This is a genomic window from Methylobacterium sp. 001424705 (assembly GCF_059816145.1).
Map to the genome: position 1 here is coordinate 165,233 of NZ_JCBANU010000004.1, position 48,995 is coordinate 214,227.

Consider the following 48,995-nt stretch of genomic DNA (forward strand, 5'->3'; position numbering starts at 1 on the left):
TGCCGGTGCCGAGATCGACGAGGTTCTGGATCGGCCGGTCGCCGAGCACGTCCAGGACCGCGGCCTCGACGATGGCCTCCGGCACGTGCAGCGAGCGCAGATGGTCCCACTTGGGGGCGAGACGGGCGAAGAAGGCCTGGGCGGCCTCGGCCCGCTGGGTGCGCACGGCCTCCAGGCGGGCGAAATCCTCCGAGAGCGGCGCCCGGGCGGCATCGAGCCCGGCCACCAGCGGCTCGACCAGGGCGGCCCGATCCTCCACGAGGCGGAAGAAGGCCCAGGCCCCCTCGCGGTGCCGCTCCACCAGACCCGCCTCCACGAGCAGCTTGAGATGGCGCGAGATGCGCGGCTGCGACTGGCCCAGAATGTCGGTCAGATCGGAAACCGAGAGCTCTCCGGCGGCCAGGAGTGCGAGGATGCGCAGGCGCGTCTCCTCGGCCGCCGCCCGCAGGATGGCGAGGGCGTCCGGAAACGGTAGGGCCGTGGCCGAGGAAGGTCCCGCGTTAGACATAAAGATATCTTTATGTGAAAACAAACGCGCTGACAAGCGCCTCGGGCACCCATCGGGATCGATCGCGCGGTCGCTCAGGGCCGGTTCCAGAGCCAGGCCGCCCCGCGGACACCGGAGGCGTCGCCGTGCCGGCTCGGGCGGATCGGCGTGTCGAACGCATCCGAGAAGACGTGCGGCGCCACGCGTTCGGGGAGGCCCGCGAGGATCTCCGGCACCCGCGAGAGGCCGCCGCCGATGACGATGACGTCCGGGTCGATCAGGTTGACCCCGTGGGCGATGCCGCGCCCGAGGCGATCCAGGTAGCGGTCGACGGTCGCCCGGGCCTCCGCGTCGCCCGCCCGCAGGGCCGCGATCACGCCCTCGCCCCGGGTCGCCGTACCGGTGCGGCGGGCGTGGTCGGCGGCCAGCGCCGGACCGGAGACCCAGGTTTCGAGGCATCCGTGCCGGCCGCAATAGCAGGCGGGGCCGGGACGCTCGTCGTCGCGGGGGGATGGCAGCGGGTTGTGGCCCCACTCGCCGGCGATCCGGTCACGTCCCGAGAGGGCACGGCCCCGAAGGGCGATCCCGGAGCCGACGCCGGTCCCCAGGATGATGGCCCAGACGACGGGCAGGCCGGCGCCGGCGCCGTCCACGGCCTCGGAGACCGCGAGGCAGTTGGCATCGTTCTCGAGACGCACCGGGCGGGCGAGACCTCGCTCGAGATCCTGCGCGAAGGGCCGGCCGTTCAGCCAGACCGAGTTCGCGTTCTTGACGAGTCCGGTCCGCGGCGAGATCGCGCCGGGCATGCCGATGCCGACCGTGCCGGGGGCTCCCGCTCGCGCCTCCAGGTCGCAGACCAGTCCGGCGATGGCCGTCAGCGTCGCGGCGTAATCGTCCCGCGGCGTGGCGATCCGCTGCTCGGCCCGCGTCGTGCCATCGGACGCGAGGGCGATCCCGGCGATCTTGGTGCCGCCGAGATCAATGCCGATGCGCAGAGGTTCGGACAGGTCCGGGTCCCGTCAGCGCGCCGCGGCCGGGATCGGGGACGCCGCCGCGGCGGTGGCGCTCGACTCCATCTCGGGTGCGTGGTCGGAGATGTCGGTGCCGATGGAGACCGGGTGCGCCATGACTTGGCGCAGCTTCTCCGTGTCGAGCTCGCCCTCCCAGCGGCTGACCACCACGGTGGCGACGCCGTTGCCGATCAGGTTCGTGATGGCGCGGCACTCCGACATGAACTTGTCGACGCCGAGGATCAGGGTCATGGCCGCCACCGGCACGGGATTGTTGGGGATGGCGCTGAGCGTGGCCGCCAGGGTGATGAAGCCCGCGCCGGTGACGCCGGACGCGCCCTTGGAGGTCAGCATCGCCACCAGGATGATCGTGGCGTACTGGCCGAAGGACAGGTCGGCCCCCACGGCCTGGGCCAGGAACAGCGAGGCCAGGGTCATGTAGATGTTGGTGCCGTCGAGGTTGAACGAGTAGCCCGTCGGGATCACGAGGCCCACCACCGAGTCCGACGCGCCGAGGCGGCGCATCTTCGTCATCATGTGCGGCAGCACGGTCTCGGAAGACGACGTGCCGAGGACGATCAGGAGCTCGTCCTTGATGTAGGCGAGAAACTTGAAGATCGAGAATCCGGCGACCCGGGCGATGCCGCCGAGCACCAGGATCACGAACAGGAAGGCGGTGACGTAGAAGGTGCCGACGAGCCAGGCGAGGTCGATCACCTTGCCGATGCCGTACTGGCCGATGGTGAAGGCCATGGCGCCGAAGGCGCCGATGGGGGCGAGCTTCACCACCAGGCCGATGATGCGGAAGAAGATCTGCCCGGCCGTGTCGATGGCGTGGGTGATGGCCTCGCCGCGCTGGCCCATCCCGGTGACGACGACGCCGGTGAGGATCGAGATCAGCAGCACCTGCAGCAGGTCGCCGGTGGCGAAGGCGTCGAAGAAGCTCTTCGGGATCAGCGCCATGATGTGGCCGGTCACCGAATCGTCGGCGGCCATCTTGGCGTATTTCTCCACGGCCTTGGCATCGAGCTTGGTGACGTCGGCATTGAAGCCGGCACCCGGCCTGACGACCTCGCCCACGAGAACGCCGATGAGCAGCGCGATGGTGGAGACCACCTCGAAGTAGACGAGCGCCTTCAACCCGACGCGGCCGACCTTCTTCAGGTCGCCGATCGAGGCGATGCCGTGCACGATGGTACAGAAGATGATCGGCGCGATCATCATCTTGATCAGGGCGATGAAGGCATCCCCGAGCCACTTGACCGACTTGCCCCATTCGGGCTGCAGCCAGCCGAGGAGCACGCCGAGGGCGATCGCGATCAGCACCTGGATGTAGAGCACCTTGTACCAGGGCTCCTTGACCGGACGTGGGACCGCGGCCGGTGCCGTTCCGTACGTCGTCGCCTGGGCCATGATCCCTCCCGCTGCGCTCTGCGCAACCCACTGATTGTTAATCCCGACGCTAGCCAGTTTATTCGCGTCGCTCAATCGCGGGCGGTGGGCTGCAATGACAAACCACGAGCGCTTACATGCCCTTCGCGGGAAAAAGTCCCGGCGGCGGGCAGGCAGACTGGCGCCGGGAGATCGCCAGTTTCGGCTCTCGGCGCGGATGCGGATCTTCGGCACGGGTGCCTGCCGGCGCTCGCGCGAGGGCCGGCCGGGTGGGACAGGCCTCGCCCCACGCGTCGCTGGCCGCTCGCGCCCATCGGACCGCGCCGGCGCCCGTTCCGGCCCGGATCACCCGGAGGGCGGGGCGAACCGCCCTGTCCGGCGACGGTCGCTCAGGTCTGCTGCGTGCGACGGGGACGAACGGTCCAGCGCTCGAACTCGGCGGCGATGTCGTCCTCGCCGCGCGCGGCGCCCTTCGGCTGCGGGTTGCCGAGCGCCTGCGACAGGCTCTCGATCACGTCGTCGATGCGGGAGTCGATGGCTGGCGCGCCCTCGGCGGCAGGCTCGCTCGCGGGCTCCGGCTGTGCGTGCGCATCCCCCGCCTCGGGGACCGCGGCCGCCTGCGCCTCGACCGGAGCAGGCTCCTCGGCCGGAGGAGCGGGCGCGGGTGCGGCCTCGGCGGCGACCGGTGCCGCCGCCGCGCTTCCGCCCGCGACCCGGCGCAGCGCCTTCATCATCCCGTCGCCGTCACCGGCATTGGCCTTCGGGGCGCCGTAGCGGCCGAAGCCGAAGCGCGGCTCGATCAGGTCGAGAACGGCGTCGAGGGCGGCATTGGACAGGCCGATCTCGCCGGGATGCGGCACGCCCTGCAGGGCCACCGCGTGCCGGTCGTAGCTCGGATCGCCGGTGACCTCGGGACCGAACCAGGCCGGCACCGGGAAACCCTGGCCCTCGTCGGCGCCGTCGAAGGACACGCTCACGAGGTCGAACTCGCCGGGCGCCACGTAGCGGTCGATCAGCGCCTCGCGGCCGCCGCCGAGGGCGAGCGCCGTGCGGTCATAGGCGGCCTTGCCCGAGCAGACATCCATCAGCGCATCGCCGTGCGCGCGCGGCACATCGGTGCGCTCTTCGCTGGACGTTCCGTCCGGTGCGGTGGTCACCAGGACGAGGTGGCAGGCCTGCCCGTCGACCCGGACGTAGGAGACGCGGCCGGCCTGGGGGGCGAAGTAGCCCTCTGTGATCCGGGAGCCTCCGCGCTCCTTGCGGATGAGGCGGACCAGGGCGGGGGCCACGAGAAACCGGCGTACGAGGCTCATCGACATTCTCCGCGATGTCGGTCGACCCGGCGATAGAGATCCGGGCGGACACTGACGTCAGGGCCGCCGACCTCCCGCGACGCGAGGTGGACAGACCGGCTTTCAGGTAGTTCCCCGCGCCGAGCCCGGCGGCCCTCCACGTGGAACAATGACATAGGATATGATCTGCGTTCATTCCCCGCGTAGCCGGGGCAGATCGGTTAATAATTCTCGTTCCGGACTAAGCAAAACGACGGCGAAATCAAGACCATCCCCGCCGTCGCTCCCCCTCATCCGTCGATCCGTCCCCATCGAAACCCGATCCGTCCCTCGTGCCGATGCCCGTCAGGCCTCCGGCTCGAAGCGCAGGGAGAGGCCGTTCATGCAGTAGCGCAGTCCGGTGGGCGGCGGACCGTCATCGAAGACGTGGCCGAGATGGCCCTTGCAGTGGGCACAATGCACCTCGGTGCGGGTCATCCAGTGGCTGCGGTCGACGGTCGTCTCCACCGCGTCGTCGAGGGGATCGAAGAAGCTCGGCCAGCCGGTCCCGCTCTCGAACTTGGTACCGGTGACGAAGAGCGGGGCGTCGCAGCCGGCGCAGTGGAACACGCCCGGACGCTTCTCGGCGTTGAGGCAGCTGGTCCCGGCCCGCTCGGTGCCGTGCTCGCGCAGCACGCGATACTGGTCCGGCGTGAGGATCTCGCGCCATTCGGCCTCGCTGCGGGTCTGGATCTCGTCCGCGGTGGCCGAAGACATGGAGGAAGAGGACGTGGGGGAAGAGGACGTGGGAGGCGAAGACATCGGGCCTGTGCTCCTCAGAGGCGGGGACGATGCCACTTAGATAGGCCCCCGACGCCCCCGTGGGGAGGCCGCCCTCAGGCGACGGCGCCGAGGGTGTCGGCCATGCGCGCCCGGCGGGCGCCCATGGGCCGCTCGGGGCCGGTGGTGGTGTCGCGCGCGGTCTGGTGCTCCATCTCGGCGTTGATCTCGCCACCCAGAAGGACGATCGTCGTGGAGATCCAGATCCAGGTCATGAAGCCGATCGCGGCGCCGAGGGAGCCGTAGGTCTCGTTGTAGTTGCCGAAGCTGGAGACGTACCAGGAGAACAGGATCGACGCGAGGAGCCACAGCAGGCCCGCCACCGCGCCGCCGACCCCGACCCAGCGCCAGCGCGGCCGCTGGCGGCTCGGACCGTAGCGATAAAGCAGGGACAGGCCTCCGAGGAGGACGACCAGGAGCGCGGGCCAACGCAGCAGGGCGACGAGCCAGGCGGTGTCGCTCAGGCCCACGAACGTGAACACCACCGGCAACACGACGATGCCCGTGAGGGCCAGGATGGTGAAGACCAGCGCCCCGATGGTGAAGGTGAGCGAGCGCAGGTTCAGCATGATGAAGGAGCGCTTCTCCTCCTCCTCGTAGACCACGTTCAGGGCGTCGAACATCGCCTTCATGGCGGCATTGGCGCTCCAGAGGGAGAGCAGAAGGCTGGTAAAGAAGGTCAGGCCGAGGGTGCCGTTGCCCTTGGCGGCGATGCGCTTGACCTGGTCGCCGATGATCTCGATGGCGCCGGAGGGCAGCACGCCCTGCATGCTCGCGAGATGCTCGTTGATCGAGCCGACATCCGCCACGAGGCCGTAGCAGGAGACGAGCGCGGCGATGGCGGGGAACAGCGAGAGCAGCGAGTAGAAGGTCACGCCCGCCGCCACCGACAGGACCCGGTCCTGATTGAACTCGAGATAGACCCGGTAGAGGATGTCCTTCCAGCCCGAGGCGGTGATCTCGGTGGGCGAGCCCGCGGCGCGCCCGCGCGCGACCTGCGTCGCCGCGACGTAGGCCGCCGCCGCTCCCTCGTGGGAGCGGGCGCCCGGCTCCGTGGAGGGCGGGGCGGACTCGGCGGCGGGACGCGTCCGGGTCGCGCGCCGGGGTGCGGCGGCGAGCGCGATCAGCGCAGTCCCGAGCAGCAGCGTCCACAGGATGGAATTCGCCGCCTCACCATCGGGTACGGGACTGCGGCGGAAGGGAGATGGCATGGCAGGACCGGAACGGGATGGACGGTGCTTCGGCGCCGCGTCGTCTCGGCGCCCGGGATCAACGTGACGCAGGCTTGACCGTTCCGGCTCCGGCCACGCCTCCTCGGGCTTCCGCATCGCGCCCGATTTCGCAAGTTGATCGTCTCACGGCCCAATCTCGGCGCAGATAAAGCGACGGCGGACATGACCGAAACAAGCGGTGCGCTTCCCCGACCGCGTCAGCACACCGCCTTGAACCTTAAAGACATCTCGACCGGACGCAGGCACGCCTCAGATCTAGCACAACCAATCGAACAAAACCTTGAAAGACAACATTTCTAGATCAATGATTGCTATACCGCGCATCTCTATTATTTTCCTTAAATATTAGAAGCTCATAAATGGTATTTTAACCAAACAATACCAGTCTCCCGCATCACGGAAGCTCTCATATTCGATGGCTTTTCAACCCGCGGAGCCAAGCACGTGCGTTTCGTCAATCAAGCCAGCGTCCTGGCAAAGATCGCCCTTCCCCTGTTCGCCCTGGGCGCCCTCAGCATCGGGCTCGTCCTCTACGCCCGCGCGTCGCTGAACAACATCGCCGACCAGTCGCGGCAAGTGATCGAAGTTCTCAGCGCGCGGCAGGAAGCTTACCTCAAGGCGCAGCTGAAGATCGCGGAAGCGGCCCTGTTGACCCGGAACATCATCCTGGAAACCGAAGAAGTCCCGATGGCGCAATACAAGGCGCAGTATGCGTCAGCCACGGCCGGGGCGCTTGAGGTCATCGATACGCTGATCGCACTGGCCGAAACGCCGGAACGCCGCAAAATCGGTAAGGATCTGCGAAGCTTGGCTGAGGCCTATTTCGCAGTCCTGGCGCGGTCCATCGAGCACGGGCTCCGGAATGAGAACGCAGTCGCAGCCCAGATCGTCCAGCACGATGCGCAACCCGCCCGGCTCAATCTGAACAGGCTGGTGGAGCAGCGTGCGCAGCGGGTCGCCGAGGAGATGAAGGCCGGCAAGCAGGCGCTCGAAGCGGACATGTCGATCGCGATCGAACGGCTGATCACCGTCACCGCCATCGGTCTCGTTCTGGCTGCCCTCCTGTGCGGCACCATCGTGGTCTTCGGAATCACCCGGCCGCTGGGCCGTCTGGTCGTGATCCTGAACCGCATGGCCCAGGGCGAGATCGATGCAGACATTCCGGAGGCCCGGCGCGGCGACGAGATCGGCGCCGTCGGCAAGGCGGTGGACGGCATCAAGGCGATGGTCGCCCGGAAGAGTGCCGAGGAAGCGCAGATCCGCCGCATTGCCGACGAGGCCGCAGTGGCCGCACGCCGCGCAACGATGATCGAACTCGCGGACAGCTTCGAGGGTGCCGTGGGCGGCATCATCGGCATGGTCTCCGCGTCGTCGACCGAACTGCAGGCGACGGCGGGGACCCTGACCACCACCGCCCGCGAGACCGCATCGCAATCCATCACCGTGGCGACGGCCGCCGAGGAAGCCTCCGTCAACGTGAGCACCGTGGCGGCGGCCGCCGAGGAACTCGGCAACTCTGTGCAGGAGATCGGCCGCCAGGTCTCGAACTCCTCCCAGATGGCGCAGTCGGCCGTGACCGAGGCCGACACCACCTCGGCCCTGGTCCAGGAGCTGAGCGCCGCCGTGTCCCGGATCGGCGACGTGGTGAGCCTGATCTCGACGATCGCCGGCCAGACCAATCTGCTGGCCCTCAACGCCACCATCGAGGCGGCCCGCGCCGGGGAGGCAGGACGCGGCTTCGCCGTGGTGGCGGCGGAAGTGAAGGAACTCGCCAACCAGACCGCCCGGGCCACCGACGAAATCGGAAGCCAGATCGGGCATATTCAGGGCGCCACGGGCCACGCGGTCACGGCGATCGGCTCGATCACGACGCGCATCCGCGACATCAACACGGTGGCGACGGCGATCGCGGCGGCGGTGGAACAGCAGAGCGCCGCGACGCAGGAGATCGTCCGCAACGTGGCCCAGGCCTCGGTGGGGACCACGGACGTCACCAGCACCATCACGGGCGTCGCCCAGGCGGCCGAGGAGACCGGCGCCGCCGCCGCCCAGGTGCTCGGGGCCGCCGGGGAATTGTCGCGTCAGTCGGAGCACCTCAGCGCCGAGGTCCAGAACTTCCTCGGCACCGTCCGGGCGGCGTAGCGGACGGACCCAGCGAAGGCCGTCCCGCGCTGGGGCCCGCCGGCGGTGCCGCCTCAGGCGCCGCCGGGCGCGTAGAGGCCCGCATGGGCGTCCCGCAGCAGGTTCTTCTGGACCTTGCCCATGGTGTTGCGCGGCAATTCCTCGACGAAGAGGACGCGCTTGGGGCACTTGTAGCGGGCGAGCCGGCCTTCGAGCGTGCGCAGGATCGCGGCCTCGTCTGGCACGTCGGCCCGGCCGACCACCACCGCCGTGACGCCCTCGCCGAAATCGGCATGGGGCAGGCCGATCACCGCGGATTCGACCACGCCCGGGAGGGCGTCGATCTCGTTCTCGATCTCCTTCGGGTAGACGTTGTAGCCCCCCGTGATGATGAGGTCCTTGCCGCGCCCGACGATGTGGACGTAGCCGTCCGGGTCGATCTTGCCGAGGTCGCCGGTGATGAAGAAGCCGTCGGCCTTGAACTCGGCCGCCGTCTTCTCCGGCATCCGCCAGTAGCCCTGGAAGACGTTCGGACCCTTCACCTCGATCATGCCGACGGCATCGGCCGCCAGGACCGCCCCGGTCTCCGGGTCGACCACCCGCACGGCCACGCCCGGCAGGGCCGGGCCGACGGTGCCCGCCACCCGCGCGCCCGCGTAGGGGTTCGAGGTGTTCATGTTGGTCTCGGTCATGCCGTAGCGCTCGAGGATGGCGTGGCCCGTGCGGGCCTGCCAGTCGCGGTGCGTCTCGGCCAGCAGCGGCGCCGACCCCGACACGAACAGACGGATTCCGGCGGTGGCGTCCGGCGTCAGGCCGGCCTCCTTCAGCAGGCGGGTGTAGAAGGTCGGCACGCCCATCATGGCGGTGGCGCGCGGGAGCAGGGCGAGGACCTGGGTCGGATCGAACCGCCCCAGGAACAGCATCGTTCCGCCGCTGGCCAGCACCGTGTTGGTGGCGACGAACAGGCCGTGGGTGTGGAATACCGGCAGCGCGTGGAGCAGCACGTCCTCCGCCGTGAAGCGCCAGGCCTGGACGAGGGTGCGGGCGTTCGAGGCGAGGTTCTCGTGGCTCAGCATGGCGCCCTTGGAGCGCCCCGTGGTGCCCGAGGTGTACAGGATGGCCGCGAGGTCGTCCGGGCCGCGCGCCACGTCGGAGAAGGCTTCCGTCTCGGCATCGGCGGCCTCGGCCAGGGTGCCGTGGCCCCGCGCGTCGAGGGTGTGCACCACCGGCACGCCGGCATCCCGCGCCACGGGCGCGAGGGCCTCGTGCTTGGCCGGATCGCAGACGAACAGGGCTGGCTCGGCGTCGCCCAGGAAGTAGGCGATCTCGGTGGGGGTGTAGGCGGTGTTCAGGGGCAGGAACACCGCCCCGGCCCGAACCGCGCCGAGATACAGGAACAGGAATTCCGGGCTCTTCTCGGCCTGCACCGCCACCCGGTCCCCGGGCTTCACCCCGGCGGCCGCCAGGGCCGCGGCGTAGGCGCCCGAGCGCACGATGAGGTCCGCGTAGGAGTAGCGGGCGCCCTCGCCGGTCTCCAGGAACAGCTTGGCGGCGGGATCGGCCGGCAGGCTCTGGCGAACGAGGTCGAAGAGGTGATTGGTCATCGGCGTTTCGGACATGACGGGGACGGATACGCTGTCGATCGTCGGTTTCCTACGATCTTCGGTTCGCTCCATCGAGGTGGCGGGAAATGCGATGTCGCCCGAGGGCGGCGTGGGTGGACGGCTCAGGCCTCGGCCAGGGCCACCGCCCGCATCGGCGGCAGGTTGCTCCGGAGCTCGCGGCTCACCGCGCTGGAGGCGGCGACAGTGCCGAGATTGGCATAGGTCTCGTGGTTCTTCTCGATGGCCGAGAGGTCGTAGAGATAGTTGACCATCAGGCCGCGCGATTGGGCGAGCCCCTTGGGGGAGACGTCACCGAGGAAGTTCAGCCGCTCCAGCCGGGCGCCGTTGCCGAGATGGAACCGGGCGACGGGGTCGAGGGGCCGCCCGCGCTCGTTCTTGGCGCGCAGGAAATAGGCGGCCGCCGCCGGGATCATCGCCTTGCGCACGGCCTCGCACTTGGCTTTGTCGGTCTGCCAGTCCGGTTCATCGATGATGCGCAGGGCCTCGACGTCGTCGCGGGTCAGCCCCTGCGGCGCGTCGGAGCGGCGCTCGCGGTCGAGCCAGGCGGAGAAGCCCGGGACCGGCGAGAGGGTGACGAAGGTCTTCAGGCTCGGGATCTCCCGGGCGAGGTCCTCGACCACCTGCTTGATCAGGAAGTTGCCGAAGGTGACGCCGGCCAGCCCCTTCTGGCAGTTCGAGATCGAGTAGAAGATCGCCGTGGTGGCGGCCTTCAGCGGCAGGGGTTCGCGCTCATGGGCCAGGATCGGCGCGATGGCGGGGGCGATGCCGGCGGTGAGCGCGACCTCGACGAAGATCAGCGGCTCGTCGACCAGGGCTGGATGGAAGAACGCGAAGCAGCGCCGATCCGTCGGCTCGATCCGCCGGCGCAAGTCGTCCCACCCGGTGATCTCGTGCACCGCCTCGTAGCGGATGATCTTCTCGAGGATGTGGGCCGGGGTCGTCCAGTCGATGTGGCGCAGGACCAGGAAGCCGCGGTTGAACCACGAGGCGAACAGGTGCTCGAAATCGCTGTCGAGGCTGTCGGCGGCGTCGATGAGGTCGGGGTCGGCCTCCTCCTGACGGAGCTCGCGGCGCAGCCCGAACAGGTCCTCGCGCATCCGCACCAGGGCGCGGGTCCCGTCCTTGGCGAGGTTCAGGCGGCGGATGAGTTCCTGGCTCCGCGGCTCGGCCGCATCGTGGAGAGCGCCCAGGGCCGCCCGGGTCGGATCGGCCCGGTAGGCCGCGATCGCCTCGTCCACGGCGGCATGGTCGGCGGCGAACTCGGTGGCGACGAGGCGCAGGAAACCGGTACGCTCGGGCCGGGCCAGGGTGGCGTAGCGTTCGAGGATCAGCCGGGCCAGGGCCACCCCGGAGGCCTCGCCGCGCCGGGAGATCAGATCCTCGCAGAGCTTGACCAGTTCCTGGGCGGTGGCACGGGCCGCCAGGTCACCCCGCCCGATGCCGATGAGATCCCGGCCCCGGTCGCTGATGGTCTGGAGCAGATCGCCGAAGAAAGAGATCGCCGCCATGGCACGCCGCCTGCCCCCTCACTGACGCCCGACCTGGGCGCACCGGCGGCCCCGCGCGTCGTGGGGTCCCGGCTTGGCCGCTACCTTAGGGCGGCTCCACGCGCAGGACCAGAGACCGTGGCCGTAAAGACGCGCAGGGCGGGGGCGCGGCCCTAATCCTGGCCGGAAGCCGGGGCGATCTCCGCCTGGTCCGCCCGCTCGCGCCAATCCACGACCCCGTGCTGGCGGGCGAAGCGCAGTTCGGCGGCGCGCAGCGCGCGCATCGGATCCCGGGCGCGGGTGATGTCCACCGAGCCGACCGTGAACGGCACACCCAGGATCTGCTTGGCAAAGTTGACGCGGTAGGTCGCCATTCGAAACTCCCTGGACGATGAGCGCGGCCTTGCAGGAGCGCCGACTTGACCTCCGCGAACGCCGCGACTCACCGGGGCCGATTTCAATCAGAGCGCAAGTTGCGCAGAATTCCAAGTGCAGGGTGCAGGAAGGAAAGCCGCAACACAGGTCGCCCATAACATACGGTATATGGGACGACTGAAATTCCGCGCACATACCCCGCGACGACGTGGCCGAGCGGGTGGCGGCAAGACAAAGCCTCGGTGCGCGAAAGAGTAGGGTCCAGGTCGGGCCGGACGATCAGGGGCGACGAAGACCGATTCCCATCCCTCGTCCGACCGTTCCGGGTTGCCGAAGCCAGTGCGCAGGCCTAACCGGGCAGCGGATGCCCCCGTCGGCGCCCGGATCCCATCGCGGCCCCGGCTCCGCCGCCCCCCCGAGATCCCGCGCATGACCCTCCAAGCCTGTCCGCCCCCCTGCCTGTCCGCGCGCGGAGTCGCCGGGGGCCGCCCCGCATGAGCGGCGGAGCGCAGGCCGATACGGGCGGACGCCACGGGTTCACGCCGCGGGCCCGGCTCGGGCTGACCCTGATCGCGGGCGGGGCCGTCGCCAACATCTACTACAACCAGCCCCTCCTCGGGCTCCTCGTCGGGGAGTTCGGCGAGCGTGCCGCCCTCTGGGTCCCGACCGCCTCCCTCGTCGGCTATGGGCTCGGCATCCTCGGCCTGGTGCCGCTGGGGGACAGCCTGTCCCGCCGGAGCCTGATCATCGGCCAGACCCTCGGCCTCGCCGTGGCGCTCCTGGCCGCGGCGCTGAGCCCGAACCTCGCCTGCCTGGCCCTGTCCAGCCTCGTCATCGGCATCCTCGCCTCGGCGGCGCAGCAGGCGGTGCCCTTCGCCGCCGAGCTGGCGCCGGACGCCACCCGCGGCAGCGTGGTGGGCCAGGTGATGACCGGCCTCCTCACCGGCATCCTGCTGGCGCGCACGGCCAGCGGCCTCGTGGGCGCGCAGTACGGCTGGCGGGCGGTGTTCTTCGCCGCGGCGGTCGTGGCGCTGGGGATGACCGGCATCGCCGCCGCCACGCTGCCGAAGATTCCGCAGACCCGGCCCCTGCGCTACCGCGCCCTGATGCTGTCGATCCTCCACCTCGTGCGCAGCCAGCCGGTGCTGCGCCGGTCGAGCCTGTCGCAGGGGCTGCTCTTCGCCAGCTTCAACGCCTTCTGGGCGACCCTGGCCCTGCTGGTCGAGGCGCCGCCCTTCAACCTGACGGCGGCCGGGGCGGGGATGTTCGGCGTCATCGGCGTCGCGGGCGCCTTCGTGGCCCCGCTCTCGGGCCGCTTCACGGACCGGCGCGGCCCGCGCCCGATGGTGGTGGCTGGCGCCCTCTTCGTGGTCGCGGCCTTCGCGGTGCTGTGGGCGGGCGGCGCCTGGTCCCTGATCGCGGTGGGCCTCGGGGTCCTCCTGATCGACATCGGCCTCAACGCCGCCCTCATCGCCAACCAGACCCGGGTCTACGCCCTCGTTCCGAGCGCCCGCGGGCGGATCAACACCGTGCTGTTCACGGTGATGTTCGTATTCGGGGCGTTCGGGGCCTTCGCCGGTTCCCAGGCCTTCCTCATGGCCGGCTGGTCCGGCGTCTGCGCCGTCGGCATCCTCCTGGCGGGCGCGGGCTTCCTCGTGAACGTGCTGGAGCCGAGGGGCGCCTGATCGTCCCTTACCGGAGGATCCGCGACAGCCGGCACCAGGCCGCCTTGTCCGGCGGCAAGCCGAAGCGTAGGCGCGCGGGGGTCCCGGCGAAGCGCCGGACATAGATCCCGGCCGCGCCGAGGCGGTCGAACAGGCCGGGCGCGTCGGGAAAGTCGGCGGTGCGGAACAGGCAAGTGCCGCCGATGGGCGTCCCGCCGGCCCGCAGGATCATCCGGTCGAGGCGCGCGGCATCCGCGGCCCGGGCGATGGCGGCCTCCCGCCGCCAGGGCGCGTCGGACAGGGCGGCGCGCCCGATGGCCAGCGCCGGGCCCGAGACCGCCCAGGGCCCGAGCGCCTCCGCGAGGGCGGCGGCGAGGCCCGGTTCGCCGAGGGCGAAGCCGAGCCGGATGCCGGCGAGACCATAGGTCTTTCCGAAAGAGCGCAGGACCACGAGGCCCGGGCCGAGGGAGGGCCCCAGGGTCTCGATCGGCTCCAGGTCGGCGAAGGCCTCGTCGACGACGAGCAGGCCCCCGCGGCCCGCCAGGTCGTTGGCGAGCGCCCGCAGCGTTCCGGCCTCCCAGGTCCGTCCGTCCGGATTGTTGGGGTTCACGACGACGACCACGTCCGTGTCCCGGGCCGCCCCGAGCCCCGGTACGGTCACGACGGCGTGGCCGGCCCGGGCCCAGGCGGCGGCGTGCTCGGCATAGGTGGGCCCCACCACGGCAACGCGGGCGCGTGTCACGAGGCGCGGCAGGGTCTCGATCAGGATCTGGGTTCCGGGCGCGGCGACGATCCGGTCCAGATCGGCCACCCCGTAGGCGTCGGCGGCGGCCGCGCGCAGGGCGCCGAGGTCGGCGGCCGAAGGCAGGCGCCGGAAGGCGCTGGCGTCGAGGGCCAGACACGGATAGGGCACCGGATTGATCCCCGTGGAGAGATCCAGCCAGGGCTCGAGCGCTTGCGGGAAGAGGCGTCGAGCGGCATCGAGATCGCCGCCATGGGCGATTCCGTCACCCATCCCCGGGCCGCGCGCCATCACCGAGACCGCATGTCCTGGACCGCCCTCACCCATCCGCCCGATACGCTCATCGTCCTAGTGCTCGCCCTCGCCGTCGAGGCGACAGCCGGCTATCCGGACCGGCTCTACAGGGCGCTCGGCCATCCTGTCACCTGGATCGGCGCGCTGATCGCGACCCTCGACCGCCACTGGAACCGGGGGGCGCCGGTTCGCCGCCGGCTCGCGGGCGTGGCCGGGCTCCTCGTGCTTCTGGGGGTCGTCGGCAGCCTCGCCCTGGCCCTCACCGCCCTGGCCGGCGCCGCCGGCCTCCTGCCCGCGCTCCTCGTCCTCGCCCTGCTGGCGGCGAGCCTGCCGGCCCAGCGCAGTCTGCACAGCCACGTCGCCCGCGTGGCGGCCGATCTGCGGTGCGAGGGCCTCGCGGGCGGACGCCGCGCGGTGTCGATGATCGTCGGGCGCGATCCCGAGACCCTGGACGAGGCCGGCATCTGCCGGGCGGCCATCGAGAGCCTCTCCGAGAACTTCTCCGACGGCATCGTGGCGCCGGCCTTCTGGATCGGGGTCGGCGGCCTGCCCGGCGGCGCGCTCTACAAGGCGATCAACACCGCCGACAGCATGATCGGCCACCGCACCCCGCGCCACGAGGCCTACGGCTGGGCCGCCGCCCGCCTCGACGATCTCGTGAACCTTCCGGCCTCGCGGCTGACCGCCCTGCTCCTCGTCGCGGCCGCGGCCGTCCATGCCGGCGCTTCGCCCGGCCAAGCCTGGCGGGCGGTGCGGCGGGATGCCGGCCGCCACCGCTCGCCCAATGCCGGCTGGCCGGAGGCCGCCATGGCGGGGGCTCTCGGCTTGGCGCTCGCCGGCCCCCGAACCTACGGCACCACCCGCGTCGCGGATGGCTGGATGGGCGACGGGCGCACGGAGGCGACCCCGGCCGACGTGGAACGGGCGCTTGCGCTCTACCGCACGGCGTGCGGATTCCTGTTCGGGCTCGCCCTCCTCCTCCTGGTCCTCCTCAAGGTCGCCCTCGCATGATCCGGTCGAAGACGACACGCCTCGGGCGACGGGGAGCCCTGGCGCTGGCCGCCCTCGGCCTCGCCGCTCCGACCCCCGGCCGCACCGCCGAGGGCCTGCCGACGCCCTACACCGTCACCCGCGATTTCGACGGCGAGACGAAGGGCGACGGGGCCTACGACCTCAGCGGCATGGCCTGCCGCCCGACCGACGCGGACGGCAGCCGCCTCTGTGTCGTGGTCAACGACGAGAACCGCGGCGCGCAGTTCGCCCGCCTCGCCGGGACCACGCTGACGCCCGGCGCCACCGCCTACGACCTCGGCACGGCGCCCTCGCCGGCCATCCGGGGCACGCCCCCCGCGCAGTCCCGATGCAGCGGCGGTCCGGGCAGGTTCGATCAGCTCGACGGCGAGGCCGTGGCCTATGCCGAGCCCTTCTTCTACGTCACCGGGTCGCACGGCTGCACCCGGGGCAAGCGCAAGTACAAACTGTCGTCGATGATCCTCACGCGCCTGCGGCCGAACGCCGACGGCACCGCCGCCGCGGAGACGGTGAGCACCTACCGCCTGTTCGACGCCCTGATGGCCTCCGCGCCCGTACGCGACTCCGTGCTGCGCGACCTGGAATTCGATTGGAACGCCTTGCCGCCGGAGGGCACGCCGCAGCCGAACGGCCTGAACGTCGAAGGGCTCGCGGTCGTGGGCGGGCGCCTCTACGCGGGCCTGCGGGCACCGAGCCTCGCGGGCAAGGCCTTCCTCGTCTCCGTACCGGTCGAGGCGCTGTTCGCGGATGGAAACGCCGCCCTGTCGGCCGAAATCGGCACGATCCCCCTGGAGGCCGGACCCGATGCGGGCGTCCGCGACCTCACGATCCTGCCCGACGGACGGATGCTGGTGCTCACGGGCTCGTCCCGCAACGGCCTGCCCGTTCCCTTTCGGCTGTCCCTCGTCGACCTGCCCTCCGGCGCCCTGACCCCCGTCGCCACCCTCGCGCCGGTCCGCGGCGAGAACCAGAAGGGCAAGGTCATCGACGGCAAGGCCGAGGCCGTGGTCCCGCTCGGATCGGGCCGGGTCCTCGTCCTGTTCGACAGCCTTCGGAACGGGGCGCCGCACGCCTACGCGGTGCCGATCCCGGAGAGGGGCGCGCCTACGCCCCCCTGAGGCTCGGGCCGGCTTCCGCCGCGCCCCGGCGCGCGGCGTCGCGGCGGAGCGCCGAGAGCACGACGAACATCAGGCTCGCGCCGAGGCCGAGGCAGGGGTCGATCCGGGGCGGGGACGGGATCATGGAGGCTTCCTCGCCGCACCCGTCGTGAGGCAGGCGTTCCGGCGCCAAGCCTAAAACCGTCGGGACGCTACGAGGCCAGGGCGAGCAGCGCGTCGCAGGCGACATGCCCCTCGCAATGATCCGCGAGCCGGTCGAGTACCGCCTCGATGCCGGCCTCGTAGGCCAGCCCGCTCGGAGCCGCCCCCAGGCGGCCGAGCCAGGCGCCCCGCTGGCGGTCGTCGGCGAACAGGCCGTGCACGTAGGTGCCGGTGACGCGGCCGTCGGCCGAGACCGCGCCGTCGAGGCGCCCGTCCGCGAGCCGGATTGCCGGACGCGCGGTGTCCGGCCCGGTGGTGTCGCCCACATGCATCTCGTAGCCCGAGAACGGCACGCCGTCCGGCTGGCTCGTGCCGGTCACGGCGGCCAGATGCTTCACCGGCGTCATCACGGTCTCGACGTCGAGGAGCCCGAGACCCGGCACGGAGCGGGGCGCACCCTCGATGCCGTGCGGGTCGTCGATGCGCCGGCCGAGCATCTGGTAGCCGCCGCAAAGCCCGAGCACCCGCCCGCCGCGCCGGACATGGGCGCGCAGGTCGATGTCCCAGCCCTCCGCGCGAAAGGCGTCGAGGTCGTCGATGGTGGTCTTCGAGCCCGGCAGGAGCACGAGGTCGGCCACCGGGATCGGCTCGCCCGGGCGCACCAGCACCACCGCCACGTCGGGCTCGGCCCGAAGCGGGTCGAGGTCGTCGAAATTGGCGATGCGCGGCAGCACCGGCACGGCAACGACCCTGCGCCGGGCCGATCCGGTGTCCGAGCCCGCGAGGCCGAGGGCGTCCTCCGCCGGCAGGCGCGCCGCGTCGGGAAAGTGCGGGATCAGCCCGAAGCTCGGCCAGCCGGTCGCCTGCGCGATGGTGGCCATGCCGTCGGCGAACAGGCTGGGATCGCCGCGGAAGCGGTTGACGAGGAAGCCCCGGATCATCGCGGCGTCCTCCGGGTCGATCACCGCCTTGGTGCCCACGAGGCTGGCGATGACGCCGCCCCGGTCGATGTCGCCGAGCAGGATCACCGGCGTGCCGGTGGCGCGGGCGAATCCCATATTCGCGATGTCGCCGGCCCGCAGGTTGACCTCGGACGCCGAGCCCGCCCCCTCCACCACCACGAGGTCGGCTTGCGCCTTCAGGTACGAGAAGCTCTCCAGCACGGAGGCGAGGAGACGCGGCTTCCAGGCCTGATAGTCCCGCGCCCTGGCGGTGCCGACCATGCGGCCCTGGACCACGACCTGGCTGCCGGTCTCGCTCTGGGGCTTCAGCAGCACCGGGTTCATGTGCACCGAGAGCGCCACCCCCGCCGCCCGCGCCTGCAACGCCTGGGCCCGCCCGATCTCGCCGCCATCGGCGGTGACGGCGGCATTGTTCGACATGTTCTGCGGCTTGAAGGGCCGCACGGCGAGCCCGCGCCGCGCGAAGACCCGGCACAGCCCGGCCACGATCAGCGACTTGCCGACATCCGAGCCGGTGCCCTGGATCATGAGGGCGCGGGTCATGGCTGCGGCCCGTCCGACGGGGATGCGGCGCAGGCCGGATCGGCGGGCCGCGCGGCGCGACGAAAGGCCAGGATGGCGGCCCCGTAGGTTTCGACCACCTCCGAGAACGGCACGCGCTCCGCCGTGAACAGCACGGCCCGGTGCCGGAACAGATGGTCGGGAATCGCGAGGTCGCCGCAGGTCGACGCCGGGGGCGGCGCCTGCTCCCACCCTTGCGGCAGGGGCTGCCACAGGAGTTCCGCCCCGATGGTCTGCCGCGTCGTGCCGAGGGCCTGGACCGCCCGGCCGAACGGCGTGTCGGTGGTCTCGAGCAGGCGGTTCATCTCCGGGGTCAGGCGCTCGGGCACGTACCAGTTGTCCGCCTCCGACAGGACGTGGTCGCCGCAGGCGAGCCGCACCTGACGGTAGCGGAGGACGGTGTCGGAGCCGGCATTCAGGCGCCGGCGCGTCTCCTCCGAGGCGGGCTTGTCCGCGCCGCGCTGCAGATTCGCCGCGAGCAGGGGCGTCGCGGCCATGCCGTGCTCGGCGCACCAGCCTTCGAGGGTCGCGGTGGCGGAGCGGCTGGCGAGCAGCCGGGCGTTCAGGCCCTCCACCACCGCCAGGGCCTCGACGCGGCCGAGATAGCTGGCCGGCCAGGCCGGCGCGGTTTCAGCGCAGGCCGGATGGATGCCCGACAGGACAAGGAGCCCGACCGGGCCGAGGACGAAGCGCATCAGAATTCGATGCCCACCTGCGCCTTCACCCCGGCGGCGAAGTGATGCTTCACGACCGCCATCTCGGTGACGAGGTCGGCGGCCTCGATCAGGGCCGGCTTGGCGTTGCGGCCGGTGACCACGACGTGGAGGTCCGGTCGGCGCGCCCGGAAGGCCGCCACCACGGCCTCGAGATCCAAGTAGTCGTAGCGCAGGGCGATGTTGAGCTCGTCCAGCACCACGAGGCGGATCGTCGGATCGGCCATGAGGTCGAGGGCCTTGGCCCAGGCGTGCTCGGCGGCGGCGATGTCGCGGGCCTTGTCCTGGGTTTCCCAGGTGAAGCCCTCGCCGAGGGTGTGCCAGTCGATCCGGTCGCCGAAGGCCGTGAGGGCGTGCTTCTCGCCGGTGTCCCAGGCACCCTTGATAAACTGCACCACGCCGACGCGCCAGCCGTGGCCCAGCGCCCGCAGCATCAGCCCGAGGGCCGCCGTGGTCTTGCCCTTCCCCGGCCCGGTGTTGACGATGAGGAGCCCCTTCTCGATCGTCTTCTCCGCCACCTCGGCATCCTGGACGGCCTTGCGCTTCTCCATCTTTTCGCGATGGCGGTCGGCGTCGGTCATGGGGTGGCTCCGGGTTGGGGTTTCACGATCAGGGGCAGGCCCGCCACCGTGAGGACGACGCGGTCCGCCTGGGCCGCGAGGCGCTGGTGCAGGCGCCCCGCCGCATCGCGGAAACGGCGGGCCAGCGCGTTGTCCGGCACGATCCCGAGGCCGACCTCGTTGCCCACCAGGACAACCAGGCCGGGGGCCGCCGCGCAGGCCGCGAGCAGCGCGGCGGTGGCGGCGTCCACGTCGGCCTCCGCCAGGATCAGGTTGGTGAGCCAGAGGGTGAGGCAATCGACCAGCACCGGCCCGGTCGCGGCGGCGACCGCCTCGGGCAGGGCGAGCGGCACGTCCTGCGTGATCCAGCCGTCCGGGCGGCGGGCGCGGTGGAGCGCGATGCGCTCGCGCATCTCGTCGTCCCAGGCCTGGGCGGTGGCGAGGTAGAGCCAGGGCCGAGGCTGCGCCTCGATCAGCCCCTCGGCATGGGCGCTCTTGCCGGAGCGCGCGCCGCCGAGCACGAGGGTCAGTCTGGGTGGAGGATGCGGCATGCGGCCTGCTGTGCCCGAAATCGAGGTCCCGGGTCAAAGGCGGGAATCCGATCCGGGCCGCGTTGTCAGCGGATCGGCAACCGCGTAGAAGCGTGGATCGGACGGTGCCCCGGCGACGGGGTGAAAAGGGAATGCGGTGAGGGGGCGACCTCGAAACCGCAGCTGCCCCCGCAACTGTGAGCGGAGACGGGACTGCCATCAGCCACTGGAGCGATCCGGGAAGGCGGCAGGACCAGCGACCCGCGAGCCAGGAGACCTGCCGTCCTCCCGCTCGATGCTTGACGGCCGCCGGCGGGGCGGCCAGGAGATGAACCCGATGTCGACCAACACCCTCGTCCTGACCGGCACCCGCACCAACGAGCGCCTCGGCGCCGTGCTCGTGGCCGCCTTCCTTGGCCTCGGCCTCGTATTCATGGCAGGCTTCGCCCCCGCGATGGCGCTGCACAACGCGGCGCACGACTTCCGCCACAGCCAGAACTTCCCCTGCCACTGAGCGTCTCCGCTTAAGGCAGACAATCCCATGATCATCCGGCTCGTGTCGGCGGCCCTGGTCGCCGGCTTCCTCGCGGCCGTCGTCGCGACGGGCCTGCAGCTCGCACTCACCTCGCCGCTCATCATCGCGGCCGAGCGCTACGAGACGCAGGCCTCCGCCGCCCCCGTTCGGCCGACCCCCGCCTCGCTGATCGTCCGCGTCCATGGCGGTCACGATCACGGCACCAAGGATCCCTCGGTGGCGGGCGGCGAGGTCGCGCCCGACTGGCAGCCTGGCCCCGGCCTGCCGCGCATGGCCTTCACCGCGCTCGCCACCCTGGTGGGCGGCGTCGGCTACGCGTTCCTGCTCGGTGCCGTGCTCCTGGCCTGCAACCGCGAGCCCAACCCCGAGACCGGCCTGCGCTTCGCCATCGGCGGCTTCCTCGCGGTGGCGCTGGCCCCCGCCCTCGGCCTCGCGCCGGAACTCCCCGGAATGGAGGCCGCGCCGCTGGCCGACCGCCAGTTCTGGTGGGTGATGACCGCCGCGGCCACCGCCATGGGGCTCTACCTTATCGCGATCCGGCGGGCGCCGATCACCATCGCGGGCGGCATCGTGCTCCTCGTCGCGCCCCATCTCGCGGGTGCGCCGGAGGCGAGCCACGCCGCCTCGAACCTGCCGGCCTCCTACGCCGCGCAGTTCGCGGCGCGCTCGCTGGGCATCGCCTTCGTGTTCTGGGCGGTGATCGGGTTGGCCTATGGCTGGGCCTGGGGGCTGTTCGGCAAGACCCGGCCGACCCACGCGCGGCCGACCCATGCCTGACCACATGCCCGACCCGCGGCCTGACACGGACCACGCCGCCGTCACCCTCTACGTCTGCGCCACCTGCCGGACGGCCGGCGACGCCTCGGAGCCGCGGGCGGGCGCCCGCCTGCTCGCCGCGCTTCAGGACGCCGTGAGCGCCGGCGGCCACCCGGGCATCACGGTCGAGAGCGTCGAATGCCTCTCGGTTTGCAAGCGCCCCTGCACGGTGGCGGTGGCCTCGCAAGGCCGCTGGACCTACGTCTACGGCGATCTCGACCCGGTCGCGTCGGCCGGCACCATCCTGGACGGCGTGGCGCTCTATGCCGAGACGCCGGACGGCATCGTGCCGTGGAAGGCCCGGCCGCAGGAATTCCGCAAGGGCGTCGTCGCCCGCCTTCCCCCATTCCCGCCGCCCGTCGCGGCGCCCCCCCTTCCGGACGCCGCCGAATGACCCTCGTCGCCAAGATCCCCTGCACCATCGTCACGGGCTTCCTCGGGGCCGGCAAGACCACCCTGGTGCGCCACCTCGTGGAGAATGCGAACGGCCGGCGCCTCGCCATCATCGTCAACGAGTTCGGCGACATCGGCTTCGACGGCTCGTTCCTGGCCGCCTGCGGCATCGAGGGCTGCGGCGACGAGGACATCGTCGAGCTCGCCAACGGCTGCATCTGCTGCACCGTGGCCGACGATTTCGTGCCGGCCCTGAACAAGCTCCTCGACCGGGCCGATCCGCCCGAGCACATCCTGATCGAGACCTCGGGCCTCGCCCTGCCCAAACCCCTGGTCCAGGCCTTCCAGTGGCCGGCGATCCGCTCGCGGGTGACGGTGGACGGCGTGGTCGCGGTCATCGACGGCCCGGCCGTGGCCGCCGGCTTCTTCGCCGACGATCCGGCGGCGCTCGCCGCCCAGCGCGCGGACGACGCCAGCGTCGACCACGACAATCCCCTCGAGGAGGTGTTCGAGGACCAGCTCCTCTGCGCCGACCTCGTGGTGATGAACAAGGCCGACCTCCTCGACGAGGCCGGGCGCGCCAAGGTCCGGGCCGAGGTCACCGAACACCTGCCCCGCGCGGTGAAGATGGTGGAGGCCGAGCACGGCCGCCTCGACCCGCGCGTGATCCTGGGGATCCAGGCGGCGGCCGAGGACGACCTCGACGCGCGTCCGTCCCACCACGGCGAGGGCGAGGACCACGACCACGACGACTTCGATTCGGTGGCGCTGCCGGTGGCGGCCACGGCCTCGGCCGAGGACCTGGCCATCCGCGTCGCCCGCGCCGCCGAGACGGAGGGCGTGCTGCGCATCAAGGGCTTCGCCGAGGTTACCGGCAAGCCGATGCGCCTCGTGGTCCAGGGCGTCGGTGCCCGCATCGCCCACCATTACGACCGCCCCTGGAAGTCCGGCGAGCCCCGCGACGGCCGCCTCGTGGTGATCGGCCTCAAGGGGTTCGACCAGGCCGCCGTCGCCGCCGCCTTGGCGGGATAAGCGCCCGCCATGCACCTGATCCGCATCGATACGGTCTCCCTCGACGAGGGCGAAGCCGCGATCGATCTCGGTCAGGCGCCGGGAGACATCGTCTTCCTGTCCTTCACCGATTCGGATCTCTTCGGCATGGCTGGCGCCCACGCGGCGGTCTTCCCGCCGGGTTCGGCCGGAGGCCCGACCCTGCGGCTCGCCAAGCTCGCGAAACTTCGCCACCCGATGTCGGTCGACCTCTACGTCGAGTCGGTGATCGCCCAGGCGCGGATGGTGGTGATCCGCTGTCTCGGCGGCCTCGATTACTGGCGCTACGGCATCGAGCGCGCCAGCGCGGCCGCCCGCGCCGCCGGGGTGGCGCTCGTGGTGCTGCCGGGCGACGACCGGCCCGACCCGCGCCTCGACGCCTATTCCACGAAGCCGGAGCTCGCCCCCGACTTCGACGCCTATTTCCGGGCCGGAGGCACGGCGAACCTGCGCCGCCTGGTCGGGCGCATGGCCGCCGCGATCGGATATCCCGCGGCGGTCGAGGCGCCCCTGCCCCTGCCCCGCGGCTTCGTCTGCTGCCCGGGCTGCGGCCCCGTCGCGGACGGGCAGGCCCGCGCCGCCGGACGACCGTTCCAGACCGCCCCGGCCGAGGCGCCGCTGGCGCTGGTCGTGGTCTACCGGTCCAGCGTGCTCTCGGGCGACACCGCGCCGATCGCCGCGTTGGGCGCCGCGCTCCAGGCGCGCGGCCTTGCGGTGCTGGCCGTGGCGGTGTCAAGCCTGAAGGACCCCGCCGCGATCGCGCCCCTCCGGGCGGCCATCGCGGCGCATCGGCCCGCCATCGTCATCGCCGCCACCGCCTTCTCGGCGCGGGAGGATGCCGGGTTCGTCCTCGATGCCGCCGATTGCCCGGTCCTACAGGCCTTCAGCATCGGCGCGGCGCGGGACGCCTGGGCCGCCTCCGCCCGGGGCATGGGTGCGGCCGACCTCGCCATGCAGGTCGCCCTGCCGGAATTCGACGGCCGGCTCTCCGGGTTTCCGATCTCGTTCAAGGAGGAGGGTCCGGAAACCGAGGGCTTCGCCGAGCGCCGTGCCGTGCCGCACCCGGAGGGCATCGCGGCCCTGGCCGAGCGTGCCGCCGCCTGGATCCGCCTTGCCCGGCTCCCCCGGGCCGAGCGCCGCCTCGCCCTGGTGCTCTCGGACTATCCCGCCCGCGGCGGCCGCGCGGGCTTTGCCGTCGGCCTCGACACGCCGGAGAGCGCGCGGGCGATCGTCGCGGACTTGGCGCAGGCCGGCTACGGCATCGGCGCATTGCCGGACGCCGAGGCACTGATGCGGGGTCTGACGCAGGGGCCGAAGGACTTCGCGGTCGACCTCGATGCCTACCGGGACTGGTTCGGCACGCTGCCCGAGACCGCGCGCGCGGCCCTCGACGCCGAATGGGGTCCGCCCGAGGCCGACCCGGTCTGCCGGGACGGCGCGTTCCGCTTCGCGAGCGTGGCCCCTGCGGGCGGGCGCCTCGCGGTCTTCCTGCAGCCCGATCGCGGGCGGTCGACGGACCGCAAGGCCGCCTATCACGACCCCGACGCGGTGCCGACCCACGCCTATCTGGCCTTCCACCTCGGGCTGCGCAGCCGGTTCGACGCCCTCGTTCACCTCGGCACCCACGGCACCGCCGAGTGGCTGCCGGGCAAGGCCGTCGCCCTTTCGCCGGATTGCTGGCCGGCCCGCGCCGTCGGGGCGCTCCCGGTGGTCTATCCCTTCATCGTCGACGATCCGGGCGAGGCCGCGCCCCTGAAGCGGCGCCTCGGGGGCGTCGCCCTCGGACACCTGACGCCGCAGACCGGCGTGACGGGGCTCGACCCCGACGCGGCGCGCCTGCGCGCGCTCGTGGAGGAATACTCCGCCGCCAGCGTCCTCGACCCGCGCCGCGCCGCGATCCTGGCGCGCACCATCCTGGACGAGGCGATGTCGGCCGGGCTGCTCGCCGGTGCCGGGATCGACGCCGACACGCCGATGCCGGACGCGCTCGCGGCCCTCGACGCGCATCTCTGCGACCTCGGCGAGGTGACCGCGCGCGACGGGCTGCACGTGTTCGGCCGGGCCGGGGCCGAGGCCTCGGAGGCGGTGGCCGCCTGCGCGGAGGGCGAGCGCCTCGGCCTGCTGCGTGGCCTCGACGGCCGCTTCGTGGCGCCCGGTCCCGCCGGCTCGCCGTCGCGCGGGCGCACCGACGTGATGCCCACGGGCCGCAACCTCGCCACCCTCGACCCGCGCAGCCTGCCGACCCGGGCCGCCACCACCCTGGGGGCCAGGGCCGCCGACGCCGTGGTCCTGCGCTACCTGCAGGACGAGGGCGAGTACCCGGCCCGGATCGTCATGGACCTCTGGGCTTCGCCCACCCTGCGCACCGGCGGCGAAGACGTCGCCCACGCCCTGGCCCTGATGGGCGTGCGCCCGGTCTGGGACCACGCCTCCACCCGGGTCACCGGTTTCGAGGTGCTGCCGCTGGCGCTCCTCGACCGGCCGCGCATCGACGTGACGGTGCGGGTCTCGGGCGCCTTTCGCGATACCTTTCCCGAGACCCTGTCGCTCCTCGCCCGGGCCGCCGAGGCAGTGGCAGCGCGGGAGGAAGAGGATGACGAGAATCCGCTGGCCGCCGCCCGCCGCCGGGGCGAGGCGCCGGCCCGAGTCTACGGCGCGGCGCCCGGGCGCTACGGCGCGGGGGCCGGCGGCCTCGCCCTCGACGGGGCTTGGGACAGCCGCGACGATCTCGGGCGGGCCTATCTCGCCGCCACGTCGCACGCCTATGGGGGCGCGGCGGACAGCGAGGATGCGGGCTTCGCCGCCCGGGTGGCCGGCGCCGACGCCTACGTGCACGCCTTCGACGTCGCCGAGCGCGACCTTCTCGACGGCGACGCCGCCGTGGAGGCGATGGGCGGCTTCTCGGCCGCCGCCGCCCTGACGGGGGCGAGCCCCGCCCTCTACAGCCTCGACGTCGCCACGCCCGAGACCCCGAAGGCGCGCACCGCCCGCGAGGACGCCGCCCGTCTGATCCGGGGCCGCCTCGCCCATCCGCGCTGGATCGCGGCGCAGCTCCGGCACGGCTATCGCGGCGCCCAGGAACTGGCACAGGGGGTCGACGCGGTCTTCGTCCTCGCCGCCACCACGGACGCGGTGTGCGACGCCGACCTCGACCGGCTCTACGGGGCGATGATCGCCGACCTCGAGACCTTCGAGACCCTGCGGGCGGCCAATCCGGAGGCGGCCCGCGCCATCCTCGAGCGCTTCGACGAGGCCCGCCGGCGCGGCCTCTGGACCACCCGGCGCAACGCCATGGCGGCCGACGAGATGGCGGCCGACGAGCTGCTGCGCGAGGCGGCGGAATGACCGCGCCCCGCCGCGTCGCCCCGGAGGCGCCGAGCCGGCGCGGCTGGTGCCCCAGCCTCGCCCGGCCGATGCCCACCGGCGACGGCCTGCTCGCCCGCGTCCACCCGCCCCTCGGGCGCCTCACCCCGGCCCAGGCCCGGGCGGTGGCGGCGGGCGCGCGCCGCTTCGGCAACGGCCATGTCGACGTCACAGCCCGGGCCAACCTGCAGATCCGCGGCGTGACCGAGGCGACCCGCTGCGACCTCGCCGAGGCGCTGGCGGCCATCGGTCTCGGGGATGTCCGCCACGACGGGGGCCCGCAACGCCTGACCCTGACCCCGCCGCTGGCCGGGCTCGAACCCGAGGCGGTCCCGGCCCTGGCCCAGGCCATCGAGGCGATCGGGCGGGTGATCCCGGGCCTGCCGCCGAAGTCGCTGGTGGCCGTCGAGGCGGCCACGCACGGGATCAGCCTCGGTTCGGCGGAGGCCGACCTTCACGCCGTCGTCACGCGCGCGGGTTTCGCCCTGCGCCTCGCCGGCGACGCGGCCTGGTGGCGCCTGCCCGACGGTGCCGCGCCGACCATCATCGAGGCGGCCCTGCGCCTGCTGGCGGCGAGCGGGCAACGGCGGATGCGCGATGTTCCGGCAGCGGCCCGGGCGGAGACCCTGGCTCGCTTCGGCCTGCAGCGCATCGCCGGGCCGGCCGAGTCGGCCGCCCTGAGCCCGGGCTTGCTGGCCCTGCCGCCCCTCTCTCTCCCGGACAGCGAGTCCCGGCGATCCCCGCCCCCGAGGGCGGAGGGGCGCGTCGCCCTCCTCGTCGACGCCCCCTTCGGCCGCTGCACCGCCGACGCCCTCGACGCGCTCGCCGACACGGCGGACGCCGTCGGCGGCGCGGACCTGCGCCTCTCGCCGACCCGCGGCCTCCTCCTCGTCTGCGCCGACGCCGCCGTTGCCGAAGCCGCGCGGGAAACCCTGGCCGGGGCCGGCTTCCTGACGCGGGCCGACGATCCGCGCGGGGCGGTGGCGGCCTGCCCAGGCGCGCCGGCCTGCGCGTCGGGATCGACCCCGACCCTGCACGACGCGGCCCGCCTGGCCGAGGCGTTCCGGCCCTTCGCGGCGCGCGGCCTGCGCGCCCATGTCTCGGGCTGCCCCAAGGGCTGCGCCCATCCGGGCGCCGCCGACCTCACCCTCGTCGGGCGGGACGGGTGGTACGACGTGGTGCTGTCCGGGCGGCCGGATGCCTCGCCAACGACGCGCCTCCCTTTCGAGGCCGCGCTGGAGCGCGTAAGGAGGGCGGATTCGGCACATTCCCTCGCCCAAATCTTCCCAGAACACCCGCCAGGACCGCGACCGTCATGAGTTCCCGCCTCGACTACCTGCGTGACGGAGGCGCGATCTATGCCCGCTCCTTCGCGATGATCCGGGCCGAGGCCGATCTCGTGCGCTTCCAGGGCACCGCCGAGCGGGTCGTGGTGCGGATGATCCACGCCTGCGGCATGACCGACCTGCCGCGCGACGTGGAGGCCTCCCCCGACTTCGCGCGAGCCGGCGAGGCGGCCCTGAAGGCCGGCGCGCCGATCCTGTGCGACGTCCGCATGGTCGCCGACGGCGTCACGCGGGCGCGGCTGCCCGCCGACAACCGGGTGATCTGCACCTTGAGCGATCCGCGCGTGCCGGACCTCGCCGCCGCCATGAACACCACCCGCTCGGCCGCCGCCATGGAGCTCTGGCGCGAGCACCTGCCCGGAAGCGTCGTGGCGGTGGGCAATGCCCCGACCTCGCTGTTCCGCCTCCTCGAGCTTCTCGACGAGGGCGTGCCGCCCCCCGCCGCCGTCATCGGCATCCCGGTGGGGTTCGTCGGCGCCGCAGAGTCGAAGGAAGCCCTCGCCCGCGACGGTCGGGTGCCCTTCATCGTGGTCCATGGCCGGCGCGGCGGCAGCGCCATGACGGCCGCGGCCATCAACGCGCTCGCGCAAGAGATCGAGTGATGGATTCCGGCGAGCGCCTTCCCCCCGACGCGGCGGAGCGGACCGAGATCCCGCGCGCGGTGAGCACCGGCACCCTGTACGGCGTCGGCATGGGCCCGGGCGAGCCGGACTACCTCACCGTGCGCGCCATGCGGGTGCTGGAGCGGGCCCCGGTGCTGGTGCATTTCTGCAAGAAGGGCCGGCGCGGCAACGCCCGCACCATCGCGGACGCCGTGCTCGCCGCCGAGCCGGGGCGCGAATGCCCCCTGGTCTACCCCTACACCACCGAGCTCCACCCGGAGCACCCGGACTACGTCGCGGCCCTCGCCGCCTTCTACGACGACGCGGCCGGGCGCCTCGCCGACCATCTCGGCGCGGGCCGGGACGTCGCCATCCTGTCGGAGGGCGATCCGTTCTTCTACGGCTCGTTCATGCACCTGTGGCGGCGCCTGAAGGACCGCTTCCCCGTGGAGGTCGTGCCCGGCGTCACCGGGATGTCCGGCTGCTGGACCCGCGCCGGCACCCCGATCACCTGGGGCGACGACGTGCTGACCGTGCTGCCCGCCACCCTGCCGCACGCCGCCCTGGTGGAGCGCCTGCGCGCCACCGACGCCGCCGTGCTGATGAAGCTCGGCCGCCACCTGCCGAAGGTGCGGGCGGCGCTCGCCGAGGCCGGCGTGCTGGAGCGCGCGGTCTATGTGGAGCGCGGCACCATGGCGGGCGAGCGGGTGATCGCCCTCAAGGACAAGCCCGACGACGAGGCGCCCTACTTCTCGATGGTGCTCCTGCCCGGCGAGGGACGCCGGCCGTGAGCGGCCCGACCTCGGCTTCCGGGTCCATCGCGATCGTCGGCCTCGGCCCCGGCGATCCGCGCCTGCTGACGGCGGCCGCACAGGAGGCCCTGGCCCAGGCGCAGGATCTCATCGGCTACATTCCCTACGTCGCCCGCGTGCCCGAGAGGCCGGGGCTCGTCCGCCACGCCAGCGACAACCGGGTGGAGGTCGACCGGGCCCGCCACGCCCTCGAACTCGCCGCCTCCGGCCGGCGCGTCGCGGTGGTCTCCGGCGGCGATCCCGGCGTGTTCGCCATGGCGGCGGCGGTGTTCGAGGCGGTGGAGGCCGGCGATCCGGCCTGGGCCCGGCTCCCCATCACGGTGGAGCCCGGCATCACCGCGATGCTGGCCGCCGCCGCCCGCCTCGGCGCGCCCCTGGGCGGCGATTTCTGCGCGATGTCCCTCTCGGACAACCTCAAGCCCTGGGAGGTCATCACCGCCCGTCTGGAGGCGGTGCTGCGGGCGGATTTCGTGATCTCCCTCTACAACCCGATCTCCTCCGCCCGGCCCTGGCAGCTCGGCAAGGCCCTCGATCTGGCCGCCGAGATCCGGCGCGGCGACACGCCGGTGATCTTCGCCCGCGCCGTCTCGCGGCCCGACGAGGCGATCCGGGTGCTCACCCTCGACGAAGCGCGGACGACCACGGCCGACATGGCCACAATGGTGATCATCGGCGCCTCGGCCACTCGCCTGATCCCGCGCGGCGACGCCACGCCGTTCGTCTACACGCCGCGCAGCGTGCCGGCGGCGTGATGCGCGGGTCGGCGCGGGCCTCAGAGGGCGGCGATCCCCGCGAGGGCCGCCGCGACGTCCGGCACGCTCGGCACGTCCGGCTTCTCCGGGCGGTCGACCATCACGACCGGCAGCCCCAGCGCCCGCGCCGCGGCGATCTTGCCGTAGGTGGCGCCGCCCCCGGAATTCTTGCTGACCAGGACCTCGATCGCGCCCTCGGCCAGGAACGCCGCCTCGGCGGCCGCGTCGAAGGGGCCGCGCGCCTGGACAGAAGTCAGCCGCGGGACCGCCAGGGCGATGTCCTCGATGGCGCGCACGACGTAGTCGTGCTGCGGCGCGCCGGCGAAGGCCCCGACCTCCTGCCGGCCGATGGTGAGGAAGACCCGGCGCGGCGCGGGGCCGAGCGCCCGGGCGGCCGCCGCCATGTCGGGCACCGTCGTCCAGCGGTCGCCGGCCACCGGCCTCCAGGCCGGACGGCGGATCGCCAGCAGGCGCGTGCCGGTCCGGGCGCAGGCCTCGGCGGCGTTGGCGCTCATCCGGGCCGCGAAGGGATGCGTCGCATCGACCACGAGGTCGGTGCGGTCCTGGGCCAGCCACGCGGCGAGCCCCTCCACGCCACCGAACCCGCCGATCCGCGTCGGCACGGGTTCCGGCTTCGGCCGGCTGGTGCGGCCGGCGAGCGACAGGGTGACGGCATCGCGCCGGCCCATGGCCAGGAGCCCGCGCACCAGGGCGCTCGCCTCGCCGGTGCCTCCCAGGATCAGTATCCGCATGCTCCCCCCACCCTCGGGGCCGTTCTCCATGACCGGTAACGCCGTGTCCACCAGCCCGCCGGCCGCCCCCTGGCTCACCATCGTGGGTATCGGCGAGGACGGACGCGCGGGCCTGAGCCCCGCCGCCGCCGCCGCCCTCGACGGCGCGCGCCTCGTCTATGGCGGACGCCGGCACCTGGCGCTGGCCGCGCCGCTCGCCGCCGAGACGCGGGTCTGGCCGAGCCCCATGGCGGACGCCTATCCGGGACTCCTCGCCCGGCGCGGCACGCCCACCTGCATCCTGGCGACCGGCGATCCGTTCCACTACGGCATCGGGGCCGAGATCGCCCGCATCGTCCCGGCCGCGGAGATGCGGGTCTTCTCCCAACCCTCGGCCTTCAGCCTCGCCTGCGCCCGCCTCGGCTGGCCCCTGGCGGAGACGGGCTGCCTCACCCTGCACGGCCGGGCACTGCCCCGGCTGATCCCGCATCTCCAGCCCGGCGCCCGCCTCCTCGTCCTGACCTGGGACGAGACCACGCCGGCGGCGGTCGCCGCGCTCCTGGCCGAGCGCGGCCTCGGCGCATCCCGCCTCACCGTCCTGGAGGCCATGGGGGGGCCGCGCGAGCGCCGGCGCAGCGCGACGGCCGCGGGCTTCGACCTCGTGGGGATCGACCCCCTGAACACCCTCGGCATCGAGGTCGTCGGCGCGGCCGCGGCCCAGGTGGTTACCGTGAGCCCCGGCCTCGACGACGCCTGGTTCGAACATGACGGCCAGCTGACCAAGGCCGACATCCGGGCGGTGACGCTGGCAGCCCTGCGCCCCCGCGCCGGCCAGACCCTGTGGGACATCGGCGCCGGGGCCGGCTCCATCTCCATCGAGTGGATGCTGCGCCACCCGAGCCTGCGGGCCATCGCCGTCGAGGGCAACCCGGCCCGGGCCGCCCGCATCGCCCGCAACGCGGCCCGCCTCGGGGTGCCCGACCTGCGCGTGGTTGAGGGTCCCGCCCCGGCGGCCCTGGCCGGCCTGCCGGCCCCCGACACCGTCTTCATCGGCGGCGGCGTCACCGCGCCGGGCGTCCTCGACGCGGCCGTCGCCGCCCTGCCCCCGGGCGGACGCCTCGTCGCCAACGTGGTGACCCTGGAGGGCGAAGCCGTGCTGCTCGCGGCCTTCGGGCAGCAGGGCGGGAGCCTCAAGCGCCTGACGGTCGCCCATGCGGATCCGGTCGGGCACCTGCACGGCTGGCGCGGGGCGATGCCGGTGACGCAATGGGCCTGGGTGAAGGCATGAGGGGGGATGGCACGGCGCCGGTGGAACCCGGACCGGGCGACCTCGTCGCCGGAATCGGGTTTCGCCATGCGACCGCGCCTGCCGAGATCCTTGCCCTGGTCGCGCAGGCCTGCGACGCCGCCTGCCTGCCGCGCGCCCGCGTCGTCCGCCTCGCCACCGCCGGCGACCGGGCCGGGGAGCCGGCGATCCGCGCCGTCGCCGAGACGCTCGGCTGTCCCCTGGAGGCCGTCCCGCCCGAGGCCCTGATCGCCGTGGACGCCGAAGTGCCCACCCGCTCGCACCGGATCGAGGCGTCGCGCCGGGTCGGCTCGGTGGCGGAGGCCGCCGCCCTCGCCGCCGCCGGACCGGGTGCGACGCTGCTGCTGCGGCGAATCGCCAGTGCCGGGGCGACCTGCGCCCTTGCGCTTCGCGCACAATCCGTCACGCAGGATCCATGACCGTACACTTCATCGGCGCCGGCCCGGGCGCCGCCGACCTCATCACCGTGCGCGGCCGCGACCTCATCGCGCGCTGCCCCGTCTGCCTGCATGCCGGGTCCCTCGTGGCGCCCGAGATCCTGGGCTGGTGCCCGCCGGGCGCCCGCATCGTCGATACGGCGCCCCTCGACCTCGACACCATCGTGGCCGAATGCGCGGCCGCCCACGCGGCGGGCCAGGACGTGGCGCGCCTGCATTCGGGGGACCTCTCGATCTGGAGCGCCCTCGCCGAACAGACCCGCCGCCTCACCCAGGCCGGCATCCCCTTCACGGTGACGCCGGGCGTGCCGTCCTTCGCCGCCGCCGCCGCGCTCCTGCGGCGCGAGCTCACCGTTCCGGGCCTCGCCCAGTCCGTCGTCCTCACCCGCACCTCCGGGCGCGCCAGCGCCATGCCGGCGCGCGAAACCCTGGCGGCCTTCGCGGGCACCGGCGCCACCCTCGCCCTGCACCTCTCGATCCACGTCGTCGACGCGGTGGTCTCCGAGCTGACGCCGTTCTACGGCGCCGATTGCCCCGTCGCGGTGGTGTTCCGCGCCACCTGGCCCGACGAGCGGGTGCTCACCGGAACCCTGGCGACGATGGCGGGCCAGGTGGCCGAGGCCGGGCTGGAGCGCACGGCGCTGATCCTGGTGGGGCCCGCCCTCGACCCGGCGGAGTTCCGGGAGAGCGCCCTCTACGCCACCGATTACGACCGGCGCTTCCGGCCGACGGGCGAGACCGTGCGAACCGCGCGGGCAAACGGAGACCGACCGTGAGCGTGCCCGGTCTCCTCGTCGCCGCGCCCCGTTCGAGCTCGGGCAAGACCACCGTGACCCTGGCGCTGATGCGGGCGCTGGCCCGGCGGGGCCTGGCCGTGCGCGGCGCCAAGTGCGGGCCGGACTACATCGACCCCGCTTTCCACCAGGCGGCCACCGGCCATCCGAGCTTCAACCTCGACAGCTTCGCCATGCCGGGGCCGATGCTCGACGCCGTGGCGGCCCTCTCGGCTCTGGGCGCCGACCTCGTGATCGCCGAGGGCTCGATGGGGCTGTTCGACGGCATCGTGGCACCGGAGGGGCGCACGGGCGCCAATGCCGACATCGCCGCGCGCTACGGCTGGCCGGTGATCCTCGTCCTCGACGTCTCCGGCGCCGCGCAATCGGCCGCCGCCCTCGCCCTCGGGTGCCGATCCTACGATCCGCGCATCCGCATCGCCGGGGTGATCCTCAACAAGGTCGCGAGTGCCCGCCATCGCCGCCTCGTGGAGGCAGGCCTGAGCCGCATCGGCATGCCGGTGCTCGGGGCGCTGATGCGGGATGCGAGCCTCGTCCTGCCCGAGCGCCATCTCGGCCTCGTCCAGGCCCGCGAGACCAACGACCTCGATGCCCGGCTCGACCGGCTCGCCGACCTCGCCGAGGCCGGCCTCGACCTCGACGCGATCCTGGCCGCCGCGGCCGGCGCGGCCCCCGCCCCGGGCGCCGGCATCCTGCCCCGGCCGCCGGGCCAGCGCATCGCCATCGCGTCGGATGCGGCCTTCTCGTTCCTGTACCCGCACATGGCGGCGGGCTGGCGGGCGGCGGGCGCCGAACTCGTGCCCTTCTCGCCCCTGGCCGACGAGCCGCCCCCGGCCGATTGCGATGCCGGCTGGCTGCCCGGCGGCTATCCCGAGCTCCATGCCGGCGCCCTGGCGCAGGCCAGGCGCTTCCTCGACGGATTGCGGGTGTTCGCCCGGGGAAAGCCGGTGCACGGGGAGTGCGGCGGCTACATGGTCCTGGGCGAGAGCCTGGAGGATGCGCAGGGGGTCACGCACGCCATGGCGGGCCTGCTGCCGGTGGCGACCTCCTACAAGACCCGCCGCCTGCACCTCGGCTACCGCGTCGCGACGCTGCTGGCCGAGGGCCCCCTCGGGGGCGCGGGCGCACGCCTCGTCGGGCACGAGTTCCACTATGCCAGCGAAACGAGTGCGCCGCCGACCCCCGAGACGGGGCTCGCGGCGGTGACCGATGCGGAGGGCGTACCCCTCGGCCACGCCGGACACCGGCGCGGCGCCGTGACGGGCAGCTTCTTCCACTGGATCGGTTAGGGGCTCGGCGAGCCCCTAACCGGCGGCGGCGGGCTCGGGTGCCTGCTTGCCCATCTTCGCGGCCGTCCGCACGATGGCGAGCACGTCGCGGCGCAGTTGATCGTCCTCGATCAGCGCGTAGGCCCGCAGCAACTCGATCGCGCCCTGCGCGCTGAGGAAGCCGAAGACATCGGACTGGGTGCCGCCAACCTCGTCTTCCTCGAAGAAGGCCGAGACCGGAACTTCGAGAAGACGGGCGATCTCGCGCAGGCGCCCGGCACCGACGCGGTTCTGCCCCTTCTCGTACTTCTGGACCTGCTGGAAGGTCACGCCCACGGCGGTCCCGAGCGCGGTCTGGCTCAGGCCGCGCGCCTTGCGCAAAGCGGTGATCCTCAATCCGACGAGGCGATCGACGTCGGTAGTCTGCTTAGGCATCATCTCTCGATTCAGTCCCTATAGAAATTTTCAGCCCCCGCCCGGACCAGCCCCGGGGACGATGAGGTTGGAGCGCTTTCGTACGAAGGCGTGCAGGATTCCTTAAGTTCATTCGCCACGAAACCAAGGCAGTCGATCAACGATTGAACGTGGTGGTAGAGACTATCCTTGTCTGCAGTCGAACGCCACTAGATGTTTACTCCGCATGAGCATCGGAGGTGACCGTTCTGAGAGCTTGACCACAAAGCTGGCACGGATTGCAAGCGCGACGTTGCGATCGTCCCTCGCGAGTTTCGCTGCACCGCGAACGCACCCACGGCTCCGAATGCCTGACGAACCGGGCGCGGCCGGGCTTTCATCGGGCGGTCCGCGCCGGGCCGGAGCGCGGCGCATCCGCCGCACCGGATGGCTTTTCGTGCCCCTATGCCCCAGGTTAGAGGTGTCGCACGGGATCGTCCGAGACGCCGAAAAACCCAGGTGGATCATGTATATCGCAATGAATCGCTTCAAAGTCGTCAAGGACGCGACGGAAGACTTCGAGCAGGTTTGGCTCGGCCGCGACAGTCATCTCGGCGAGATGCCGGGCTTCGTCGAGTTCCATCTCCTCCGCGGTCCTGAAGGCGAGGACCACGTGCTGTACGCCTCCCACACCATCTGGTCGTCGAAGGCGGATTTCGAGGCCTGGACCCGATCGGAGCAATTCCGGAAGGCCCACGGCCGCGTGCCGTCGACCAAGCCCCTCTACCTGGGCCATCCGCAGTTCGAGGGGTTCGAGACGATCCAGACCGTCGCACGGCCCGATTCGGACGCCGCCGCCTGATGCGTGGGGACCTCACGCGGCAGCCGCGAGGCCGATCGGATCGACCCGGCGTGACGTGTCCCGGGTCGAGACGTGACGGGACAACCCGGCGAGGCGCGGCCGGCCCGCCGCGCCGGCCGCGCCTGAACCAGGGGCGTCGGGCGGAGGCCGGGATCGATCCCCAGCGCCCGGGCGCTCCGGGTCGAACGATAGTCGTGCGCAACCCTCTGCGCGGAACCGACGTTGTGGGGCGGTATGCGCGACCGGACGCATCCGCAGGATCGCGGGACGGCGCCTCAAGGGCCCACCGGAAGAGGTCCTTCTCGAAGCAACCTGTCGAACGCGCGACCCCGTCGCGGTCGAGACCCCGCGCCGCGCCGTCGGACGAGAGCAACGGACTCCGGGCCCGTGTCTTGCACCGATCGTCTCGGCATCCCTAACCGGTCCGTGATTTCGGTTCAGTTTCGGACAGTCTTCGCATCAGGACGGGACAGAGCGCTCCAGATGTTTCATGACCGAATCCCAGCCGCTCTCGAGAAGCTTCCAGTGTCGCGGGCGCGCCACGATGTCTGGGCGGCGCTTCTCCCCCGACGCAGCCGCACCGCGTTTCGGATCGGGCTCTCGGCCGCGACCGCCATTGCCGATATCCTCGTCATCGTCAGCGTCGCCGCGGGGATCGACGCCGCCTACCGGACGGCCTTCGACGTCACCGGGCCGGTGGCGGGACACAGCGGCAGCTTCGAGCTCGCCGCCCTGGTCGCCCTGTTCGTGCTGCTGACGAACCTCGTCCGCGAGGACTACCATATCGAGACGCTGCTCGCCCGCCGGCCGCACCTGCGGCGGGCGACGACGGTCTGGATCGGGGCCTGGGCCGTCGTGCTGCTGATCGGCTTCGCCACGAAGACCACCCATGAGTATTCGCGCCTGGTGTCCCTGGGGATGTTCGCCGGCGGCCTCCCGGCGATGCTGTTCGCCCGCGCGACGATGCTGCGCCTCGTCCGCAGCGCGGCGACATCGACATCGGGTAACACCAACCGGGTCCATCTGGTCGGCTACGAGGAGGATATCGCGCGCTTCTATGCCCACAACGACCCCGAGGCCCTCGGCCTGCGCGTGATCGGCACGAGTTATCTGCGTCAGGTCGACCCGACCGGCGACGCGGCGGCCCGGCACGCCCAGAGATCGGAGGATCTCGATCTCGCGGTCTCCGTGGTGCGCTTCCTGCGCCCGGACGATGTGTTCATCCTCCTGCCCTGGTCGGACGCCTCGGACATCGAGCGCTGCATCGACGCTTTCCTGCGGGTGCCGGCGGCCCTCCACCTGCGCCCCGGCTCGGTGATGGATCGCTTTCCGGACCTCGCCCTCGCCCGGGTCGGCCGCCTCTCGGGCATCAATATCGGGCGTCGCCCGCTCCAGGCCGGCGAGTTGTTCCTGAAGCGCAGCCTGGACCTGACCCTGGCCCTGATCGCCCTGGTGCTGCTGAGCCCGCTCTTCCTCGTGGTGGCGGCGCTGATCAAGCTCGACAGCCCGGGTCCGGTGTTCTTCCGGCAGAGGCGGTACGGCTTCAACCAGCAGCCCTTCGGCGTCTTCAAGTTCCGCAGCATGAAGGCCGCTCCGGAGGAGGTCTTCAAGCAGGCGACCCGCAACGACAGTCGCATCACGCCGATCGGCCGCGTCCTGCGGCGCTCGAACATCGACGAGCTGCCTCAGCTCATCAACGTGGTGCTCGGCGAGATGTCCCTCGTGGGGCCGCGCCCCCACGCCCTGGCGCATGACCGCAGCTTCGAGAACCGCATCGCCCTCTACGCGCGACGCCACAACGTGATGCCGGGCATCACCGGCTGGGCGCAGGTGAACGGCCTCCGGGGCGAAACCCTCACCGACCTCGACATGCAGCGGCGGGTCCAGCACGACCTGCACTACATCGACAACTGGTCGATCTGGTTCGACCTGCGGATCCTGTTCATGACCGTGTTCTCGCCCCGCGCCTACGAGAACGCGTGCTGAGCCGACGGGCGGACCGGCGCGAGGCCGCGGGCGTGCCCGCTCACTCCGCGGTGGTCCGGCCGAGACAGGCACCGCACTCACCCTCGACCTCGAGGATGCGGCTCGTCGGCTTGAAGCCGGCCTTGGCCAGGGTCCGGCCGAGCTGATCCTCCACTTCCGGCGAGGTGGTCTCGTCGATGGTGCCGCAGTTCCGGCAGATCAGGAAGACGAGGCCGGCGCCCTCGGTGTGGGAGTGGCCGCAGGACACGAAGGCGTTACGGCTGGCGATCCGGTGCACGAGTCCGTGCTCGGTGAGGAAATCCAGGGCACGGTAGACCGAGACCGCCGCCACGCGCCGCCCCGGCTCGCTCAGGGTCTCGGCGATGTCGTAGGCGCCCATCGGCCGCGTCTGCCCCGCCACGGCCGCCAGCACGTCGCGACGCAGGCGGGTGAATTGCAGGTCGCGCTCGCGACACAGGCGCTCCGCCCGGGCGATCGCTTCTTCCGCCCCGCCGCAACCGTGGTCATGCGTCGCCGCATGGTCGTGCATGATCTGCCCCGTGAACCCGGCCCGTTGAACTGCCCGAGTGTTACAGTGTATCACCGCCAACATAAGCCGGCGCTCCCGTTCGGGCAAATGATCCATCGGTGACCCGAGCCCCGCCGTGACCCAAGCCCCGCCGTGATCCAAGCCCCGCGCCCCCCTGCCGCCCTCCGCCGCTCGCTGTTCCAGGCCGGCGCGTCCTTGCGCTTCGCGGTGGCGCTGGTCCTGACCCTCCTGCTCTGGGCCGCCATCCTGTGGGCCTCCCGATGAGTCGTGACCATGAGCTGTGATCTGCCCGGCGCCATCACGCTCCACGGGCTGACCCTGGGCTACGACCGCCACCCGGCGGTCCACCACCTCGACGGGGTCATTCCGCCCGGGGCCCTCCTCGCCCTGGTCGGGCCGAACGGGGCCGGCAAGTCGACCCTCCTGAAGGGCATCGTCGGTGAGATTCCGTGTCTCGAGGGCCGGATCGCCCGTCCGGGCCTCGAGGAGGCCATCGCCTACCTGCCGCAGGCGGCGGAGATCGACCGCAGCTTCCCCCTCAGCGTCCTCGATCTCGTGGCCATGGGCCTGTGGCGGCGCCTCGGCCCCTGGCGGAGCGCGCGCCGGCATCGGGCGACGCTGCTGGACGCCCTCGCTGCCGTCGGCCTCGCCGGATTCGAGGCGCGCCTGATCGGCACCCTGTCGGGCGGCCAGTTCCAGCGGGCGTTGTTCGCGCGCCTGATCGTGCAGGAGGCCCGCGTCCTCCTCCTCGACGAGCCGTTCACGGGGGTCGACGGACGCACCACGGCCGACCTCCTGGCCCTGGTCCGCGCCTGGCACGGGCAGGGCCGCACCATCGTGGCCGCCCTCCACGATCTCGGACAGGTGCGGAGCCACTTCCCGCACACGCTCCTGCTCGCGCGGGAGCGCGTGGCCTGGGGACCGACCGAGCGGGTGCTGACGCCCCAGAACCTCGCCCGCGCCCAGAGCCTGTCGGAGGCCTGGGACGAGGATGCCGCGGTCTGCGGCCGGCACGAGGAGCCGGGCCCGCCCCACGACCACGACCACGACCACGACCACAGTCCCGTCCATGACCACGGCCCCGATGGGCGCCATGCGCATCCGCATGCCCAAGACCATGGGGCGGTACGCGACCGGGGGCACGCCGCGTGATCGACCTCCTCTTCGGTCCCTTCGTCGAATTCGGCTTCATGCGCCGGGCCCTGGTCGGCTGTCTCGCCCTGTCGCTCTCGGCCCCGCCCGTCGGCGTGTTCCTGATGCTGCGGCGCATGAGCCTGATGAGCGACGCCATGAGCCACGCGATCCTGCCCGGGGCGGCGGCGGGCTTCCTGGTGGCGGGGCTGTCCCTGCCGGCCATGACCCTGGGCGGCTTGGCCGCCGGCCTCGCGGTGGCGCTGCTGGCCGGCTTCGTGACCCGATCCACCGTGATCAAGGAGGATGCAAGCCTCGCGGCCTTCTACCTGATCTCGCTGGCCGGCGGCGTCCTGCTGGTCTCCCTGCGCGGCTCGCAGATCGACCTGCTGCACATCCTGTTCGGCAGCGTCCTCGCCCTCGACGACCCGGCCCTCTGGCTCCTCGGCGGCATCGCCACCGTGACGCTGTTCGGGCTGGCGGCGATCTATCGGCCCCTGGTGATGGAATGCGTCGATCCGCTGTTCCTGCGCACGGTCAGCCGGGCCGGCGGCCCGGTGCACTACGCCTTTCTCGGCCTCGTGGTGATGAACCTCGTCGGAGGCTTCCAGGCCCTCGGCACGCTGCTGGCGGTGGGGCTGATGCTGCTGCCGGCCATTGCGGCGCGGTTTTGGGCGGCGGACCTGTCGGGCATGATCCCGGTCTCGGTCCTGATCGCGATGCTGTCGAGCGTGGTCGGGCTCAGCGTGTCCTACCAGGCCGATCTCCCGACCGGGCCCGCGATCGTACTCGCGGCGGGCGGCTTCTACCTGGTCTCGATGCTGATCGGGCGCCGGGGCGGCCTGGTCCGCCGGCTGGTGCGGGCGCGCCATCTCGAAGCCTGACGGGCGCAGCGACCCTCGGAGCGCGGCGATCCTCGGCGCGGTCCGTCCGTCAGAGAGCGAACAGGCTCATGAGGCCGGAGATGATCGCATAGACGAAGCCGGCATTGAGGAGGACACCCACGGCGCCGATGGCGAGGCCCCCCAGAACCACGACGCCGTCGCGCTCGACGAGGCCGAGGCCGACGAGGCAGATGGCGAGGCCGAGGGGGATCTGTCCCACGATCGGCGCGGCCACGATCAGGGCCAGCGACAGGGTGAGCAGGATGAGGCCGACGCCGCGCATGCCGAGGGCGGTCTCGAACAGGCTCATGCGCGGGCGCGACCAGTGCTCGAGGCGGCGCAGCAGCGGCACGGCCCGGCTGGCGGCCCGCTCGACGTCGCTGCGGGCGACGGACCGGCGCAGCAGCGCGCGGGGCAGCCAGGGCGAGGCCATGCCGGCCGTGATCTGAATCGCCACCAACAGCAGCAGAAGACCGCAGACCAGGGGGATCGGCGGCGGCATCGGCAGGCAATTGGGCAATCCGAGGATGACGATGAGGAGCGCGAAGGCGCGATCCTTCAGGACGGCGACGATCTCGCCGACGGTCAGCCGTTCCCCTTCCTGCTCGGCGAGCACGGTGAGAACCTCGGAAGTTCTGGCAGCTGGTGACAAGAAAGCTCGGCCATTGGCGACGGTCCTGAGCCGGGCTGTAGCCGAGATGGGCGCCGAGGCCAAGCGGCGCATCCGCGCGCCGGGAAGGCCCCGAAATGCGGTCCTCGAACGGATCCACCCGGTCCTGGAAATCGACTCGCACCCAGATAATCAATCTCAGGTTGCGAAAGATCTCTATAGTTTCGATGAGGTATCTTGACGAGGATGTGTTCTGTGCAATGGGTCGAGAATACAATCAGAAGCTTATTATTTCTGTGATATGTCGATTCTAGATTGATTCCGGGGCCCGGCGCCATGACCGTCAGGGCGTCCTCGGGGTCGAACCTGGGACGCCCGTGCGCGCGACGACCACAGCCCTGTCCGAGGCGAAGCGAAAGCCCAGGCGGTTCGTCGTGCCGGCCGCCTGCGCCGCCGGTCTCCTCGGCACGCCGGCCCTGTCCTCCTCGCCGGCCTCGCTCGTCCTGTTCGGAAGCCTGGAGGCGAGCCCCTCCGTCTTCGTGACCACCGGGGCGAAGCTGGCACTGGACCGGGTCGACCGGGAGGGATTCGTGGCCCTGGGGAGCCTCGGCGGCCAGCGCCGCCGCGAGGGCGCCGCCACGCGCGACACCGCGATCGGCGCCGTCGTGCTCGGCTACCAGTGGTTTCGCGACTGGGGCGTCGTGGCGGCCTATGCGGGGCCGGAGGGATCGATGGAGGTGGTATCGGGCTGCGGCTGCGTGCAGGCCCTGCCGCCCCGCTTCGGCCTGCGCCTCCACGGCGAGGTGTGGGCCCACCCCACCGACGCGACCCTGTTGGCCGCCACGCTGGTCACCGGCACCACCCGCATGAGCGCCTGGGGTCGCCTCGCCTGGGGCTATCGGCACTGGGGCGCCTATCTCGGACCCGAGATCGCCTTCTCCGGGGACGGGACCGGCTACCGGAAGTGGAACGTCGGCCTGCACGCGACGGATTTCGCCCTCGGCCGCTTCAGCCTGCGCCTCTCGGCCGGGCTGCAACTCGCCAGCGATCAGGACCCCGGCCCCTATCTCAGCCTTTCCGTCTGGACGCCCTGGTAGCCGTGTCCCGGGCCGGATGGCGGGCCGGCTTCGACCGGGGCGGCGCCAGGGCGAGGGTGCCCTGGTCGGCCGGGGCGGCCGGCGGCGCCGCGTCGAGCCCGTCGAGGAAGCGCGCCGCGTCGTCGAGGATCGCGGCGCGCTTCGTCGGGTCCATGCGCGCCAGGGTGCGGTAGGGCATGGCGAGGCGCGGATTGTCCGCCAGGCGCTCCGCGTGCCGGATGAGGAAGTTCCAGTAGAGATAGTTGAACGGGCAGGCCGATGGACCGGTCTTCTTGGCCACGTCGTAGGCGCAGCCCCGGCAGTAATCCGACATGCGGTTGATGTAGGCGCCCGAGGCCGCGTAGGGCTTCGAGCCCATCACGCCGCCATCGGCCCAGAGCACCATGCCGTGGACGTTGGGCAGCTCGACCCATTCGTAGGCATCGGCGTAGACGACGAGGTACCATTCCTCCACCTGCTCGGGGGCCAGGCCGGCGAGCAGGGCGAAGTTGCCCGTCACCATCAGGCGCTGGATGTGATGGGCGTAGGCGTGGGCGCGGGTGGCGCCGATGCACTGCGCCAGGCAGTTCATCGCGGTCTCGCCGGACCAGTAGAACCACGGCAGATCGCGGGTGGCCTCGAGGGCGTTCGACGCCGCGTAGTCCGGCATCCGGGCCCAGTACAGGCCGCGCACGTATTCGCGCCAGCCGAGGATCTGGCGGATGAACCCCTCGACGCAGTGAAGCGGGGCCTCCCCGGCGCGATAGGCGCGCTCCGCCGCCCGGCAGACCTCCTCCGGCGTCAGCAGCCCGGCATTCAGCGCCGGCGCGATCAGCGCGTGGTACAGGAACGGCGCGTCCGCGCGCATCGCGTCCTGATAGTCGCCGAAGGCCGGAAGGCCGACGGCGAGGAAGTGCTTGAAGGCGGCGATGGCCTCGGCCCGGGTGACCGGCCAGGCGAAGGCGTCGGTCTCGCCGAAGTGATCCGCGAAGTCGCGCTCGACCAGGGCGATGACCTCCCGGGTCACGGCATCGGGCGGGAAGCCGACGCGCTCGGGCACGCCGTGGCCCTTCGGCAGCCCCTTGCGGTTCTCGGGGTCGAAGTTCCAGCGGCCGCCGGTCGGCTCGGTCCCCTCCATCAGTAGGCCGGTGCGGCGGCGCATGCCGCGGTAGAACGTTTCCATGCGCAGGCTCCGGCGGTCGCCGGCCCAGGCGGCGAAGTCGGCGCGGGGGCAGAGGAAGCGGTTGTCGTCGCGAACCTCCACGGGCGGGCCGAGATCGGCGCGCCAGCCCTCCATCATGGTCCAGACCCGCCACTCCCCGGGTTCGGTGACGACGACGCGGTCGACCGCGTGGCGCGCGACGGCGCGTTCCAGCTCGCCGGTGAAGCTGCCGGTGTTGCCCGGGGCATCGAGGCGGACATAGTCGACGGTGATGCCCTCCGCCTCCAGCTCCGCCGCGAAGTGGCGCATCGCCGAGAACAGGAAGGCGATCTTCTGCTTGTGGTGGCGCACGTAGGTGGCCTCGGCCCGCACCTCGACCATCAGGACGACGTCGTGGTCCGGATCGAGATCGGTGAGGGTGGCGATGCGGCGGGTGAGCTGGTCGCCGAGGAGGAAGCGGAGCGTGCGGATGGCGATCAGCCCTCGGCCTGCCGAAGAGCCCGCAGGGCGTCCCGCGGCGGGCGCCGGCCGGGCGCTCGTCCGCCCGCGTCGCCGATGACGATCTCCCGCCTCATGCGCGCTCCCATATTCATGCCCGCTCCCAATTCGCTCCCGATGCGGTAGGTATGGCGGATGCCGGGGACGGGGAGCCGTCCCCGCGCGGGATCGACCGATCCGTGACGTCGCAGGACCGTCGGGAGCCGCATGAAGTTCGCCTTTGCCGGAATCGATTTCCTCGGCGGCGTGTTCGAGGCCCTGATCGGGGCGGGCTGGACGCCGATCAAGCTGTTCACCCGGCCCTGCGACGGGATCTACGACCACAACGAGGCGGTGGTGGCCCAGGCCCGCCGCCACCGCGTGCCGATCCAGATCTCGCGGATGCGGCCGGAGGACCTCGCCGGGCTCGCGGAGGCGCAGGGCCGGGACTGGGCCCTGGTGGTGGCGGGCTATCCCTGGCTGATCCGGGGCTGGCGCGGGCGGTGCGCCTACGCGCTCAATTTCCACCCCTCCCCGCTTCCCCTGGGCCGCGGACCCTACCCGCTCTTCAAGGCGATCTCCGACGGGCAGCCGGACTGGGGCGTCACCGCCCACGTGCTGGCCGAGGACGGCTTCGACACCGGCGACATCCTGGCCCAGGAGCGCTTTCCGCTGGCCGCCCTGGAATCGCACGAGACCCTGCTCGCCAAGTGCCAGATGGCGGCGCGGCGCATCGCCGCCGGCCCGATCGCCCGGGACCTGCCCGCCCTCTGGCGAACGCCCGCTCCCCAGGGCACCGGCTCCTACTGGCCGCGGGTCACGGATGCGGATCGCACCCTCGACTTCCGCGCCGAGGTCGAGGCGATCCTGCGCCGGGTCCGCGCCTTCGGCACGATCGAGACGATCGCCCGGGTCGGCGAGTCCCGGGTCTACGTGGCGGCGGCCGAGGGCTGGCGCGAGGCGCATCAGCATGCGCCGGGGACGGTGGTGCAGCGCTACCGCCGCCACGTCGTCATCGCCGCCCGCGACGGCTACATCCAGCTCACCCGCTGGAGCCCGGTCCCGGTCAGCGAGGCCGGACAGCTGGGGCGGTAGGCTGCCCTATATCGGAGCGACCCCTCCACGAAAGCGATCGAGCAGACCCCATGGCGCGGATGCGCAAGAAGGCCGATCTTCCCACCAAGATCTGCGTCCAGTGCGGCAAGCCCTTCGCGTGGCGCAAGAAGTGGGAGCGGGTCTGGGATGAGGTCCGCTACTGCTCGGACCGCTGCCGGGCCGAGGCCAAGCGCGCGCCGGCACGGGCGGCGCAGGACTGATACGGGCTCCGCCCGATCGGAGCGGTGCCCGTCTCAGCCAGCCTGCGCAGCGCTTGATCGAGGCCCAAATCCGTCATCCCGAAGGGATCAAACGGATTTGTAGGAGCCCCCTCAGCGGAGGGCGGCGAGACCATCCGGCGTGTCGACGTCCAGGCGCACACCCGCATCCATCGCGCATTCGAGCACGTCGGCGCGCCCGGCGAGCAGCCGTCCGGCGCCCTGGTCACCCGAGAGACCGGCGAGGGCGGGAGCCAGGAGACCTAGGTTCAGGAGGACCGGGTTGCCACGCACGCCCGCATGGATCGGCACCACCGCCGCGGGCGCCGGCTCCGGCCGGCGGAAGGCGTCGGCCAAATCCTGGAGGTGGCGGGCGGTCACCCGCGGCATGTCGCCCAGCAGCACGAGCGCGCCGCCAACCCCCGCCGGCAGGGCCGCGAGTCCGGCTTGGAGCGAGGTGGCGAGACCGTCCGCATAGGCCGGGTTCACGACGCGGGCGAGGTCGAGCCCGTCGAGGGCGGCGCCGACCCGGCCGGCATGGGCGCCGAGGACCGCAACCACCGGGCCAAGCCCGGAGGCGATCGCGGCCTCCGCGGCGTGGCGGACGAGCGGCCGCCCGGCCAGCGGCTGCAGCAGCTTCGGCTCCGCGCCGAAGCGCGTCCCGCGCCCGGCCGCCAGGAGGATGAGACCGAGTTCAGGCATCGTTCTCAGGCATCGTCTTCGGCCGGGTCGCCGCCGGAGCGGGGCTGGGGCCGCGACCCGATCTCCATGAGGAGTCCGCCGACACCGAGGGCGACGATGTCGGCCCGGGTCACTTCGAGGCCGGCGAGCAGCCGGTGCAGCACCCAGTCGAAGCCGTTCTCCTTGGGCGAGCGCGCGCAGCCCGGCGCGCCGATGACCGGCACCGCGGCGACCCCTCCGACCAGGAGGAGGTTGCCCGGGTCCACCGGCATGCCGAGATGCGCGACGTGGCCGCCCGCCGCCTCGATCCCGGCGGGGATCACGTCGCGCCGGTCGGCGATGGCCGAGGCGCCGAACACCACCACCAGCTCGGCGCGATCCTCCGTGACCGCGGCCCGGATCGCCTCGGCCACGGCCTCGCGGCGATGGGGCACCCGGGCGTCGGTGACGAGGGCGGCGCCCGTCGGGGCGAGGCGGTGGCGCAGGTTGGCGAGGGTCTTGTCGATGGTTGCGGGCTTCAGGCCGGGCAGCAGGGTCGAGACGACGGCGACCCGGGTCAACCGGTAGGGCGCCACCGCGAGCGCCCCCGCGGGCGCGGCACGGCAGGCCCGGTCGAGGGCCGCGCCCGGGACCGCATAGGGGATGATCTTGACCGTGGCGACCATCTCGCCGGCCACCACGGGCTTGTAGGGCGCGAGCGTCGCCACCGTGATCGCCTCGTCGACGCCGTTGACGGCGTCGACGGCGGCCCGGTCGATGTGCAGGAGCCCGGCGGTCGCCGCATGGAGGTTGCAGCGGCCGGTGAAAGGCAATTCGCGGCGCAGGTGCGGACCGGCGAGATGCGCGGCGAGACGTTCGGCCGCCGGATCCTCGGCCACGTCGCCCGGCTCGAGGGTGACGGCCACGAGTTCGGACAGCCCGGCGGCCGCGAGGCGCGCGGCGTCCTCGGCCGGGATGACCCGGCCCTTGCGCAGGGTCACGTCGTGGGAGCGCACCGTATGGGCGGCGATCAGCCCGGCAGCCTCGCGCGTCGGGACGGCCCCGAACTTCACGCGGCGGCTCCGGTGCGGGGGGTGCGCTGCGCGGCGATGATCTGCGCCAGGATCGAGACCGCGATCTCGGCCGGGCTGACGGCCTGGATGGAAAGGCCGATCGGCGCCGCGATCCGGCCGATCTCGGCCTCCGCGAACCCCGCCTGGGTCAGCCGGCCGACGCGGGCCGCGTGGGTTTTGCGCGAGCCGAGGGCCCCCACATAGAAGCACCCCGCCCGGAGGGCTGCGGCCAAGGCCGGGTCGTCGATCTTCGGATCGTGGGTCAGGGCCGCCACGGCGCAGTAGCGGTCCAGGGGCGGGACCGGACCGGCCAGGGCGTCGTCCGGCCATTCGGCCACGAGGTCGATGCCGGGGAAGCGTTCCGGCGTCGCGAAGGCGGTGCGCGGATCGATGACGGTGACGGCGAGATCGAGGGCGCGCGCCATCGGGCACAGCGCCTGGCTGATATGGACGGCACCGATCACCACCAGACGCACCGGGGGCGCCTGCACGGTGAGGAAGACCGAGCGGCCGTCCGCCTCGGCGAGGCCGCTCTTGCCGGAGGCGAGGTGGCGGGCGAGGAGGTCGCCCAGGGGATCGCCGGCGATCTCGGCCTCGCGCACCACCCGCTGGGCCCCGCCGTCGAGGTCGGTCACGAGGATGGCGGCGCGGCGCGCGGCGCGCTCGGCGTTGAGGATGGCGAGGGTCTCGAGCTGCATGCCGGCGCCTCAGGCCACGGACTCGACGAAGACGCGGATGCGCCCGCCGCAGGACAGTCCGACCCGCCAGGCGGTCTCGTCGGCCACGCCGAATTCGATGATGCGCGCCTGCCCGTCGGCGATCGCCTCCAGGCCCTCGGTGATCACCGCGCCCTCGACGCAGCCGCCCGAGACCGAGCCGAGGAAGTTGCCCTCGCCGTCGACCACGAGGTGACTTCCCACCGGCCGCGGCGCCGAGCCCCAGGTCTCGATGACGGTGGCGAGCGCCACCGCGCGCCCCTCGCGACGCCAGGCTTCGGCCGCGCCGAGAATGTCGTTGTCGGTGGAAAGCATGGTCCTGGCGAACTCCGGCGCGGGATCCGGCCCGCTGCGTGGAACTGGAATGAAAACCCGGTAGACCGAGGTAAGGTCCCGCGCCGCCGTGGCAATGCGCACCGGGCGGCGCGGCCACCGGGGCGTGTCTTCCCGCACCGACCGGGCGCCCCTATCGTGGGGCCGCCTCACCCGCCCCGATGGAGCCCTGCCCCGATGCCCAGTCTCCGCGCCACCGCCTTCGCCTTCGCCGGCCTGCTGATGGGTTCGGCCTCCGGCTCCGCGGAGGCCCAGGTCCGTATCGGGCTGTCGGCACCGCTGACCGGCCCGGATGCCGCCTTCGGACAGGGCCTGCGCCTCGGCGCCGAGCAGGCGGTGGCCGATCTCAACCGGGCCGGCGGCGTCGACGGGCAGCGCCTGGTCCTGGTGGTCGCCGACGATGCCGGCGAGGGCAAGCAGGGTCTCGCCGTCGCCCGGCGGTTCGCCGCCGAGCGGGTCGGCCTGGTGGTCGGCCCCTTCAATGCCGGCGTCGCGGGGCTGGCGATGCCGGTCTACGAGGAGGCCGGCATCGTCGCCGTGACGCCGGGCACCGGCTCTGCCGCGCTGACGGCCAAGGGCCTTTGGAACGTGTTCCGCACCGTGCCGAACGAGGCCGAGCAGGGGCGGCTCGCCGGCGCCTACCTCCTCGGCCGTCACGGCGGCCAGCGCATCGGCCTCGTGCACGACAAGAGCCCGTTCGGGCGCGGCCTCGCGGAGGGCGTGAGCCGCGTGCTCAAGGCCGCGGACCAGCCGGAGGCGGCCTTCGAGACCCTGACCCGCGGCGAGCGCGACGTCTCCGGACTGGTGGCGCGCCTGAAGCGGGCGCGGGTCGAGGTGGTGTATTTCGGGGGCCTCGCGCCGGAGGCGGCCGTGCTCCTGCGCGGCCTGCGCGACGCCGGCGTGACCGCGCCCCTGGTGGGCAGCGACGGCCTCCTCGATCCGGCCTTTCCCCAGGCGGCCGGCCCAGCGGCCGAGGGCACGGTGATGACCCTCACCGCCGACCCGCCGCGGCTGCCCGAGCCGAAGACACCCGATGCGAAGGCGACGAAGGGTCCCCGCAGCCCGGACGCGAACGCGGTGGCCGCCCAGGCCTATGCGGCCGTCGAGGTCCTGCGCCAGGGCGTCCTCGGCGCCGGATCGGCGGAGGGCCGGGCGGTGGCGGCCTACCTGCATGAGGGCCGGGCCCTGCGGACGGTTCTCGGCGACCTCGCCTACGATGCCCGGGGCGACCTGAAGCCCGATCCCCGCCGCCCGACCACGGTCCTGCAGGCCTGGAAGCGGATGCCGGATGGGCGGATCGACTTTGCGGGCAACGACGTCACCCCGTGAGTCGAGTCTGCCCGCCGCCGCCGTGGGGGGGGGGGGGGGGGGGGGGGGGGGGGGGGGGGGGGGGGGGGGGGGGGGGGGGGGGGGGGGGGGGGGGGGGGG

Annotated in this window: 50 protein-coding genes and 1 riboswitch (1 of these 51 cut by a window edge); of the genes, 26 read left to right on the forward strand and 24 right to left on the reverse strand. The window is 72.5% G+C overall.

Translation table 11 applies throughout. The annotated features are described in order from the left end of the window. The 6 genes from AC6EUL_RS05375 to AC6EUL_RS05400 form a co-directional block, all read right to left on the reverse strand. On the reverse strand, positions 1 to 508 hold the start of the coding sequence (locus AC6EUL_RS05375) for an ArsR/SmtB family transcription factor (RefSeq protein ID WP_056275360.1). The gene continues 518 nt to the left of window position 1, outside the view; the window shows 508 of its 1,026 coding nt (coding positions 1-508); its start codon is at positions 506 to 508; the stop codon falls past the left edge of the window. 74 nt (positions 509 to 582) lie between these two features. Further along, on the reverse strand, positions 583 to 1,482 hold the full coding sequence (locus tag AC6EUL_RS05380; protein WP_499869312.1) for an ROK family protein: 900 nt from the start codon (positions 1,480 to 1,482) through the stop codon (positions 583 to 585). Positions 1,483 to 1,506: 24 nt separating this feature from the next. Further along, positions 1,507 to 2,910 carry a dicarboxylate/amino acid:cation symporter gene (locus tag AC6EUL_RS05385; protein ID WP_056275354.1) on the reverse strand — a complete coding sequence of 468 codons (1,404 nt, stop codon included), beginning with the start codon at positions 2,908 to 2,910 and terminating at the stop codon, positions 1,507 to 1,509. 368 nt (positions 2,911 to 3,278) lie between these two features. Further along, positions 3,279 to 4,202 carry a CYTH domain-containing protein gene (locus tag AC6EUL_RS05390; RefSeq protein WP_056275692.1) on the reverse strand — a complete coding sequence of 308 codons (924 nt, stop codon included), beginning with the start codon at positions 4,200 to 4,202 and terminating at the stop codon, positions 3,279 to 3,281. A gap of 324 nt (positions 4,203 to 4,526) precedes the next feature. Then, a complete protein-coding gene (gene msrB / locus AC6EUL_RS05395) occupies positions 4,527 to 4,937 on the reverse strand; it encodes a peptide-methionine (R)-S-oxide reductase MsrB (protein ID WP_056214794.1) in 411 nt (136 codons plus the stop codon). 119 nt (positions 4,938 to 5,056) lie between these two features. Beyond that, complete coding sequence (locus tag AC6EUL_RS05400; RefSeq protein WP_056275348.1) at positions 5,057 to 6,211, reverse strand: YihY/virulence factor BrkB family protein; 1,155 nt, start codon at positions 6,209 to 6,211, stop codon at positions 5,057 to 5,059. Positions 6,212 to 6,676: 465 nt separating this feature from the next. On the opposite strand from AC6EUL_RS05400, the gene AC6EUL_RS05405 reads away from it, so the two are divergent. Continuing rightward, complete coding sequence (locus AC6EUL_RS05405) at positions 6,677 to 8,374, forward strand: methyl-accepting chemotaxis protein (RefSeq protein ID WP_056214788.1); 1,698 nt, start codon at positions 6,677 to 6,679, stop codon at positions 8,372 to 8,374. 53 nt (positions 8,375 to 8,427) lie between these two features. Here AC6EUL_RS05405 and AC6EUL_RS05410 read toward each other — a convergent pair whose 3' ends face one another. From AC6EUL_RS05410 to AC6EUL_RS05420, 3 genes are all read right to left on the reverse strand, one after another. Continuing rightward, on the reverse strand, positions 8,428 to 9,957 hold the full coding sequence (locus AC6EUL_RS05410; RefSeq protein ID WP_244479536.1) for a malonate--CoA ligase: 1,530 nt from the start codon (positions 9,955 to 9,957) through the stop codon (positions 8,428 to 8,430). 122 nt (positions 9,958 to 10,079) lie between these two features. Further along, positions 10,080 to 11,486: a malonyl-CoA decarboxylase gene (locus AC6EUL_RS05415; RefSeq protein WP_056352535.1), complete on the reverse strand. Its 1,407-nt coding sequence runs from the start codon at positions 11,484 to 11,486 to the stop codon at positions 10,080 to 10,082. A gap of 152 nt (positions 11,487 to 11,638) precedes the next feature. Then, entirely contained in the window at positions 11,639 to 11,839 is a 201-nt protein-coding gene (locus AC6EUL_RS05420) for a hypothetical protein (RefSeq protein WP_056214779.1), read from the reverse strand. Between the two features lie 495 nt (positions 11,840 to 12,334). Here AC6EUL_RS05420 and AC6EUL_RS05425 point away from each other — a divergent pair, with 495 nt between their 5' ends. Next, positions 12,335 to 13,525: an MFS transporter gene (locus AC6EUL_RS05425; protein ID WP_499869262.1), complete on the forward strand. Its 1,191-nt coding sequence runs from the start codon at positions 12,335 to 12,337 to the stop codon at positions 13,523 to 13,525. Between the two features lie 7 nt (positions 13,526 to 13,532). Here the strand turns inward: AC6EUL_RS05425 and cobD are convergent, their stop codons facing one another. After that, complete coding sequence (gene cobD, locus AC6EUL_RS05430; protein ID WP_499869264.1) at positions 13,533 to 14,537, reverse strand: threonine-phosphate decarboxylase CobD; 1,005 nt, start codon at positions 14,535 to 14,537, stop codon at positions 13,533 to 13,535. Between the two features lie 12 nt (positions 14,538 to 14,549). Between cobD and cbiB the strand changes: the two genes are divergently transcribed. Next, positions 14,550 to 15,551, forward strand: coding sequence for an adenosylcobinamide-phosphate synthase CbiB (cbiB, locus tag AC6EUL_RS05435; protein ID WP_056381583.1), 1,002 nt, complete (start codon positions 14,550 to 14,552; stop codon positions 15,549 to 15,551). Beyond that, positions 15,548 to 16,690, forward strand: coding sequence for a DUF3616 domain-containing protein (locus AC6EUL_RS05440; RefSeq protein ID WP_499869266.1), 1,143 nt, complete (start codon positions 15,548 to 15,550; stop codon positions 16,688 to 16,690). Before cbiB ends, AC6EUL_RS05440 begins: the two co-directional genes overlap by 4 nt. On the opposite strand, the gene AC6EUL_RS05445 is transcribed toward AC6EUL_RS05440, so the two are convergent. The 5 genes from AC6EUL_RS05445 to cobU all read right to left on the reverse strand — a co-directional run bounded on the left by AC6EUL_RS05445 (position 16,677) and on the right by cobU (position 20,178). Beyond that, positions 16,677 to 16,814: a hypothetical protein gene (locus AC6EUL_RS05445; RefSeq protein ID WP_156389707.1), complete on the reverse strand. Its 138-nt coding sequence runs from the start codon at positions 16,812 to 16,814 to the stop codon at positions 16,677 to 16,679. The genes AC6EUL_RS05440 and AC6EUL_RS05445 overlap by 14 nt on opposite strands. A 67-nt stretch (positions 16,815 to 16,881) precedes the next feature. Then, positions 16,882 to 18,336 carry a cobyric acid synthase gene (locus tag AC6EUL_RS05450; RefSeq protein WP_499869268.1) on the reverse strand — a complete coding sequence of 485 codons (1,455 nt, stop codon included), beginning with the start codon at positions 18,334 to 18,336 and terminating at the stop codon, positions 16,882 to 16,884. Next, on the reverse strand, positions 18,333 to 19,049 hold the full coding sequence (locus AC6EUL_RS05455) for a hypothetical protein (protein WP_499869270.1): 717 nt from the start codon (positions 19,047 to 19,049) through the stop codon (positions 18,333 to 18,335). The genes AC6EUL_RS05450 and AC6EUL_RS05455 overlap by 4 nt, the downstream gene beginning before the upstream one ends. Beyond that, positions 19,049 to 19,648, reverse strand: coding sequence for a cob(I)yrinic acid a,c-diamide adenosyltransferase (cobO, locus tag AC6EUL_RS05460; protein ID WP_056275327.1), 600 nt, complete (start codon positions 19,646 to 19,648; stop codon positions 19,049 to 19,051). The genes AC6EUL_RS05455 and cobO overlap by 1 nt, the downstream gene beginning before the upstream one ends. Next, positions 19,645 to 20,178, reverse strand: coding sequence for a bifunctional adenosylcobinamide kinase/adenosylcobinamide-phosphate guanylyltransferase (cobU, locus tag AC6EUL_RS05465; protein WP_499869272.1), 534 nt, complete (start codon positions 20,176 to 20,178; stop codon positions 19,645 to 19,647). Before cobU ends, cobO begins: the two co-directional genes overlap by 4 nt. 85 nt (positions 20,179 to 20,263) lie before the next feature. Continuing rightward, a riboswitch (cobalamin riboswitch) is annotated at positions 20,264 to 20,456 on the forward strand. A 38-nt stretch (positions 20,457 to 20,494) separates the two neighbouring features. Here cobU and AC6EUL_RS05470 point away from each other — a divergent pair. From AC6EUL_RS05470 to cobJ, 9 genes are read left to right on the forward strand one after another with little or no spacing between them, the layout of a single operon-like run. Then, positions 20,495 to 20,671, forward strand: coding sequence for a CbtB domain-containing protein (locus AC6EUL_RS05470; protein WP_055947494.1), 177 nt, complete (start codon positions 20,495 to 20,497; stop codon positions 20,669 to 20,671). A gap of 27 nt (positions 20,672 to 20,698) precedes the next feature. Beyond that, positions 20,699 to 21,469 carry a CbtA family protein gene (locus tag AC6EUL_RS05475; protein WP_499869274.1) on the forward strand — a complete coding sequence of 257 codons (771 nt, stop codon included), beginning with the start codon at positions 20,699 to 20,701 and terminating at the stop codon, positions 21,467 to 21,469. Continuing rightward, positions 21,462 to 21,902, forward strand: coding sequence for a DUF1636 family protein (locus AC6EUL_RS05480; protein WP_244479857.1), 441 nt, complete (start codon positions 21,462 to 21,464; stop codon positions 21,900 to 21,902). Before AC6EUL_RS05475 ends, AC6EUL_RS05480 begins: the two co-directional genes overlap by 8 nt. After that, positions 21,899 to 22,933, forward strand: coding sequence for a cobalamin biosynthesis protein CobW (gene cobW / locus AC6EUL_RS05485; RefSeq protein WP_499869276.1), 1,035 nt, complete (start codon positions 21,899 to 21,901; stop codon positions 22,931 to 22,933). The genes AC6EUL_RS05480 and cobW overlap by 4 nt, the downstream gene beginning before the upstream one ends. A 9-nt stretch (positions 22,934 to 22,942) precedes the next feature. Beyond that, the gene (gene cobN / locus AC6EUL_RS05490) at positions 22,943 to 26,296 is read left to right on the forward strand and encodes a cobaltochelatase subunit CobN (protein ID WP_499869278.1); all 3,354 of its coding nucleotides are present in this window, start codon (positions 22,943 to 22,945) and stop codon (positions 26,294 to 26,296) included. Further along, the gene (locus AC6EUL_RS05495; protein ID WP_499869280.1) at positions 26,293 to 27,633 is read left to right on the forward strand and encodes a ferredoxin-like domain-containing protein; all 1,341 of its coding nucleotides are present in this window, start codon (positions 26,293 to 26,295) and stop codon (positions 27,631 to 27,633) included. Before cobN ends, AC6EUL_RS05495 begins: the two co-directional genes overlap by 4 nt. Continuing rightward, a complete protein-coding gene (locus AC6EUL_RS05500; protein WP_499869282.1) occupies positions 27,630 to 28,262 on the forward strand; it encodes a precorrin-8X methylmutase in 633 nt (210 codons plus the stop codon). The genes AC6EUL_RS05495 and AC6EUL_RS05500 overlap by 4 nt, the downstream gene beginning before the upstream one ends. After that, positions 28,262 to 29,053 carry a precorrin-2 C(20)-methyltransferase gene (locus AC6EUL_RS05505; protein ID WP_056490845.1) on the forward strand — a complete coding sequence of 264 codons (792 nt, stop codon included), beginning with the start codon at positions 28,262 to 28,264 and terminating at the stop codon, positions 29,051 to 29,053. The genes AC6EUL_RS05500 and AC6EUL_RS05505 overlap by 1 nt, the downstream gene beginning before the upstream one ends. Beyond that, complete coding sequence (gene cobJ, locus AC6EUL_RS05510) at positions 29,050 to 29,826, forward strand: precorrin-3B C(17)-methyltransferase (RefSeq protein WP_499869284.1); 777 nt, start codon at positions 29,050 to 29,052, stop codon at positions 29,824 to 29,826. The genes AC6EUL_RS05505 and cobJ overlap by 4 nt, the downstream gene beginning before the upstream one ends. 20 nt (positions 29,827 to 29,846) lie before the next feature. Here the strand turns inward: cobJ and AC6EUL_RS05515 are convergent, their stop codons facing one another. Beyond that, positions 29,847 to 30,578: a cobalt-precorrin-6A reductase gene (locus tag AC6EUL_RS05515; RefSeq protein WP_499869286.1), complete on the reverse strand. Its 732-nt coding sequence runs from the start codon at positions 30,576 to 30,578 to the stop codon at positions 29,847 to 29,849. A 28-nt stretch (positions 30,579 to 30,606) separates the two neighbouring features. On the opposite strand from AC6EUL_RS05515, the gene AC6EUL_RS05520 reads away from it, so the two are divergent. From AC6EUL_RS05520 to AC6EUL_RS05535, 4 genes are read left to right on the forward strand one after another with little or no spacing between them, the layout of a single operon-like run. Beyond that, positions 30,607 to 31,845, forward strand: coding sequence for a bifunctional cobalt-precorrin-7 (C(5))-methyltransferase/cobalt-precorrin-6B (C(15))-methyltransferase (locus tag AC6EUL_RS05520; RefSeq protein ID WP_056381269.1), 1,239 nt, complete (start codon positions 30,607 to 30,609; stop codon positions 31,843 to 31,845). Continuing rightward, positions 31,842 to 32,282, forward strand: coding sequence for a cobalamin biosynthesis protein (locus tag AC6EUL_RS05525; RefSeq protein ID WP_499869288.1), 441 nt, complete (start codon positions 31,842 to 31,844; stop codon positions 32,280 to 32,282). Before AC6EUL_RS05520 ends, AC6EUL_RS05525 begins: the two co-directional genes overlap by 4 nt. Continuing rightward, the gene (gene cobM, locus AC6EUL_RS05530; RefSeq protein ID WP_056381267.1) at positions 32,279 to 33,076 is read left to right on the forward strand and encodes a precorrin-4 C(11)-methyltransferase; all 798 of its coding nucleotides are present in this window, start codon (positions 32,279 to 32,281) and stop codon (positions 33,074 to 33,076) included. Before AC6EUL_RS05525 ends, cobM begins: the two co-directional genes overlap by 4 nt. Continuing rightward, entirely contained in the window at positions 33,073 to 34,383 is a 1,311-nt protein-coding gene (locus tag AC6EUL_RS05535; RefSeq protein WP_499869290.1) for a cobyrinic acid a,c-diamide synthase CobB, read from the forward strand. Before cobM ends, AC6EUL_RS05535 begins: the two co-directional genes overlap by 4 nt. A gap of 15 nt (positions 34,384 to 34,398) precedes the next feature. Here the strand turns inward: AC6EUL_RS05535 and AC6EUL_RS05540 are convergent, their stop codons facing one another. Further along, the gene (locus tag AC6EUL_RS05540) at positions 34,399 to 34,800 is read right to left on the reverse strand and encodes a helix-turn-helix domain-containing protein (RefSeq protein WP_056214719.1); all 402 of its coding nucleotides are present in this window, start codon (positions 34,798 to 34,800) and stop codon (positions 34,399 to 34,401) included. Between the two features lie 481 nt (positions 34,801 to 35,281). Between AC6EUL_RS05540 and hmuQ the strand changes: the two genes are divergently transcribed. Together hmuQ and AC6EUL_RS05550 are read left to right on the forward strand one after the other, a co-directional pair. Beyond that, a complete protein-coding gene (gene hmuQ / locus AC6EUL_RS05545) occupies positions 35,282 to 35,617 on the forward strand; it encodes a heme-degrading protein HmuQ (protein WP_056214716.1) in 336 nt (111 codons plus the stop codon). Between the two features lie 483 nt (positions 35,618 to 36,100). After that, positions 36,101 to 37,603, forward strand: coding sequence for an exopolysaccharide biosynthesis polyprenyl glycosylphosphotransferase (locus AC6EUL_RS05550; protein ID WP_056490868.1), 1,503 nt, complete (start codon positions 36,101 to 36,103; stop codon positions 37,601 to 37,603). Between the two features lie 40 nt (positions 37,604 to 37,643). Here the strand turns inward: AC6EUL_RS05550 and AC6EUL_RS05555 are convergent, their stop codons facing one another. Then, positions 37,644 to 38,132 carry a Fur family transcriptional regulator gene (locus tag AC6EUL_RS05555; RefSeq protein WP_056275295.1) on the reverse strand — a complete coding sequence of 163 codons (489 nt, stop codon included), beginning with the start codon at positions 38,130 to 38,132 and terminating at the stop codon, positions 37,644 to 37,646. A gap of 132 nt (positions 38,133 to 38,264) precedes the next feature. Here AC6EUL_RS05555 and AC6EUL_RS05560 point away from each other — a divergent pair, with 132 nt between their 5' ends. From AC6EUL_RS05560 to AC6EUL_RS05570, 3 genes are read left to right on the forward strand one after another with little or no spacing between them, the layout of a single operon-like run. Further along, positions 38,265 to 38,396, forward strand: a complete 132-nt coding sequence (locus tag AC6EUL_RS05560; RefSeq protein WP_274534726.1) for a hypothetical protein — start codon at positions 38,265 to 38,267, stop codon at positions 38,394 to 38,396. Between the two features lie 9 nt (positions 38,397 to 38,405). Continuing rightward, positions 38,406 to 39,284: a metal ABC transporter ATP-binding protein gene (locus AC6EUL_RS05565; RefSeq protein ID WP_499869294.1), complete on the forward strand. Its 879-nt coding sequence runs from the start codon at positions 38,406 to 38,408 to the stop codon at positions 39,282 to 39,284. A 38-nt stretch (positions 39,285 to 39,322) separates the two neighbouring features. After that, positions 39,323 to 40,147, forward strand: coding sequence for a metal ABC transporter permease (locus AC6EUL_RS05570; protein ID WP_156389722.1), 825 nt, complete (start codon positions 39,323 to 39,325; stop codon positions 40,145 to 40,147). 49 nt (positions 40,148 to 40,196) lie between these two features. Here the strand turns inward: AC6EUL_RS05570 and AC6EUL_RS05575 are convergent, their stop codons facing one another. Beyond that, the gene (locus AC6EUL_RS05575) at positions 40,197 to 40,799 is read right to left on the reverse strand and encodes an exopolysaccharide biosynthesis protein (RefSeq protein ID WP_274534725.1); all 603 of its coding nucleotides are present in this window, start codon (positions 40,797 to 40,799) and stop codon (positions 40,197 to 40,199) included. A gap of 335 nt (positions 40,800 to 41,134) precedes the next feature. Between AC6EUL_RS05575 and bcsS the strand changes: the two genes are divergently transcribed. Next, positions 41,135 to 41,854 carry a cellulose biosynthesis protein BcsS gene (gene bcsS / locus AC6EUL_RS05580; protein WP_499869295.1) on the forward strand — a complete coding sequence of 240 codons (720 nt, stop codon included), beginning with the start codon at positions 41,135 to 41,137 and terminating at the stop codon, positions 41,852 to 41,854. Here bcsS and AC6EUL_RS05585 read toward each other — a convergent pair. After that, positions 41,826 to 43,475 (reverse strand): cryptochrome/photolyase family protein, encoded by a 1,650-nt coding sequence (locus AC6EUL_RS05585; protein ID WP_499869315.1) that lies wholly within the window; start codon positions 43,473 to 43,475, stop codon positions 41,826 to 41,828. The genes bcsS and AC6EUL_RS05585 overlap by 29 nt on opposite strands. Positions 43,476 to 43,700: 225 nt before the next feature. Between AC6EUL_RS05585 and AC6EUL_RS05590 the strand changes: the two genes are divergently transcribed. Together AC6EUL_RS05590 and AC6EUL_RS05595 are read left to right on the forward strand one after the other, a co-directional pair. Beyond that, positions 43,701 to 44,567 (forward strand): formyltransferase family protein, encoded by an 867-nt coding sequence (locus tag AC6EUL_RS05590; RefSeq protein ID WP_499869297.1) that lies wholly within the window; start codon positions 43,701 to 43,703, stop codon positions 44,565 to 44,567. A gap of 50 nt (positions 44,568 to 44,617) precedes the next feature. Then, on the forward strand, positions 44,618 to 44,788 hold the full coding sequence (locus AC6EUL_RS05595) for a DUF2256 domain-containing protein (RefSeq protein WP_181017229.1): 171 nt from the start codon (positions 44,618 to 44,620) through the stop codon (positions 44,786 to 44,788). 111 nt (positions 44,789 to 44,899) lie between these two features. Here AC6EUL_RS05595 and AC6EUL_RS05600 read toward each other — a convergent pair whose 3' ends face one another. From AC6EUL_RS05600 to AC6EUL_RS05615, 4 genes are read right to left on the reverse strand one after another with little or no spacing between them, the layout of a single operon-like run. Continuing rightward, positions 44,900 to 45,487 (reverse strand): nucleotidyltransferase family protein, encoded by a 588-nt coding sequence (locus AC6EUL_RS05600; RefSeq protein WP_499869299.1) that lies wholly within the window; start codon positions 45,485 to 45,487, stop codon positions 44,900 to 44,902. 5 nt (positions 45,488 to 45,492) lie between these two features. Further along, complete coding sequence (locus AC6EUL_RS05605) at positions 45,493 to 46,518, reverse strand: molybdopterin-binding protein (protein ID WP_499869300.1); 1,026 nt, start codon at positions 46,516 to 46,518, stop codon at positions 45,493 to 45,495. Further along, the gene (locus AC6EUL_RS05610; RefSeq protein ID WP_056352487.1) at positions 46,515 to 47,216 is read right to left on the reverse strand and encodes an XdhC family protein; all 702 of its coding nucleotides are present in this window, start codon (positions 47,214 to 47,216) and stop codon (positions 46,515 to 46,517) included. Before AC6EUL_RS05610 ends, AC6EUL_RS05605 begins: the two co-directional genes overlap by 4 nt. Positions 47,217 to 47,225: 9 nt before the next feature. After that, positions 47,226 to 47,549 (reverse strand): XdhC family protein, encoded by a 324-nt coding sequence (locus tag AC6EUL_RS05615; protein ID WP_056214682.1) that lies wholly within the window; start codon positions 47,547 to 47,549, stop codon positions 47,226 to 47,228. A 195-nt stretch (positions 47,550 to 47,744) separates the two neighbouring features. On the opposite strand from AC6EUL_RS05615, the gene AC6EUL_RS05620 reads away from it, so the two are divergent. Beyond that, positions 47,745 to 48,896, forward strand: coding sequence for a branched-chain amino acid ABC transporter substrate-binding protein (locus AC6EUL_RS05620; protein WP_499869301.1), 1,152 nt, complete (start codon positions 47,745 to 47,747; stop codon positions 48,894 to 48,896). Positions 48,897 to 48,995 lie beyond the last annotated feature (99 nt).

Excerpts from the sequence above, each read along its gene's own strand:
- AC6EUL_RS05385 (WP_056275354.1), bottom strand. The coding sequence starts at position 2,910 with ATGGCCCAGGCGACGACGTACGGAACGGCACCGGCCGCGGTCCCACGT.
- AC6EUL_RS05390 (WP_056275692.1), bottom strand. The coding sequence starts at position 4,202 with ATGAGCCTCGTACGCCGGTTTCTCGTGGCCCCCGCCCTGGTCCGCCTC.
- msrB (WP_056214794.1), bottom strand. The coding sequence starts at position 4,937 with ATGTCTTCGGCCACCGCGGACGAGATCCAGACCCGCAGCGAGGCCGAA.
- AC6EUL_RS05400 (WP_056275348.1), bottom strand. The coding sequence starts at position 6,211 with ATGCCATCTCCCTTCCGCCGCAGTCCCGTACCCGATGGTGAGGCGGCG.
- AC6EUL_RS05410 (WP_244479536.1), bottom strand. The coding sequence starts at position 9,957 with ATGACCAATCACCTCTTCGACCTCGTTCGCCAGAGCCTGCCGGCCGAT.
- AC6EUL_RS05415 (WP_056352535.1), bottom strand. The coding sequence starts at position 11,486 with ATGGCGGCGATCTCTTTCTTCGGCGATCTGCTCCAGACCATCAGCGAC.
- AC6EUL_RS05420 (WP_056214779.1), bottom strand. The coding sequence starts at position 11,839 with ATGGCGACCTACCGCGTCAACTTTGCCAAGCAGATCCTGGGTGTGCCG.
- AC6EUL_RS05425 (WP_499869262.1), top strand. The coding sequence starts at position 12,335 with ATGAGCGGCGGAGCGCAGGCCGATACGGGCGGACGCCACGGGTTCACG.
- cobD (WP_499869264.1), bottom strand. The coding sequence starts at position 14,537 with ATGGCGCGCGGCCCGGGGATGGGTGACGGAATCGCCCATGGCGGCGAT.
- cbiB (WP_056381583.1), top strand. The coding sequence starts at position 14,550 with ATGTCCTGGACCGCCCTCACCCATCCGCCCGATACGCTCATCGTCCTA.
- AC6EUL_RS05440 (WP_499869266.1), top strand. The coding sequence starts at position 15,548 with ATGATCCGGTCGAAGACGACACGCCTCGGGCGACGGGGAGCCCTGGCG.
- AC6EUL_RS05445 (WP_156389707.1), bottom strand. The coding sequence starts at position 16,814 with ATGATCCCGTCCCCGCCCCGGATCGACCCCTGCCTCGGCCTCGGCGCG.
- AC6EUL_RS05450 (WP_499869268.1), bottom strand. The coding sequence starts at position 18,336 with ATGACCCGCGCCCTCATGATCCAGGGCACCGGCTCGGATGTCGGCAAG.
- AC6EUL_RS05455 (WP_499869270.1), bottom strand. The coding sequence starts at position 19,049 with ATGCGCTTCGTCCTCGGCCCGGTCGGGCTCCTTGTCCTGTCGGGCATC.
- cobO (WP_056275327.1), bottom strand. The coding sequence starts at position 19,648 with ATGACCGACGCCGACCGCCATCGCGAAAAGATGGAGAAGCGCAAGGCC.
- cobU (WP_499869272.1), bottom strand. The coding sequence starts at position 20,178 with ATGCCGCATCCTCCACCCAGACTGACCCTCGTGCTCGGCGGCGCGCGC.
- AC6EUL_RS05470 (WP_055947494.1), top strand. The coding sequence starts at position 20,495 with ATGTCGACCAACACCCTCGTCCTGACCGGCACCCGCACCAACGAGCGC.
- AC6EUL_RS05475 (WP_499869274.1), top strand. The coding sequence starts at position 20,699 with ATGATCATCCGGCTCGTGTCGGCGGCCCTGGTCGCCGGCTTCCTCGCG.
- AC6EUL_RS05480 (WP_244479857.1), top strand. The coding sequence starts at position 21,462 with ATGCCTGACCACATGCCCGACCCGCGGCCTGACACGGACCACGCCGCC.
- cobW (WP_499869276.1), top strand. The coding sequence starts at position 21,899 with ATGACCCTCGTCGCCAAGATCCCCTGCACCATCGTCACGGGCTTCCTC.
- cobN (WP_499869278.1), top strand. The coding sequence starts at position 22,943 with ATGCACCTGATCCGCATCGATACGGTCTCCCTCGACGAGGGCGAAGCC.
- AC6EUL_RS05495 (WP_499869280.1), top strand. The coding sequence starts at position 26,293 with ATGACCGCGCCCCGCCGCGTCGCCCCGGAGGCGCCGAGCCGGCGCGGC.
- AC6EUL_RS05500 (WP_499869282.1), top strand. The coding sequence starts at position 27,630 with ATGAGTTCCCGCCTCGACTACCTGCGTGACGGAGGCGCGATCTATGCC.
- AC6EUL_RS05505 (WP_056490845.1), top strand. The coding sequence starts at position 28,262 with ATGGATTCCGGCGAGCGCCTTCCCCCCGACGCGGCGGAGCGGACCGAG.
- AC6EUL_RS05515 (WP_499869286.1), bottom strand. The coding sequence starts at position 30,578 with ATGCGGATACTGATCCTGGGAGGCACCGGCGAGGCGAGCGCCCTGGTG.
- AC6EUL_RS05520 (WP_056381269.1), top strand. The coding sequence starts at position 30,607 with ATGACCGGTAACGCCGTGTCCACCAGCCCGCCGGCCGCCCCCTGGCTC.
- AC6EUL_RS05525 (WP_499869288.1), top strand. The coding sequence starts at position 31,842 with ATGAGGGGGGATGGCACGGCGCCGGTGGAACCCGGACCGGGCGACCTC.
- cobM (WP_056381267.1), top strand. The coding sequence starts at position 32,279 with ATGACCGTACACTTCATCGGCGCCGGCCCGGGCGCCGCCGACCTCATC.
- AC6EUL_RS05540 (WP_056214719.1), bottom strand. The coding sequence starts at position 34,800 with ATGATGCCTAAGCAGACTACCGACGTCGATCGCCTCGTCGGATTGAGG.
- hmuQ (WP_056214716.1), top strand. The coding sequence starts at position 35,282 with ATGTATATCGCAATGAATCGCTTCAAAGTCGTCAAGGACGCGACGGAA.
- AC6EUL_RS05550 (WP_056490868.1), top strand. The coding sequence starts at position 36,101 with ATGTTTCATGACCGAATCCCAGCCGCTCTCGAGAAGCTTCCAGTGTCG.
- AC6EUL_RS05555 (WP_056275295.1), bottom strand. The coding sequence starts at position 38,132 with ATGCACGACCATGCGGCGACGCATGACCACGGTTGCGGCGGGGCGGAA.
- AC6EUL_RS05565 (WP_499869294.1), top strand. The coding sequence starts at position 38,406 with ATGAGCTGTGATCTGCCCGGCGCCATCACGCTCCACGGGCTGACCCTG.
- AC6EUL_RS05570 (WP_156389722.1), top strand. The coding sequence starts at position 39,323 with ATGCGCCGGGCCCTGGTCGGCTGTCTCGCCCTGTCGCTCTCGGCCCCG.
- AC6EUL_RS05590 (WP_499869297.1), top strand. The coding sequence starts at position 43,701 with ATGAAGTTCGCCTTTGCCGGAATCGATTTCCTCGGCGGCGTGTTCGAG.
- AC6EUL_RS05595 (WP_181017229.1), top strand. The coding sequence starts at position 44,618 with ATGGCGCGGATGCGCAAGAAGGCCGATCTTCCCACCAAGATCTGCGTC.
- AC6EUL_RS05600 (WP_499869299.1), bottom strand. The coding sequence starts at position 45,487 with ATGCCTGAACTCGGTCTCATCCTCCTGGCGGCCGGGCGCGGGACGCGC.
- AC6EUL_RS05610 (WP_056352487.1), bottom strand. The coding sequence starts at position 47,216 with ATGCAGCTCGAGACCCTCGCCATCCTCAACGCCGAGCGCGCCGCGCGC.
- AC6EUL_RS05615 (WP_056214682.1), bottom strand. The coding sequence starts at position 47,549 with ATGCTTTCCACCGACAACGACATTCTCGGCGCGGCCGAAGCCTGGCGT.
- AC6EUL_RS05620 (WP_499869301.1), top strand. The coding sequence starts at position 47,745 with ATGCCCAGTCTCCGCGCCACCGCCTTCGCCTTCGCCGGCCTGCTGATG.